Source organism: Burkholderia sp. BCC1977 (genome assembly GCF_905339595.1).
Taxonomy (GTDB): domain Bacteria; phylum Pseudomonadota; class Gammaproteobacteria; order Burkholderiales; family Burkholderiaceae; genus Burkholderia.
This window is the reverse complement of record NZ_CAJPGQ010000026.1, coordinates 56948-97648: the sequence shown is the minus strand read 5'-3', so window position 1 is coordinate 97648 and position 40701 is coordinate 56948. Positions and strand designations below refer to the sequence as shown.

Genomic DNA, 40701 nt, shown 5'->3' with positions numbered 1-40701 from the left:
TCTGCGTCTGCGTCTACGTCTACGTCTACGACTACGCGAAGTTGAAGCGCCGTTACGGGTATCCGTGACGCGCCGTCAGTCCACCGGATAATCGAGATCGTGCCAACGCTTGGCCGATTTGCCGCCGGAGCCGAGGTGGCCGCCGGGGAAACGCATCACGGCAATCGCGTGCAGCGCTTTCTCGTCGAGCGCGGTGTCGCCGCAGCTGCGCCTGACCTTGAGATCACGGACACGTCCGTGTTCGTCGAGCCAGACCCGCACGATCACGCGCCGTCTCGACGCGTTGCTCTGCACGCCGCGTGACAACAGGCGGTCCATCAGCGACATGAGGTTCTCCGCAATCGTCGAATGCTCCGGTTATCGCCGCGTGCATCGACGGATCGACGCGCGCCGGCCTGCGTACCGCATCAATGCCGGATGGCCGCGCTCGTGTGCGCGGGCCGCGCGGCCTTCGGCTTCGCGGCGACGTGCGTCTTCGGATCGGCGCCGGCCGCCTGTTGAACCTTGCCTGTCTTTGCCGGCGCCGCCGGTGCCTTCGACGCAGGTTTCGCGTCGGCATGCGCGGCGGCGGGTGCATTCGACTGCGCACGAACGGTTTGCCGCCCCGGCTTCACGGCCGCCGCACTGCTCGCCGCCACGGGCGGATGCTTGACCTGGTGCGCGTACTCCTTGACGTCGTGGTCGCTCATCCACGATTCCGTGTAAGCCGCCGACGCAGGCTGAGACAGGTTGAGATACGCGACCGATGCGACGAGAAAGGCACGAATATGCGTGCGACGATTGAATGCGGTAATGACGAATGCTCCTTGCGAACTGGCTTGACGCCTGTATCGGCGCCGTCGTGGCGGCACAATAAATGAGCGCATTCGGCATCGCAAGCGTTCGGCGGGTGATTCAAACGATTCTTAACGTTTGAACGATCGATCGGGCGCGTGAGGTCGGTTACGCACCGCGTTCGCCCGTAGCGCCTTCGTCCTCCCCCTTCCGCTCGACACGCCACGTATGAATCGGCCGATGCCCCGGCCGCTCCCACTCGGGCGGCATCCACAAATGCCGGAGCCGCTGTCCGATCGGCCCCGGCGCGCACACGTCGCGCCACATGTCGACGAACTCGTGGAGGTTCAGCACCAGGAAATTGTACGAACGGATCTGCTGCGTGATGCCGTAGTCGACCGGCTCCGTTTCCTCGACATACGTGCCGAACATCCGGTCGAAGACGATCAGCACGCCGCCGTAGTTCCGGTCGATATAGCGCGGATTGCGGCCGTGATGCGCACGATGATTCGACGGCGTGTCGAACACGTATTCGAACCAGCGCGGCAGCCGCCCGATCGCTTCGGTATGCACGAAGTACTGGTACGCGAGATCGACGGCCAGCAGGAACAGCACGACGGCCGGCGGGATGCCGAGCCACACCGGCGGCAGATAGAACAGGAACACGCCGACGAACGCGTTCAGCAGCGACTGCCGCATCGCGGTCGTGAAGTTCATCACTTCGCCGCTGTGATGCGGCACGTGCGCGGCCCAGAACCATCGCACGCGATGCGACGTGCGATGGAACCAGTAGTAGCAGAACTCCACGACGACGAAGATCGGCACGATGGTGAAGCCGTTCACCGGCACGTCGAAAAGCCGGTGCCGGTACACCCATGCGAAGATCGCGCCGGTCAACAGGATTCCCATCACCGTCTCGGCCACCTGATAGCCGGCGCCGAGCGACAGGTTCGCGACGATCTCCTTCCAGCGAAACCGCGCGCGCTGGCCGCGCTTCGTCGCGATCGCGAACTCGATCATGAACGCGATCAGGAACACCGGCGTCATGCCGATCAGGAGCACCTGCTTCCAGTCCACCTCGTGGCCCAGGAACGCCTGCAGCCACGTCATCCACCCTGCCGGCATGTCGATCGCCTCCGTCAATCACCGACGGGCAGTATGGTCGCGCACGGGTCGGCCCGCGTTGACACTTGCCGACGATTCTTTGACACTTTCCGCCATGCCCGCCGCCTCCCCGCTTCCGACCCAGCGCGTCTACTACTCGAGCACCTATGTGCGGCTGCTGTTCGACTATCTGTCCGCGCAACGGCAGGACGCGGCGCGCGTGCTCGGCGAGGCGCGGCCGCCCGAGGACGATCGCGGGCTCACGCTGTACGCGAGCGCGCACTGGCGGCGTCTGCTCGAACGCGCGGCCGACGTGCTCGGCGATCCGTTGCTCGGCCTGCACGTCGGCCAGCGGATCACGCCCGCGCATCTGGGCGCGCTCGGCTATGCGCTGCATGCGTGCCGCGACGCCGGCGCGGCCCTCGCGCGCTGGCAGCAATACGAACACCTGGTCGCGAACGTCGCGCGCATGGAAGTGCGGGTCGAGGCGACGTCGGTCACGATCGAATGGCACGATGCGCCCGAACCGCTCGGCGCGCTCGTCGACGAAGTGGCGCTCACCGCGATCGTCCAGTTCGCGCGCAACATCACCGGCACGCACGACGGGCCCGACGAAGTGTGCTTCGTGCATCCGCCGCCCGGCGACGTGCAGCCGTATCTCGACTACTTCGGCTGCCCGGTGCGGTTCGGGCAGCCGGTGAACCGGCTCGCGTTTCCGCCGCGCCTGCTCGTGCAGCCGCTGCGCCAGCCCGACGATGCGCTGCTGCAGATGATGGAGCGGCAGGCGAGCGCGCTGCTCGCCGAGCTGCGGCAGACCGACGATCTCGAACAGTCGGTGCGCGAGGCCGTCGCCCGCTTGCTGACGCGCGGCGAAGTGAGCATCGAGCAGATCGCGTCGGACCTGCACATGTCGTCACGCACGCTGCACCGGCGGCTTGCCGAACTCGGGCTCAACTTCCGGACGCTGCGCGAGGACACGCGGCGGCGGCTCGCGATCGACTACCTGAACGATCCGCGTCTCACGCTCGCGGAAGTCGCCTGGCTGCTCGGCTATTCGGAGCACAGCGCGTTGACGCGTGCATTTCGCCGCTGGACGGGCGAATCGCCGCAGCAGTGGCGCAGCCGGCAACCGGCACGGGCCGCGCGCGTCGCGCACGGCTGAAACGGCGTCGTTGACGATCGCGACCGGCGGGGCCGGAACACCGGCCGCCATCGGCAGCGCCGAACTCGGGTTCGCCGACGGTGTCGAACGTGCATCGCCGGAGAGTCACATGAAACACGCCGCCCGTTTCGCCATCCTGATCCTGCTTGCCGCCGCCAGCCTGCCGGCGGTCGCCGGCACGGACAATGCCGCTGCACCGGTTCCGCAGCAAGCGAAAAACTGCGTACCGTCCTCCACGTCCGCCGCCACGGCACCCGCCTCCCGCGCTGCCTCAAAAGCCCCGCCTATCCGCGTGTGCGTCGGCGATTCCGATACGCAACTGAACCTGCCGTGGTTCCTGACCGACATCCTCACCGCCGTGGACACGCATCAATCGCCCCGCGACCTGCTCCACAAGATGCGCAACGACTTCTGAAGCGCGGCTGTCCCCGGCTGCACGCCCGCTGAAAAAACCGCGGCACGCGGGCGGGACGTCATGCACGGCGATCCGGCACCTGAATCGCCAAAGGTGACGCGCGACGCAAATATTTCTTTCTGAGCATCAATCACGAAATTTCACCGTTTGTTGAGTCGTGATGTTTCGTAATTGCGCGTCACGTCATATACTTGCCGCGCACCATCCTCGTGCCAAGAGACGGTGTCTTCTATCCCGGCCGCACATCGATGCGGTCGGGGATTTTTTCGATGCGCCAGGCCGATATATATGCAATGTCAATGCATTTTATTGAGGCCAACCTCGAAACGAGCGTCCCCGGCCAGACGTGGCGAATGCACCGCGTCGATCCATTGACCGGTTCGACCGGCCTCCCCGTCCGTACAACGACAAATACGACCCGAGGAATGTCCACGCTTGCGCGGCGTCCGAGGCGCGCCTTTCCGCGCGGCGGCGCGCGGCTACGCCGGGCCTTCTTCCCGTCGAAAGCGACAGTGTGGCCGGCATGCTCGCGCACGGCGCCCGCTTCGGCACGAAAACGGCCATGCCGTCGGGCAAGGGCGCGGGTGGCGTCGATCCGCATCGCGCATTCGTACCGGCATTCCGCGCGCCCCCGGCGGGCAGCGCGCGCAGGCGCTAAAATCCGCCGCCTGGGCATCCACGACGAGCAAGCGTTTTGACGGAGTTCGAGCAGGGTTTCATCCTCACCCGCCACTGGCGGGACACCGCGTCCGGCATCGAGATCGAGTTCTGGCTGGCAACCGAACACGGTCCGCGCCGCGTGCGGCTGCGCCCGCAGGAAGCCGTCGCGTTCGTGCCGGCCGAGCAGCAGGCGCTCGCCGAACGCACGCTGGCCGGCGAGCGCGATGCCGAACTGCGCCCGCTCGCGCTGCGCGACTTCCGCCAGCGCGCGGTCGTCGGCCTCTACTGCCGCCGCTACCGTCATCTGTCCGGACTCCAGAAACGCCTCGCCGCGGCCGGCGTCGACGTCTACGAAGCCGACGTGCAGCCGCCCGACCGCTATACGATGGAGCGCTTCATCACGGCGCCCGTGCAGTTTCGCGGCACGGCCGGCCGCGACGGCACGCTGACCGACGGCGAACTGAAACCCGCGACCGGCTATCGGCCGGCGCTGCGCTGTGTGTCGCTCGACATCGAGACGAGCGTCCACGGCGAGCTGTATTCGATCGCGCTCGAAGGCTGCGGACAGCGGCAGGTCTACATGCTCGGCCCGCCGAACGGCGACGCGCCGGCCGCCGACTTCCGTCTCGACTACTGCGACAGCCGGCCCGAGATGCTCACCCGGCTCAATGAGTGGTTCGCCGAGCACGATCCCGACGCGGTGATCGGGTGGAACCTCGTGCAGTTCGACCTGCGCATCCTGCATGCGCACGCGGAGCAATACGGCGTGCCGCTGAAGCTCGGGCGAGGCGGCAGCGTGCTCGAGTGGCGCGCGCACGGCCAGCAGCCCGACCACTTCTTCGCGGGCGCGGCCGGCCGCCTGATCCTCGACGGCATCGACATGCTGAAATCGGCGACGTGGACGTTCCCGTCGTTCAGCCTCGAATACGTGTCGCAGTCGCTGCTCGGCGAAGGCAAGTCGATCGACAATCCGTATCAGCGAATGGACGAGATCCAGCGCCGCTTCGATCACGACAAGCCCGCGCTCGCGCACTACAACCTGAAGGACTGCGAACTCGTCACGCGCATCTTCGACAAGGCCGACCTGCTGTCCTTCGCGCTCGAACGCGCGACCGTCACGGGCCTTGCGGCCGATCGCACCGGCGGCTCGGTCGCCGCGTTCACGCACCTGTACCTGCCCCGCATGCACCGGCTCGGCTACGTCGCGCCGAACCTCGGCGACGTGACCGGCCAGAACAGCCCCGGCGGCTTCGTGATGGATTCGCGGCCCGGCCTGTACGACTCGGTGCTGGTGTTCGACTACAAGAGCCTGTATCCGTCGATCATCCGCACGTTCCTGATCGATCCGGCCGGGCTGATCGAAGGGCTCGCGCATCCGGGCGACGACACGTCGGTGCCCGGCTTTCTCGGCGCGCGCTTCTCGCGCACCGCGCATTGCCTGCCCGACATCGTGCGGCGCGTGTCGGAGGGCCGCGACGAAGCGAAACGCCAGCGCAACGCGCCGCTGTCGCAGGCGCTGAAGATCATCATGAATTCGTTCTACGGCGTGCTCGGCTCGACCGGCTGCCGGTTCTTCGATCCGCGCCTCGCGTCGTCGATCACGATGCGCGGCCACGAGATCATGCACCGCACGCGCGAGCTGATCGAGGCGCAGGGCTACGAAGTCATCTACGGCGATACCGATTCGACCTTCGTGTGGCTCGGGCGCGAGCACGACGACGACGCGGCCGCCGCCAAGGGCCGCGCGCTCGTCGAGCACGTGAACCGCTGGTGGCACGCGTACCTGCGCGATCGCTTCGGGCTGGCAAGCGCGCTCGAACTGCAATACGAGCGGCATTACCGGCGCTTCCTGATGCCGACCGTGCGCGGCGCGGAAGAAGGCAGCAAGAAGCGCTATGCGGGCCTCGCGCTCGCGGCGAACGGCGGCGAGGACCTCGTGTTCAAGGGGCTCGAAACGGTGCGCACCGACTGGACGCCGCTCGCGCAGGCATTCCAGCGCGAACTCTACCGGCGCGTGTTCAAGCGCGAGCCGTACCAGGACTTCATTCGCGACTACGTGCGACGCACGCTCGCCGGCGAATACGACGCGCAACTGATCTACCGCAAGCGCGTGCGCCGGCCGTTGAGCGAATATCAGCGCAACGTGCCGCCGCACGTGCGGGCCGCGCGGATCGCCGACGAATTCAACCAGGCCCGCGGCCGGCCGCTGCAGTACCAGCGCGGCGGCTGGATCAGCTACGTGATGACGACGGCCGGCCCGGAGCCGCTCGAGACGATGCGCTCGCCGATCGACTACGCGTTCTATGTGAGCCGCCAGCTGCAGCCGGTCGCCGATGCGATCCTGCCGTTCCTGCGGGATGATTTCGAACGGGTGATTTCGGGGCAGGGGCAATTGTTCTGAGACTGACGGCGTGGCGACATACGCGCGCCCGTTTCTTCATAGGGTTGCGACCGCAACCGCTTTGCGCTTCCCCTTCTCCGCTGAAAGCGCACCACACGATCGGCGGCATGCCTTCCGTCGTAGCCGCCCACTCTCGCTCATTCTGGAACAGTGCTCGCAAGGATTCGCCGTATATCCGGGCGATCCGGGTTCCTAAACTTGTCACATCGGTTCAGGCCATCTCACTCGCGCCGGACTGCAACGAAACCACCTGATGAAATCGTGAAATCCATCATCGTCACCATCGCCGCTACCGCCACCGTTCTGCTCGCCGCACCGGCCGCGTCGTACGCGCAATCGTCGCACTCGACGCTCACGCGTGCGCAGGTGCGCCAGGAACTGCTCGACCTCGAATCGGTCGGCTACAACCCATCGACCGGCGACGGCGACAACTATCCGGACGACATCGTCGCCGCACAGGAACGCCTGGCCGCGAAGCGCCTCGCCGAACGCAAGAGCAGCGAAGCCGCTTACGGCTCGACCGGCGCACCGGGGACGCTCTCGGGCGCACCGGCGGTGAAGCGGTAAGTCACGCTGCGCCGAGCGTCGCGGCACGGCAACGCGCGGCGGGCCGGGTTTCCGAGCCGCCCCGCTCGCCGGCCGGCATGGCGATGCCGCCGACACGCGGCACGGTCGCCTCCTCGCACCCATCCCGCCCTTCCCGACCGGTCCTCGCGCCGCACGCGCGCCCCTTCCGACCGGCCGCAGCCTGCCGCTGATCTTTCCCGCCCCAAACCTCGCCTAGCCGCGCCCCGGCCGCGCGTCGCACCGCCTTTCTCCGCTTGCCTTCCCGCCCCGCCACGCGTGCGTCCCGGGGAAAACCCGCCCCCTCACAGCCCAACTTCTCGTTGACACGCCGATTTTTGCCCCCCTAATATGCACACAACGCTGCACACAATAAAACACACATCTATGTGTGTAGATATCAGCAGGCATACGGGTTTACCCATTTCAAGTGAGGTCACCATGAATCGACTGTCTCGTTTCACCCGTCAAATCGCCGCGTGCACCGTGGCGGCGGCATCGCTCGTCGCGGCCGCGCCGTCGCACGCCGCCGGTCCCGACGCCTGGGCCGCCGTGAAGAAGGCGGGCGTCCTGCGCTGCGGCGCCGCGGTCGCGCCGCCGTACGTGATGCGCGACCCGAAGACGGGCGCATACAGCGGCTTCTTCTCGGATCTGTGCCGCGATTTCGGGCAGAACGTGCTGAAGGTGAAGGTCGAATTCGTCGACACGAGCTGGGACAACATCGTGGCCGGCCTGCAGTCGGACAAGTGGGATCTGTCCATGGCGCTGAACGACACGCCCGAGCGTGAAAAGGCCGTCGCGTTCTCGGCGCCGGCGACCGACTACAACGTCTCGTTCGTCTACAACAAGCACAACCCGAAGATCGCGAAGAACCTGCGCTCGCTCGCCGACATCGACAAGCCGAACGTCACGATCGCGGTGATGTCCGGCACGTCGCAGGACAAGGCGATTTCGGCCGAACTGAAACAGGCGCGGATCATGCGGCTGCCGGGCAACGACGAGACGCGCCTGTCGCTGATCTCGAAGCGCGCCGACCTGCTCGCCGACGCGAACATCACCAACATGCTGCTGACGGAAGCGCACCCGGACTGGGCGGCCAGCTTCAACCCGACGCCGCCGCTCGCGCAGCAGGAAGTCGCGTTCGGCCTGCGCAAGGACACGCCGAAGGCCGACCTCGACGCGCTCAACGACTACCTGTCGCAACAGGTCAAGTCGGGCGCGGTGAACCGCCTGATCAAGACGTCCGTGCAGGCGATGCTCGCGCCGGGCAAGTAAGCGCCGACCGCGCAGACGGCCCCGGCGGATCGCAGCCGGGCGCCGATTTTCCGATTCGCACTTTGCGCGCCGACGTCGGGCGCCGCTGGAGAGACAGTCATGTTGTCGCCTCGAACGACGGCCGTCAGGTCGGCCATGCATCCCCTTTCGACCATGCGCTTCGCCGCGTCCGCGCCGGACGGCGAGTTCGTGCGGCTGCGCGACGTGCACAAGGCGTACGGTCCGAACCTCGTCGTGATGGATGGCATGAGCCTCGACATGCGCGCCGACGACCGGCTCGTGATCATCGGCCCGAGCGGCAGCGGCAAGAGCTCGCTGCTGCGCGTGATGATGGGCCTGGAAGGCATCCAGCGCGGCGAGATCGCGTTCCAGGGCGCGCCGTACATCCGCGGCGGCGACGCACGCGGCGCGTCGCGCATCGATGCGAAGCTGCAGAAGCAGGTCGGCATGGTGTTCCAGCACTACACGCTGTTTCCGCACCTGTCGGTGCTCGGCAACCTGATTCTCGCGCCGGTGCGCGTCGGCGGGCTGTCGAAGGCGGACGCGACCGAGCGCGCCCGAATGTATCTCGCGCGCCTCGGCCTCGAAAGCAAGCTGCATGCATATCCGAGCCAGCTGTCCGGCGGCCAGAAGCAGCGCGTGGCGATCGCGCGTGCGCTGATGCTCGAACCGAAGCTGATGCTGTTCGACGAAGTGACGTCGGCGCTCGATCCGGAGATGGTCGTCGAAGTCCAGAACGTGATGCTGCAGCTCGCCGAGCAGAAGATGGCGATGATCATCGTCACACACGACATGCACTTCGCGCGCGACATCGCGACGCGCGTCGTGTTCTGCGCGAACGGCAAGATCGTCGAGGAAGGCGCGCCGGACCATATCTTCAAGTGTCCGAAGGAAGCGCGCACGCGGGAATTCCTCGAGAAAGTGCTGCATCTAGACTGAGGCCGAAGCCATGAACTATCACTTCGATTTCAGTTTCCTCGCCGGCAGCCTCGGCGCGTTGCTCGACGGGTTGAAGGTCACCGTCGTGCTGGCCGTCGCCGCGAACGCGATGGGCCTCGTGCTCGGCTTCGTGCTGTGCCTGCTCGCGATGAGCCGCTGGAAGCTCGTGTGCTGGCCCGCACAGCTCTTCATCGAATTCTTCCGCTGCACGCCCGCGCTGCTGCAGATCATCTGGTTCTTCTACTGCATCCCGATGATGGTCGACGTGTTCATCGATCCCGTCACGATGGGCGTGCTCGCGCTCGGCCTGAACCTGACCGCGTTCAACGCGGAAGCGTATCGCGCCGGCGTGCAGGCGGTGCCGAAGGAGCATCTCGACGCGGCGATCGCGCTCGGCCTGCGGCCGTGGCAGCGCACGATCTTCGTCGTGCTGCCGCAGGCGCTGCGCAGCGCGATGCCCGTGCTGCTGACGAACGGGATCGGCAGCCTGCAGCAAAGCGCGCTGGTCGCGATCGTCGCGGTGGGCGACCTGATGTACGTCGCGAAGAGCATCGCGACCGAAGCGTACCGGCCGCTCGAAACCTATTCGGTCGTCGCGCTCGTGTATTTCGCGCTGTCGCTGCCGATCGCGAAACTCGTCAACGTCATCGAGCGCCGCCAGGACGTCGCCGTCCAGCGCTGAGGAGCCTGTCGTGAATCTCGATTTTTCCGTCGTCTGGCCGTACTGGCTCGTGCTCGCGAAAGGCCTCGCGCTGACGCTGGCGTTCACCGCCACGTGCGCGCTCGTCGGCAGCCTGCTCGGCTTCGTGCTGAGCCTGCTGCGCATGTCGCCGTCGCGCTGGCTGCGCGGCCCGATCACCGCGTTCGTCGAATTCTTCCGCGGCACGCCGCTGCTGATCCAGCTGTTCTGGGTGTTTTTCTGCTTCCCGGTCGTGCTGCGGCTGCCGATCCCGCCGTACCTGTCGGTGCTGATCTCGCTGACGCTGTACATGGCCGCGATCACCAGCGAAACGTTTCGCGGCTCGCTGAAGTCGATCGCCGGCGAGCAGCACGACGCGTGCATCGCGCTCAGCCTGTCGCCGCACGTGAAGATCGTCTACGTGATCTTTCCGCAGGCGCTGCTGCGCGCGATTCCGCCGCTGCTGTCGAACGTCGTGAGCCTGTTCAAGGAGAGCGCGCTCATTTCGTCGGTGGGGATCGCCGACCTGATGTTCGTCGGCCAGAACGTGTCGAACAGCACCGCGCGCCCGGTCGAGTTCCTGACCACGGTCGCCGTCATCTATTTCCTCGTCGCCTTTCCGCTGACCCGCCTGGTCGGCGTAGTGGAGTCCAGGATGCTCAGGCGCTATGCCTATTAACCCGCAACGCTCTCGTCACGCTGGAGAAATCTCATGCAACTGAAAGGCATTCTGCCCGCCCTCGTCACGCCGTTCGATGCCTCGGGCGCGGTCGATCACGACACGCTCGCGTCGATCCTCGAATATCAGCTCGCCGCGGGCGTCAGCGGCTTCGTGCCGCTCGGGTCGACCGGCGAGTACTACGCGCTCACGAACGACGAGCGCCGCGCGGTGATGAAGACCGTGCGCGAAGTGGTCGGCAGCCGCGGCACGCTGATCGCCGGCGCGAACGGCTCGTCGACGCGCGAGGTGATCGAGCAGGTTCGCCAGGCGCGCGATGCCGGCTACACGAACATCCTGATCGCGCCGCCGTACTACGCGCTGCCGTCGCAGGACGAACTGATCGGCCACTACGACGCGATTCTCGCCGCGGTGACCGACGTGAACGTGATCCTGTACAACTATCCGGTGCGCACGAACGTCGAGGTCGGCTTCGGCGTGCTCGACGCGTTCAAGGATCATCCGCGCGTGATCGGCATCAAGGAAAGCAGCGGCAACCTGCTGCGTGCGATCGAGATCGGCGGCAAGTACCGCGACCACTACCAGCTGTCGTGCGGCTCCGACGACCAGGCGCTCGACTTCTTCCTGTGGGGCGCGACGAGCTGGATCTGCGGGCCCGCGAACTGCTTCGCGAAACAGGTCGTGAGCTTCCACGACAAATTCTCGGCAGGCGACATCGCCGGCGCGCAAAATGTGATGCGCACGCTGTTCCCGGTGATGGCGAGCATGGAGTCGGGCAAGTTCATCCAGAAGGTGAAGTACGGCTGCGAACTGGCCGGCTTCAAGGTCGGCAACGCGCGCATGCCGCTGCAGCCGCTGACCGACCAGGAAAAAGCGGAATTCCGCGCGATCTTCGAGGCGTCGCAGGCCTAATCCCGTGATGCGTACCCGCACCGGCGCCGCGTGGCGCCGGTGCGCCGACCGAGGAACCTCAACATGACGATTCACAGCTTTACCTGCATCGAAGGCCATACCGAGGGGATGCCGGTGCGCATGGTGATCGACGGCGCGCCGGCGTTGCACGGCGCGACGATGAACGCGCGGCGCGCGGACTTCGTCGCGCATCACGACTGGGTGCGCCGCACGCTGATGCTGGAGCCGCGCGGCCATGCGCACATGTCGGGCACGATCTTCTATCCGCCCGTCAGCGACGACGCCGATTTCAGCCTGCTGTTCATCGAGACGTCGGGCTGCCTGCCGATGTGCGGCCACGCGACGATCGGCTCGATCGCGTTCGCGATCGAGGAGCGGCTCGTCGTGCCGAAGCGGCCGGGCACGGTGACGGTCGACGTGCCGGCCGGGCAGATCGTCGCGCGCTACGAGATGGACGGCGCGCGCGTGACGTCGGTGCGCTTCACCAACGTGCCGAGCTTCCTGCTCGCACGCGACGTCGAGATCGACATTCCCGCGCTCGGCGCGCTGGCCGTCGACATCGCGTACGGCGGCAACTTCTATCCGATCGTCGAGGTTCAGCCGAATTTCCCCGGCTGCGAACACTTCACGCCGGACCAGCTGCTCGCGTGGGGCCGCGCCGTGCAGCACGCGGTCAACGCGGCGCTCGACGTCGTGCATCCCGATGAGCCGGCGATTCGAGGCGTGCATCACTGCATGTGGACGGGCAAGCCGCTCGCCGACGACGCGCACGGGCGCGCGGTGGTGATCGCCGGCGACAGTCTCGTCGATCGCTCGCCGTGCGGCACCGGCAGCTCCGCGCGCGTCGCCCAGCGCTTCGCACGTGGCTGGCTCGCGGCCGGCGACGCGTATTGCCACGAGAGCCTGATCGGCAGCCGCTTCATCGGCCGCGTGGAATCGGTCACGCGCCTGAACAGCGGGCTCGACGCCGTACGCCCGAGCATCGAAGGGCGCGCGTGGGTCACGGGCCGCGCGCAGTATCGCGTCGATGCCTCCCAGCCGTATGCACACGGCTTCAGCCTGCAGGAGTTCGTCAATTGAACGCGATTCCGCGACCAACCGCACCCGCCGCACCCGCCGCACCCGGCACCGCACGCGAGGAAACGGCCGTCGTGATCGGCGGCGGGATCGTCGGCGTGTGCTGCGCGCTCTATCTGCAGCGCGACGGCCGTGCGGTCACGCTGATCGATCCGGCCGCGCCCGGCGACAGCACCGCGAAATGGAGCTGCGGACAGATGGCGGTCAGCGAGGTCATTCCGCTGTCGAAGCCCGGCATCCTGATGAAGGTGCCGCGCTGGCTGATCGACCAGAAAGGGCCGCTCGCGCTGCGGCCCGGCGCGCTGCCGGGCATCCTGCCGTGGTTCTTCCGGTTCGTCGCGTCGGCCCGTCACGCGAAGATCGTGTCGATCGCGCAGGCGATGGCGACGCTGACGCACGACGTCTATTCCGATTACGCGCCGCTGCTCGATGCGTGCGGCGACCGCGCGCTGCTGGGCCAGCGCCCGGTGCTCGAAGTGTTCGACGATCCGGCCGGCATCGCGCACGAACAGCCGCATCTCGAACTGCGGCAGTCGCTCGGCTTCGCATCGCAGCGGCTGAACGCCGCCGAGATCGGCGATCTCGAACCGGCGCTCGCCGGCCGGTTCAAGCATGGGCTGCTGTTTCCCGACTGGCGCGCGGTCAACGATACCGAAGGCTTCATCATGGCGCTGACGGCCAGCTTCGAAGCGCAGGGCGGGCGCCGCATCCGCGCGAATGCGGCGCGCGTCGACGAGGCGAACGGACGCGCGACCGGCGTGACCCTTGCCGATGGCGAGCGCATCGCGGCCGACCATGTGGTCGTCGCGGCCGGAACCGGTTCGCGGCAATTCTTCAGCCAGCTCGGCGTGCGCGTGCCGCTCGAAGGCATCGCCGGCTACCAGGCGCTCGTAACCGACCCGGGCGTCGAGTTTCGCCACTCCGTCATCTATGCGGACGGCGGCTTCTGCTTCAGCCCGATGACGCGCGGGCTGCAGATCGGCGGCACCATCGAGTTCGCGGGCCGCAATGCGGCGCCGAACTTCCGGCGCGCGGACATCATCCTGGAGAAGGCCCGACGCATCCTGCCGGAGCTGCAGACCGCGCGCGTCGAATACGGCGTCGGCTATCGGCCGTTCCTGCCCGACACGAAGCCGGTGATCGACCGCTCGAAGCGGCTGCCGAACGCGATCATGGCGTTCGGCCATGGCCAACTCGGCCTCACGCTCGGCGCGACGACCGGGCGCCTCGTCGGCGACCTTGTCGCCGGCCGCCCGACGCGGCAGGACCTCGCGCCGTTCAGCGCTTATCGCTTCGCCTGACATTCGAGACCTTTCATGCTCATGCACTCCTACGAACGACTTTTCATCGACGGCCGCTGGGTGGCGCCCATTCAGGGCCGTACCTTCGACACGCTCGATCCGTCCAACGAAACCGTGATCGCCAAAGTGGCCGCCGCGACCGCGGAAGACATCGACGCAGCGGTCAACGCCGCGCGCCGCGCGTTCGACGAAGGCCCGTGGCCGCGCATGACCGGCGCGCAGCGCGCCGCCGTGCTGCGCGCGATCGCGCAACGCATCCGCGACCGCCTGCCCGAACTCGCCGAACTCGAAGTGCGCGACAACGGCAAGCCGCTGCCCGAAGCGCTGTGGGATCTCGGCGACGCCGCCGGCTGCTTCGACTTCTATGCCGGGCTCGCTGAACAACTCGACGGCAACGCCGAAACGCCGGTGCCGCTCGCGGACGAACGCTTCAGCACGGTCGTCCGCAAGGAGCCGATCGGCGTCGCCGGCGCGATCATCCCGTGGAATTTTCCGCTGCTGATGGCTGCGTGGAAGGTCGCGCCCGCGCTCGCGGCCGGCTGCACGATGGTGCTGAAGCCGTCCGAACTGACGCCGCTCACCGCGCTCGAACTCGCCGGCATCGCCGACGCGGCCGGGCTGCCGGCCGGCGTGCTGAACGTCGTGACGGGCCTCGGCGCCGACGCCGGCGCGCCGCTCGCCGAACATCCGGGCATCGACAAGCTCGCGTTCACCGGCAGCGTGCCGACCGGCAGCCGGATCATGCAGGCCGCCGCATGCGACATCAAGAACGTGAGCCTCGAACTCGGCGGCAAGTCGCCGTTCATCGTGTTCGGTGATAGCGACCTCGAAGCGGCCGTCGAATGGATCCTGTTCGGCATCTTCTGGAACCAGGGCGAAGTGTGTTCGGCCACGTCGCGCGTGCTCGTCGAGCGGTCGCTGTATGCGCCGCTCGTCGAGCGGCTCGCGCAGGAAGCGCGCAAAATCAGGATCGGCAACGGCCGCGACGAAGGCGTGCTGCTCGGGCCGCTGGTGAGCCGCGGGCAGTACGACAAGGTACGGGCGGCCATCGCGCGCGGCCGCGACGAAGGTGCGCGGCTCGTGACGGGCGGCGGCCGGCCCGCGCATCTCGAACGCGGCTACTTCCTCGAGCCGGCCGTGTTCGCCGACGTGCCGGAAGACAGCTGGATCTGGCGCGAGGAAATTTTCGGGCCGGTCGTCTGCGTGCGGCCGTTCGATACGGAAGACGAAGCAGTTCGCTCGGCCAACGATTCGCGCTTCGGGCTCGCCGCGGCGGTCATGTCGGCCGACCTGCCGCGCTGCGAGCGCGTGGCACGCGCGATGCGCGCGGGCATCGTCTGGATCAACTGCTCGCAGCCGACGTTCACGGAGGCGCCGTGGGGCGGCTACAAGCAGAGCGGGATCGGGCGCGAGCTCGGCGAGTGGGGCCTGAACAACTACCTCGAGATCAAGCAGATCACGCGGTACGACAGCGACAAACCGTGGGGCTGGTACATCAAGTAGGAAGGTGAATCGATCATGCGCTGGAACAAAACGCTGCAGCTCGTCGACGTGCATTGCGAGGGCGAGATCGGCAAGGTCATCACCGGCGGCGTCCTCGACGTGCCGGGCAAGACTATGCTCGACAAGATGAACCACATCAACGAGACCGACGACAGCTTGCGGCGCCTGGTCGTGCTCGAACCGCGCGGCTGCCTGCAGATGTCGGTCAACCTGCTGCTGCCGCCGACGCGGCCCGACGCGCACGCCGGCTTCATCGTGCTGCAGGCCGACAAGGCCCATCCGATGTCGGGCAGCAACTGCATCTGCGTCGTGACCGCGCTGCTCGAACTCGGGATGGTGCCGATGCAGGAGCCCGAAACCACCGTCGTGCTCGACACGCCGGCAGGCCTCGTCACCGCGCGGGCGTCGTGCCGCGACGGCCGCTGCGTCGGCGTATCGCTCGACATGGTGCCGGCGTTCGTCGAACACCTCGACGTCGACGTGCACACGCCGGCGTTCGGCACGATCAAGGTCGACATCGCATTCGGCGGCGTGTACTACGCGCTCGTCGACGTCGGCCAGATCGGGCTCGACATCGCGCCGGACAACGCGCGCCAGCTTGCGACGCACGGTGTGCGGCTCAAGGAGATCGTCAACCGGCAAGTCACGGTGCAGCATCCGCTGTACCCGGAGATCGACGAAGTCGCGTACGTGATGTTCCGCCACCGCGTCGACGACACGCTGTACCAGACCTGCACGACGCTGCCGCCCGGCCGTGTCGACCGCTCGCCGTGCGGGACCGGCAGCTCGGCCAACCTCGCGACGCTCGCCGCGCGCGGACGCGTGCAGGTCGGCGACCGCCTCACGTCGCGCTCGACGATCGGCGGCGAATTCCGCGTCGAGCTGCTCGGCACGACCGAGGTCGGCGGCCGGCCCGCCGTGCTGCCGCGCGTCACCGGGCGCGCGTGGGTGTTCGGGTTCCAGCAGCTCGGCGTCGATCCCGACGATCCGCTGGCGGCCGGATTCATGCTCAGCGACACGTGGGGCGACGGATTCGGGCCGTCGGCCGCGTCGGGCACGTGAGGACGCGATGCTAAACTCCAGAGCGCGCCCGGCGACCCGGGCCGATTACAGGAAGGGTAGCGAGATGAGCAAAGAGGCCGTTGAAACCGAAGGTGGCGGCCGCCGGCACGGCGGGCGGTATGTGTATGAGGAATTGCGCAAGCAGATCCTGACGCTCAAGCTGAAACCCGGCGTGCAGCTCGACGAAATCTCGCTGGCCGCGCAGTTCGGGCTGTCGCGCTCGCCGGTGCGCGACGCCATTGCGCGGCTGAGCAGCGAAGGGCTCGTCACGATCCTGCCGAACCGCACGACGCTCGTCACACCGTTCGAGATCGAGGAATTCCCGAAATACATCTCGGCGCTCGACCTGATCCAGCGCGCGGTCACGCGACTCGCGGCCACGCAGCGCTCCGAAGCCGACCTCGCGAAGATCCGCAAGGCCGACGACGTCTACATGGAAGCCGTCGCGAGCGGCGACTTCCAGGCGATGTCGGAGACCAACAAGGCGCTGCACATGGCGATCGCGCACGCCGCGAACAACCCGTACTTCGTCGGCTACTACGAACGGCTGCTCGGCGAAGGGCAGCGCCTGCTCCACCTGCATTTCGACTTCACCGTGAGTTCGCCGACGGCCGCGAAGCTCGGCCGCGACCACGACGAACTGATCGACGCGATCGTGCGGCGCGATGCGGATGCGGCCGAGCGCGCCGCGCACGAGCACACGATGCTGTTCCAGAAGCGCTTCCTCGACTACATGAAGCAGAACATGACGGAATCGATGGCCGTGCTGTAACGCATCGGCGTCGGCATCAGTACACCGCAGGCCGGCACGCGCCCCGGCCCGTCCGGCTAAAATACCGGCCTGCCGCGCCTCCTGCCGCGGCCGGAGGACATTCATCATGACCGCACGTCGCGGTGCCGCGGTCGCCATCGCGCCCGGTCACGAGACAGCCAGCCTGTCGAAAGCCCAGCAAGCCTTCAATACGCTCGTCAAGCACATCGAAAAGCGGCGCGAGCGGCTCGGCGCGTGGGAAGCCGTCATGCCGGCGTTCCAGAAGAAATTCGTCGACGGGCTGTTGCCGCTCGAACGGGAAGCGACGGCGCTGCGGATCAGGCTGATCCATCTGCTCGACGACGCGTTCCTGCAGAAGGGCTTGAGCAAGGCCGAACAGCGCACGCTGTCCGACCTGATCGCCGACATGGCGCGCGACTTGCTGAACGTCAGCGACGACGCGGCGCTGAAGGTCATCTGCCGCCGGCATCACGCATCCGACGACGCCGGCAACGCCGCGGCCGATCCCGAACCGATGAAGCCGGAACCGGAGCCGATGCCCGCGATGGAACCGGCGGACGATCTCGACTCGCTGTCGCCCGACGAACTCGCCGAGCGGATGCAGGCCGAACTCGACGCCCAGTTCGAGCGCGACATGGCCGCTCACGCGGCCCGCGAGGCCCAGCGCGCGAAGCGCAAGAAAGCACCGAAGCAATCGGCCGCGCAGGCGAAGCGCGAAGCCGAACAGGCCGAATCGAGCAAGTCGATTCGCGAGATCTATCGCAAGCTGGCCAGCGCGCTGCATCCCGATCGCGAAACCGATCCCCGCGAACAGGAACGCAAGACCGTGCTGATGCAGCGCGTCAACCACGCGTATGCGAAGGGCAACCTGCTACAGCTGCTGGAACTGCAACTGGAGATCGAACAGATCGACCGGCGTGCGATCGACGGGCTCAGCGAAGCGCGGTTGACGCGCTACAACGGCATCCTGGAGGAACAGCTGCGCGAACTCGATCAGGAGATCCGGCACGTCGAGAACGATTTCCGGCGGACTTACGGCATCGCGTCGTCCGTCAAGGTCGCGCCCGATACCGTGATCCGCATGCTCACGCGCGACATCGCCGGCATGCAGCGCGGCAACCAGGACCTGACCGTCGCGCTGCGCGAGTTCGAGGATCCGGACTACGTGAGGGACTGGCTGAAGGACATGAAACGCCGGCCGGTATCGTCGCGCTTCGACGACGATTCGTCTTGAGCGAAGCAGGCGCAGGCCAGCGCACGGCGCACACACCGCGTCGCATCACGGCGACTCACTGATCCCGCCCATCAGCATCATCAGTTGCTCGCGCAGCCATTGGCTGCCCTGATCCTGATCGGCGCTGCGATGCCAGTAGCAGAAGTATTCGAGTCCCGGCATCTCGAACGGCAGTTCGAGAATCCGTGCCGGGTAGCGCTGCAGCAGCCTCAGCGGCGCCGTCAGCGCGAGGTCGCCGCGCATCGCGATCAGCGGCGCGACCATGTAGTGCTGCACGCGCATCTGGATGTTGCGGCGCAGCCCGAGCCGCGTCAGTTCCGCATCGACGTGCCCGCTGCCCTTGCGGCGGCTCGACACGTGGATGTGCCCCATCGACAGGTAGTCGTCCATGGTCAGCGTGTCGCCGTTGAACGGGTGGTCGTCGCGGATCATGCACGCGTAGCGGTCGCGCACGAGCAGCGCCTGGTGCAGGTGCGGATCGCCGATCAGCGGCGCATCGATCGCGATGTCGACGGAACCGTTCGCAAGCGCGGTCGCCACTTCGCGACGGTCCATCGTGTAGCTGCGCACGTGCATGCCGGGCGCATGCGTCTGCAGCAGTTCGCCGAGCGCGGGCAGCAGCAGTGCCTCCGTCAGGTCGCTCATGCTGAGCCGGAACACGCGTTCCGACGAAGCCGGATCGAACACGTCGCCTTCGTGCGCGCTCGAATCGAGCAACTGCAATGCCTCGCGCACGCGGCCGACGATGTTCTCGGCCATCGGCGTCGGCATCATCCCGGCCGGCGTGCTGACGAACAGCGGGTCGTTCAGCGTCTTGCGCAGCCGCGCCAGCGCATTGCTGACGGCCGGCTGCGTGAGGTTCAGCACCTCGGCCGCGCGCGTCAGGTTGCGCTTGTTGTAGATCGCCTCGAATACGACGAACAGGTTCAGATCAATCTTCGAAAGGCGCATCGCCGGATCTCCTTGCCGGCATCTTACGGCGCGCGCCGCCCGTTCGTCCATGACGCTCCCAGGTCCTGCCCGCCGCTCAGCCGCTCAGTCGCGCGGCGGCCGCGTCAGGTACGGTTCGGTCGAACCGCGCACGGCGTCCTTGATCTCCATCCGCGCGATCGCCTGCAGGTGCACCTCGTCCGGACCGTCGGCGAAGCGCAGCGCACGGCCCCAGGTCCACAGGTCGGCGAGCGGCGTGTCGGGGCTCAGGCCCATCGCGCCGAACACCTGCATCGCGCGGTCGCACACGTCCGTGTACACCGTCGGCACGAGCGCCTTGATCATCGAGATTTCCTTGCGCGCCGCCTTCGCGCCGACCTTGTCGATCATCCACGCGGCCTTCAGCACCAGCAGGCGCGCCTGGTCGATCTCGATGCGCGAACGCGCGATCCATTCGCCGATCGTGCCGTGCCGGGTCAGCGGCTTGCCGAACGCTTCGCGCGACTGCGCGCGGTCGATCATCAGTTCCAGCGCGAGCTCGGCCGCGCCGATCGAACGCATGCAGTGGTGAATGCGGCCCGGCCCGAGGCGCGCCTGCGCGAGCGCGAAGCCGCTGCCTTCCTCGCCGAGCAGGTTGCGCGCCGGCACGCGCACGTTGTCGAACGTGATCTCGCAGTGCCCTTCCGGTGCGTAGTGATTGACCACCGTGATGTTGCGCACGACCGTCACGCCCGGCGTGTCGCGCGGCACGAGGATCATGCTCTGCTGCTGGTGCGATTCCGCGTCGGGATCGGTCTTGCCCATCACGATGAAGATCTTGCAGTTCGGGTGCGCGGCGTTCGTGATGAACCACTTGCGGCCGTTGATCACGTACTCGTCGCCGTCACGCTCGATGCGCGTCGTGATGTTGGTCGCATCCGACGACGCGACGTCGGGCTCCGTCATCGCGAACGCCGAACGGATCTCGCCGCGCAAGAGCGGCAGCAGCCACTGTTCGCGCTGCTCGGGCGTCGCGAACAGGTGCAGCAGCTCCATGTTGCCGGTGTCCGGCGCGTTGCAGTTGAACACCTCCGACGCCCAGCTCACGCGCCCCATGATCTCGGCGAGCGGCGCGTATTCGAGGTTGGTCAGCCCCGTGCCCGGCTCGTCGGCCTTCAGGTGCGGCAGGAACAGGTTCCACAGCCCTTCGGCCTTCGCGCGCTCCTTCAGCGCCTCCATGAACGACACGGGATACTGCCCCGCATGCACTTCCTCGTTCCACTGACGGATGCGCGGCACGATGTGCGCGTCCATGAACGCGCGCACGCGTTCGCGCAGTTCTTCCACTTTCGGGGTGTAGCCAAAGTCCATGATCGACTCCTCGAGATTCCGGTTTCCGTTCGTTCGGTTCAGTTCGGTTCAGAAGGCCGAGACGCCGCCGTCGACGGCGACGGCCTGCCCGGTCAGATAGGTGTTTTCCTTCGCGCACAGCGTGAGCATCGTCGCGACGATTTCCTCGGGGCGGCCGAGCCGCTTCATCGGCGAGCCCTGTGCGAGAAAGTCCTGGCGCTCGCCGAGATCGCTGTCGGTGACCATCGGCGTCGTGCTGTAGAACGGGCACACCGCATTCACGCGTATGCCGTGGCGCGCGTATTCGAGCGCGGCCGTCTTGGTGAGCCCGACCACCGCGTGTTTCGATGCCGCGTAGGCCGCGAGCTTCGGCGCGGCCACGCGTTCGAGCGCTGCTTCGTTCAGGTCGCCGAGCGCGAGCCGCGCGCCCATCGCGGCCAGCTCGCTCGCGAGCAGCGCACCGAAGCCGCTCGCGGCGCCGGTGATCATCACGGCCTGCCCGGCGTAGCTGTCGAGTTTCATCGCGCGCTCAGATCGTCAGGCCGCCGTCGACGACGATGCATTCGCCGTTCGTGTAGCTCGCCGCGTCCGACACGAGATACAGCACGGTGCCGGCCATCTCGCGCGGCTCCGCGTGGCGGCGCAGCGGAATCTTCGCCTTCCAGGTCTCGTAGATGTCCTTGTCGGCGAACAGCGCGCCCGCGAACTTCGTCTTCGTCAGGCCCGGCAGCAGCGCGTTCACGCGGATGCCGAACGGCCCGCATTCCTTCGCGAACGCCTTCGTCATGTTGACGACCGCGGCCTTCGTGATCGAGTAGATGCCCTGCCGGTCGCCCGGCTGCAGCGCATTCACCGACGCGGTGTTGACGATCGCGCCGCCGCCCTGCGCCTTCATCAGCTTGCCGGCCTCGACCGACATGAAGAAGTAGCCGCGAATGTTCACGTCGACCGTCTTGTCATACGCGGCGAGATCGGTATCGAGGATGTGCCCGAAATACGGGTTCGCGGCCGCGTTGTTCACGAGGATGTCGAGCCGGCCGTGCTTGCCGCGGATCGTCTCGAACGTCGCGGCGATGTCCTCCAGCCGCCCGACGTGGCACGCCAGCGCTTCGGCGCGGCCGCCCGCCGCGACGATTTCGTCCGCCACCGCCTGGCAGTCGTCGAGCTTGCGGCTCGACACGATCACGTGCGCGCCCTGCTCCGCGAGCAGCTTCGCGATTTCCTCGCCGATGCCGCGGCTCGCGCCCGTCACCAGCGCGATCTTGCCCGTCAGGTCGAACAGATTCGTTGCCATGTTGCTGTGCTCCTCCATTGATGTGTTGTCGTGTCGCCGCGCGGCGCAGTCCGCGATTTCAGCGATGCGCGTCGATCACGTCGACGGCCAGCTCGGCCAGCCGGCCGGCCATCGCGCCCACGCGCAGCGCCTGCTCGCTCGACGCGTTGCCCTGCAGCGCGCGCGCCTTCACGCCCTGCGCGATCGCCGCGAGCCGGAAGAAACTGAACGCGAGATAGAAATGCCAGTCGCGGATCGGCTCGATCCCGCGCAGCTCGCAATAGCGCGCGACGATCGTCGCTTCGTCGGGAATGCCGAGTTCGGCGCGATCCTGGCCCGCGAGCCCGCGCACCTGGCCGCCCGACGGCAGGCGCAGGCACATGCAGAAATACGCGAGATCGGCGAGCGGGTTGCCGAGCGTCGACAGCTCCCAGTCGAGCACGGCCTGCACGCGATAGTCGTCGCGCGCGAACATCAGGTTGTCGATCCGGAAATCGCCGTGCACCAGCGCGGGCCGGCCCGTGTCCGCCGGGCAGGCCTTCGGCAGCCAGTCGATCAGCATCTCCATCGCGTCGAGGCGCTCAGTTTCCGCCGCGCGATACTGCTTCGTCCATACGCCGATCTGGCGCTCGAAGTAGTTGCCGGGGCGGCCGTAGTCGGCGAGGCCCACCGCGTCGACGTCCACGTCGTGCAGCGCGGCCATCGTGCGCAGCAGCGCGTCGTAGCAGGTCGGGCGCTCGGCCTTCGGCAGTTCCGGCAGCGCCGGATCCCAGAAGATCCGGCCGTCCTCGAAGCTCATCACGTAGAACAGGCTGCCGATCACGTCGCGGTCTTCGCAGAGGTGATACGGATGCGCGACCGGCACCGCGGTGCCCGACAGCGCGCTCAGCACGCGGAATTCGCGATCGACCGCATGCGCGGATTTCAGCAGTTCGCCGGGCGGCTGGCGCCGCAGCACGTAGCGGCCGCTCTTCGCGTGCAGCAGGAAGGTCGGGTTCGACTGGCCGCCGGCAAACTTCTCCATGTCGAGCGGGCCTGCGAAGCCCGGCACGTGCGCTTCCAGATAGCGCGTGAGGCGGGCTACGTCGAGAGGCTGGGAAGGGTTCGTCATCGTCGCGATCGTTCGTGGGGTCAGCCGTAGGTGCGCCACGCATGTCGTTCGGGATCCTCGAGATGCGGGATGCCGTTGAACGACGCGAGGTGGAACGCTTCGGCGTTGAAGAAAAACTGCGAAAGACTGCTGTTGCGGATCTGCAGGTTCAGCGCGATCGCGCTCGATGACGGTGCGGCGAGCACCTGCTGCACGGTCACCGCGATCGGGCCGCCGGAGCTCACCGCGAGCACGCGCTGGCTGCCGCCGGCGCGGATCGCGGCGCGCGCGTCGGCGACGCGCTGCTGGAAATGCGCCCAGGTTTCGGGTGCGGAGTCGCCGAGCTTGTCGTCGGCCCACAGGTGCAGCACCTGCCGCAGCGCGCGAAAGTACGCCTTCATCGAGCCGGCCGCGAGCCGCGCGACCTCCGGATAGTCGCTGGCGGCCGCCGCGAACAGCCCGTGGAAGTCGTATTCGTTCAGGCCGGGATGGTGGTCGACCGGCACACCCTCGCGGCCCATCCCGCGCAGGATCGCATCGACCGTCTGCGCATGCCGGTGCATCGTGCCGCAGATCACGCGGTCGAACGTCAGGCCCTGGCGCGCGAAGTACTCGCCGAGCCAGACGCCCTGCTGTTCGCCGGCCGCGGAGAGCCGGTCGTAATCGTCCGTGCCGAACGACGCCTGCCCGTGCCGTACCAGAAAGAGTTCAGCCATTGCCTGCCCGCAGAGGGAAACCGAAGGTCCAGCATAGCGACCGGGTCTGCATTTTTGAAATTTATTTTCTGAATCGGCTGGTATTCAGCGCATGAATTCTCAGGATTCAGACAATGCGCTTACGCCAGGCGTGCCGGCCGCCGCCCGCATCGGCACGGGAATTGCGCCAGCCGACACCGTCATGTCGAACCCGTTCGGGAGGGGTGCGATGCTCGGTACGATCCTCATCATCATTCTGATTCTGTTGCTCATCGGCGCATTTCCTTCGTGGCCCCACAGCCGAAGCTGGGGTTACTGGCCATCGGGGACCGTCGGGCTGATCGTCATCATCGTCGTGATACTGGTGCTGATGGATCGCATCTGAGTGTGATGACGCGTGCCCGCCGGACGGGCACGCGTCGTTCGATCCCGGCGCCGCGGCTTCTTTACAAAATCCCGCGACGAGACCGTGGATCGCGCGGTTTTCCCCGCTCTCTTCACGGCGCACGACACGCCCGTGTCCAGGCCGTCGCGCGGCCGGGCAACGGGCAATGCCCCGCAACCGGCCACCGTTCGACGGTGCCGCCCTTACGGTAGTATCGAGCCTCGATGGAACCCCGATGCACCTGAACAAGCGGCCATGTCCGATACTTCCTCATCTCCCGGCGCCGGCCAGGCGCTCGTCCTGATCGCCGAGGACGAACCCGAGATCGCCGAGATCCTCACCGCATATTTCGCGCGCAGCGGCCTGCGCACCGTGCACGCGGCCGACGGCCGCCGCGCGCTCGAGCTGCACCTGTCGCTGAAGCCCGACCTCGTGCTGCTCGACGTGCAGATGCCGCACGTCGACGGCTGGAAAGTCCTCGCCGAGATTCGCCATCGCGGCGATACGCCGGTCATCATGCTGACCGCGCTCGACCAGGACATCGACAAGCTGACCGGCCTGCGCATCGGCGCCGACGACTACGTGGTCAAGCCGTTCAATCCCGCCGAAGTCGTCGCACGCGCGCAAGCCGTGCTGCGCCGCTCGATGGCCGGCTCGCGCCACGAAGAACAGCGCGTGCTGCGCGCGGCACCGTTCGAGATCGATCTCGAGCATCACGAAGCGTCGGTCGAGGTCGACGGCACGCGGCACACGCTCGTGCTGACGCTCACCGAATTCAAGCTGCTCGCGCAGCTCGCCCGTGCGCCGCGGCGCGTGTTCAGCCGCGCCGAGCTGATGGCCACCTGCCTGCCGGAAGGCGACACGCTCGAACGCACGGTGGACAGCCACGTCAGCAAGCTGCGCAAGAAGCTCGACGATCTCGGCATCAACGGCGTGCCCGTCAGCGTGCGCGGCGTCGGCTACAAGCTGTGGAGCGGCGAGTGAAGCTCGACGGATTGAGCCGGCAGATCGCGCTGACGATGGGCGCGATGGCGTTCGCGGTGACGCTGCTGGTCGTGCTGACGGCCTACGGGTTCTACTACCTGCTGTATCTGTACCAGCCTTCGTCGTTCGACCAGACGAACTGGTTCCCGACCGGCCCGGAATGGGTGTGGCTGATCGCCACCACGGCGGTCGGGCTCGTGCTGTCGGTCGTCGTCGCGATCCACCTGTCGCGCCGCATCCTCGTGCCGCTGAACTCGGTGACCGACAGCATCCGCCGCGTCGCGCGCGGCGATCTCGGCGCGCGTGCGGTCGCCGGCGATCGCTCGCTATACGAAGCGGCGCGGCTCGCCGACAATTTCAACGCGCTCGCGAGCGAGCTGCAGCGCGTGACCGACGAACAGACGTTCTGGAACGCCGCGATCGCGCACGAGCTGCGCACGCCGGTCACGGTGCTGCGCGGCCGCCTGCAGGGGCTCGCCGAAGGCGTGTTCACGCCGAGCGAAGCGCAGTTCCGCAGCCTCCTCACGCAAGTGGAAGGGCTGACGCGGCTGATCGAGGATCTGCGCGTGGTCAGTCTCGCCGATAGCGGCCACCTGAGCATCGAGATCCGCGAAACCGATCTCGCGGCAGACATCCGCGCGGTCGTCGACGTGTTCGCGCACGCGCTGCAGGCCGCCGGCCAGCATCCGGTGCTCGATCTCGACACGCGGCCGATGCGCTGCGACCCGGTGCGGATCCGTCAGGCGCTGCTCGCGCTGCTGGAGAATGCGCGCCGCCATGCGGTGCCCGGTGCGATCCGGATCGAGACGCGGATCGAAGGCGGCAAGTGTCGGTTGCGTGTCGAGGATGAGGGCCCCGGCGTTCCGGCCGAGTTCGCGCCGCACGTGTTCAAGGCGTTCCGGCGCGTCGACGATACCCAGCCCGGCGGCAGCGGCCTCGGGCTCGCGGTCGTCGCGGCGATCGCGCACGCGCATCGCGGCGACGCCGTCTGCACGCCGGCGGCCGGCGGCGGCACGCGGTTCGAGGTGGTTTGGCCCGACGATCTGGAGCCGACGCCCGATGAACGGCGCTTTCCTGCCCATTCGGCGGCACGGTCGGCCTCGCCGCCGAACATGCCTCCTGCCGCGAGCGACTGACCCGGCCAAGCGTCGAGCGTCGAGCGTCGAGCGCCGAGCGCCATCGCATCGCCCCGAACGGCCGCGCTCGCACGCGGCCTTTTTCATACCTGCGCGTCGTGCCCCACGCGCTCGAGCGGCGGATCGAAGCCGAGCACCGTGTACGCGGCGACCGACACGATCGAGTTCCCCGCCGGCCCCTGCACGACCACCGCACGCACCGCGCCCGCCCGATCGAATTTCAGCCGCGTGCCGACGGTCGCGTGCCGCAGCGCCTCCAGCTCCTCGACCCGCGCGATCGCCAGCTTGCGCACCGCGCCCGATACGTACACCGGCAGGAACACCAGCGCGATGAAGATCGACACCGTGTCCTTCGATGCGCTGTCCAGCACTGGCTGGCCCGACAGCACGAGCGACAGCGACGTCGCGCTGAGGAAGATCGCGAGCACCGTCGCGCCGGCGCCAAGCGACGAGAAGCGCTCGGCGGCCTGCTTGGTGCGCGCTTTCACGAGTGCGCGTGCCGGCGCGGACGGCGCCAGCCATTCGCGTTTCGCGCCGTGATACCCGGCGATTCCGAGCAGTAGCGTCATTGCGCCGCTCACGGCGAGCGCGCTGTACAGCGCGTCGAGCATCACGCACAGGGACTCGAGCACGAACACCGCGACGAGCGGAACCAGCAGCAGCCGAAACGAATAACCGTCGCGGCCGTGCCCCTGGATCCACCATTTCACCGGCGGCAGTTGCCAGAAGCGGCTGTCCCTGTGGAGCGAAAGTTGTTGTTCCATGTCCGTCCATTCCCGACTGTGCGATTGCGCTGCGTCACTGCATCATGACGGCACCGGCGTCGAAGCGCGTTCGACACATGCCGCGCGTCGCTTCCGCGCGCGACCACCCCGCATCATGCCGCAACCGCTCGTGGAAAACCCGCACCTCGCCCGATCCGGCGCCCGAACGCCGCGAAACCGAATGCCGCAGGTTATCAATTGATCCAAAAGATTCATTAGACGATGCCTCCTCCGGCGCGCGATGCTGGCCCGGCCAGTGAACGCGGCGTCATTGCAACGCCGCGCACGAGAATGGAGCGAGACACATGCCTGCCGATCACCGTCAACGGCGCCACACGCTGTGGCTGCTGTGCGCACTGTCGTTCATCCTCTACGTCGACCGCGTGAACCTCGCGACCGCGGCCGGCGCGATCAAGGCCGAACTCGGGCTGTCGAACACCGAACTCGGCATCGCGTTCTCCGCGTTCGCGTATTCGTACGCGATCTGCCAGATCTTCGGCGGCTGGATCGCCGACCGCTTCGGCGCCCGCATCACGCTGATCGGCTGCGGGCTGATCTGGGTCGCGTCGACGTTCATGACGGGTTTCGTGCACAGCCTCGCGCTGCTGTTCGCCGCCCGCCTGCTGCTCGGGATCGGCGAAGGCGCGACGCTGCCCGCGCAGGCCCGCGCGATCACGCACTGGTTCTCGCGCGAACGGCGCGGCGTCGTGCAGGGCTTCACGCATTCGTTCTCGCGGCTCGGCAACGCGGTCACGCCGCCGATCGTCGCCGCGCTGATGACGTGGCTGTCGTGGCGCGCGGCGTTCTTCGTGATCGGCGCGGTGACGCTGGTGTGGCTCGTGTGGTGGGTCGCCGGCTTCCGCGAGTACCCGCTCGGCGACGACGGCGACGGTGACAACCGCACGCACGCCGCTGCCGCGGCCCGGCCGGCACCGGCGTCGGGCCCGACGCCGTGGGGGCCGCTGTTCCGCCGGATGGCGCCGACGATCTTCGTGTACTTCTGCTACGGCTGGACCGCCTGGCTGTTCTTCACGTGGCTGCCGACGTTTTTCCTGAACGGCAAGGGCCTCGACCTGAAGTCCACCGCGCTGTTCGCGTCGGGCGTGTTCTTCGCGGGCGTGGTCGGCGACACGCTCGGCGGCTGGCTGTGCGACCGCATCTACCGCAAGACCGGCAACCTCGCGCTGTCGCGCCAGAGCGTGATCGTCGCGAGCTTCACCGGTGCGCTCGTCTGCATGCTGCCGCTCGCGTTCGTGCATTCGACGGCCGGCATCGCGCTGTGCCTGTCCGGGTCGTTCCTGTGCCTCGAACTGACGATCGGGCCGATCTGGGCCGTGCCGAGCGACATCGCGCCGACCCACGCGGGCATCGCGAGCGGGATGATGAATGCGGGTTCGGCAATCTCGGGAATCCTGTCGCCGATCCTGTTCGGCTATCTCGTCGACCACACGGGCAACTGGACGGTGCCGTTCGTCGGGTCGGTCGCGATGCTGCTGATCGGCATCGTCGCCGCGCTGCGGATTCGGCCGGATCGCGCGTTGTCGGCATCGACGCCGTCGCTCGCCGAAGCGCCCGCTGCACCGCAGGCACGCTGAAGCGCCGATCGCGCCATCGCCACGCCGAAGCGCCGCAGCGCCGGTCGGGCCATTGCGGCAGCGAAGCGATTCAGGGTAGGTTCACGCGCCGCGCCGACCGCGCAGTGGCTGGCCGCGTCACCGTCGTCGCGCACACCGCCGGCGACGTTCGCCGGTCCGTGAGCGGCGACGCCTAGCCGCCCCGCGTCCCTTCAATCTTCATTGCCCTGCCCGTCTTCCCGGTGGAACAGCGCGAGAAACTGCTGCGCCGGCACGCTCAGCGGCCGGTCGCGCCGCACGAGGCTCCCGTACGACGGCAGCTTCTGGTCGAGCGCGTAATCGAGGATCGCGACGAGCCCGTGCTCCGCGTTGCGCTGCGCAACGGTCAGCGGAATCACGCCGAGCATCCGCGACCGGTCGACGAGGTTCATCGTCGTCAGGATCGACCCCGTTTCGACCAGCCCGCGCGGCATCGGCTGGTGACGCGCGCGGAACTCGCGCTCGACCACCTCGCGCGCCGGGCTGCCGGCCGGCTGCAGGATCCACGTGTAGTCGAGCAGCGCATCGAATTCGACCGGCCCCGCGCCCGCGAGCGGATGGTCGCGGCCCGCGATGATCGCGAGCGCCTCGTCGTCCACCACGCGGAAGTCGCAATCGGTGCCGACATGGCGGCCGATCACCACTTCGAGCACGCCTTCGCGCAACTGCGGCATCAGCCGGTCGCTGGTATCGACCGCGATGTCGATCGCCAGCAGCGGATAGCGCGCCTTCAACTGCACCAGCGCCTCGGTGAGCCGCCCCGGCGACGCCGCCATGATGCTGCCGATCGCGAGCCGCCCCGCGCTGCCGAGCTGCAGCTCGGCGAGCTCGCGATTGAGCGCCTCCACGCTGCCGCGAATCCCGCGGAAATAGCCGAGCACGCGCTCGCCGGCCGGGTTCAGCACGAGCCCGCGCCCGACGCGATCGAAGAGGCGCTGGCCGAGCGCGCTTTCCAGTTCGGCCAGCATCTTCGTCGCGGCCGGCTGCGTGAGGCCGAGCTGCCCGGCGGCCGCGCGCAGCGTCGAGCATTCGTCCACGGCCAGCAGCAGCGCGATCTGGCGCATGCGCAGCCGGTTCAGCAACTGCGGTGTCGAGTCTCGTCGGTCGATCGAGCCCATTTTTGATTACTCCAGGTTATCGATTCATCAAGAAGTTTCAATTTACCGACTCATTCCGTCTACCTAGCATGAACCCCATACACCAACGGCCGCGCGCCGCCACCGGAGACACCGCATGAACACGCAATCGCCCGCCGCCCGCCACGGAGGCGCCGCATGACGACCGCCGCCGCCCTGCCCGTCGTCGCACTGACGCTCGGCGATCCCGCCGGCATCGGCGCCGAACTGATCGCGAAACTGCTCGCGCGGCCCGACGCGACGTCCCGCGCGAATCTCGTGCTGATCGGCGACCGCTGGCTGTGGGAAGCCGGCCAGCGCGTGGCCGGCGTGACGGTCGACGTCGAGCCCGTCGCGTCGCTCGCCGCCGTGCGCGGCCGGCCGTCCACCGCGCGCGCCGCGTTCGTCGCACTCGACACGATCGATCCCGCGCAGGTCACCGTCGGCCAGCCCGGCGCGGCCGGCGGCCGCTCGACGCTGACCGTGCTCGACCGGTGCCTCGACGCCGCGCTCGCCGGCGACATCGACGCGATCTGCTTCGCGCCGCTGAACAAGTACGCGATGAAGCTCGGCGGGCTCAAGCACGACGACGAGCTGCACCACTTCGCCGCGGCGCTCGGCGTGACCGGCTACTTCTGCGAATTCAACACGCTCGGCGAGCTGTGGACGGCGCGCATCTCGTCGCATATCCCGCTGAAGGATGCGGCGGCCCAGCTGAGCGTCGAGCGGATCGAACAGGCCTCCGAACTGATCTACCGGTCGCTGCTCGCGAACGGCGTCGCGGCGCCGAAGGTCGCGATCGCCGCGTTCAACCCGCACGGCGGCGACGGCGGCAGTTGCGGCCGCGAGGAAGTCGACATCATCGAGCCGGCGGTGCGCAAGCTGCAGTCGCGCGACTGGCCGACCGACACGCCGTTCCACGGCCCGTTCCCCGCCGACACCATCTTCCTGAAGGCGCAGGCCGGCGACTACCAGGCGATCGTCACGATGTACCACGACCAGGGGCAGATCGCGATCAAGCTGCTCGGCTTCTCGCGCGGCGTGACCGTGCAGGGCGGGCTGCCCGTGCCGATCACGACGCCCGCGCACGGCACCGCGTACGACATCGCGGGCCGCGGCACGGCCGACGTCGGCGCGACCTGGCAGGCGCTGCAGATCGCCTGCCGGATGGGCGCCGCGCGCCGCACCCCCACCGTTTCGGCGTGACGCTCGCACGCCATCCCCACACGACAACATCGATACCTGGAGACACCATCATGAAGATCCGCTCCGTGCGCGCCCGCGTATTCCAGTGGAAAGGCAAGACCGTCCCGCCGCAGGGCAACTTCTGCTCGAACGCGATGGACCTGCTGTACGCGCCGCAGGAAACCATGAGCACGTTCCGCTTCCATGCGTGGACGGTCGTCGAAGTCGAGACCGACGACGGCATCGTCGGCCTCGGCAACGTCGCGCTCGCGCCGCACGTCGCGAAGGCGATCATCGACCAGTACCTCGCGCCGCTCGTGATCGGCCAGGACCCGTGGGACTACGAGTACCTGAACCAGCGGATGTACCGCGCGACCCACGCGTGGGGCCGCAAGGGCATCGGCATGGCGGCGATCTCGGCGGTCGACATCGCGATCTGGGACATCCTCGGCAAGAGCGTCGGCAAGCCCGTGTTCAAGCTGCTCGGCGGCCGCACCAAGGAAAAGATCCCCTGCTACTACTCGAAGCTCTACCGCACCGACCTGAAGGCGATGCAGGAGGAAGCGCGGCAGTACCTGAAGGAAGGCTTCCGCGCGTTCAAGATGCGCTTCGGCTACGGGCCCGCGCACGGTCAGCAGGGTGTGGTGGAGAACCTGAAGTCGGTCGCGGCGATCCGCGAGGTGATCGGCTACGACAACGACCTGATGCTCGAGTGCTACATGGGCTGGAATCTCGAGTACGCGAAGCGCATCCTGCCGAAGCTCGAGAAATACCAGCCGCGCTGGCTCGAGGAGCCGGTGATCGCCGACGACATCGACGGCTACGCGGAACTGAACCAGCTCACGAACATCCCGATCTCCGGCGGCGAGCACGAGTTCTCGCTGTACGGCTTCAAGCAGCTGCTGGACCGCAAGGCCGTGTCGGTCGTCCAGTACGACACGAACCGCGTCGGCGGGATCACGATGGCGCACAAGATCAACGCGCTGTGCGAGGCGTACAGCGTGCCGGTGATTCCGCACGCGGGCCAGATGCACAACTATCACCTGACGATGAGCACGCTCGCGTCGCCGATGAGCGAGTACTTCCCGATGTTCGACGTGGAAGTCGGCAACGAGCTGTTCTATTACATCTTCGACGGCGAGCCGGTGGCCGAGAACGGCTTCCTGCAACTGCGCGACGACGTGCCCGGCCTCGGTCTCACGCTGAAGACCGAATTCCTCGACCAGTTCGACATCGTCGAGTGAGGGTGACCATGCACGCACGCTACCAGGGCGTCTTTCCGGTCGCGCCGACGATCTTCGACGCGCACGGCGCGCTCGACCTCGACGGCCAGCGCCGCTGCCTCGACTTCATGATCGATGCCGGTTCGCAGGGCATCTGCATTCACGCGAACTACTCGGAGCAGTTCGCGCTCGGCGACGACGAACGCGACCTCATCACGCGCACGACGCTCGAACACGTCGCCGGCCGCGTGCCGGTGATCGTCACGACGTCGCATTTCAGCGCGCGGATCTGCGCGGAACGCAACCGCCGCGCGCAGGCGCTCGGCGCCGCGATGGTGATGGTGATGCCGCCGTACCACGGCGCGACGTTCCGCGTGCCGGAGGCGCAGGTGCGCGCGTTCTTCCGCGACGTCGCCGACGGCCTCGACATTCCGCTGATGATCCAGGACGCGCCCGCGAGCGGCGTCGCGCTGCCGGCGTCGCTGCTCGCGACGCTCGCGCGCGAGATCGACGCCGTGTCGTACTTCAAGATCGAGACGCCCGGCGCCGCGTCGAAGCTGCGCGAGCTGATCGCGCTCGGCGGCGACGCGATCGAAGGGCCGTGGGACGGCGAGGAAGGCATCACGCTGCTCGCCGACCTCGATGCCGGCGCGACCGGCGCGATGACGGGCGGCGGCTATCCGGACGGGATTCGCCGGATCACCGACGCGTATTTCGCCGGACGCCGCGACGAAGCCTGCGAGCAGTACGCGCGCTGGCTGCCGCTGATCAACTACGAGAACCGCCAGTCGGGCTTCCTGACCGCGAAGGCGCTGATGAAGGAAGGCGGCGTGATCGCATGCGACCGTCCGCGCGCGCCCTGGCCCGAACTGCACCCGCAGGTGCGCGCGGGCCTGCTCGACGCGGCACGGCGGCTCGATCCGCTCGTGCTGCGCTGGGGACACTAGACATCGTTTCGTACCCGCAACGCGCGTGCGTTGCGCAACGGCGTGACGGCGGTCCGACAGAAGGCCGCCGCCGCTCATCACATGGACTGGAGACACCATGAACCTGCTGAACCCGGCCAATCCGGCCTATGAAGCCGACGATGCCATTCCGCGCCGCCGCTGGCTGCGCGTGATTCCGCCGCTGCTGCTCGCCTGCATCATTTCGTACATGGACCGCGTGAACATCGCATTCGCGATGCCGGGCGGGATGAACGCCGATCTCGGCATGGACGCGACGATGGCCGGCCTCGCCGGCGGCATCTTCTTCTTCGGCTACCTGTTCCTGCAGATTCCCGGCGGCCGGCGCGCGGCGCTCGGCAGCGGCAAGACCTTCATCGCGTGGTCGCTCGTGAGCTGGGCCGTGCTGTCGGCGTTGACCGGGCTCGTCACCCATACGTGGCAACTCTTGACGCTGCGTTTCATGCTCGGCGTGGCCGAAGGCGGGATGCTGCCCGTCGTGCTGACGATGGTCAGCCACTGGTTTCCCGACCGCGAACGCGGCCGTGCGAACGCGATGGTCATCATGTTCGTGCCGCTCGCCGGCATGATCACCGCGCCGCTGTCGGGCTTCATCCTCGCCGCATACGACTGGCGCCACCTGTTCTTCAGCGCCGGCGCGCTGTCGCTGCTGTGCCTGTTCGCGTGGATCATGTTCGCCGACGACAGCCCGGAAACCGCGCGCTGGGTATCGCCGCGCGAGAAGGCCTACATCCTCGACGCGCTGCGCGAGGAACAGGAGCGCAAGCAGGCCGCCGGCACGCCGGCCGCCGCGTCGTTCGGCGCGATGCTGCGCAACCCGACGATCTGGCTGCTGATCGCGATCAACTTCTGCTATCAGGTCGGCATCTACGGCTATACGATGTGGTTGCCGACGCTGCTGAAGAACCTCACGCACGGCGGGATGGGCAAGGTCGGCCTGCTCGCGATGCTGCCGTATGTCGCGATGGTGATCGGGATGTTCGCCACGTCGTATTTGTCGGACCGAACCGGCAAGCGCCGCCTGTTCGTGCTGCTGCCGCTCGTCGGCTTCGCCGCGTGCCTCGCGCTGTCGGTGCTCACGCATGCGTCGATGATCGTGTCGTTCGCGTTCCTGATCGGCTGCGGCTTCTTCCTGCAGGCGGCGGCCGGCGTGTTCTGGGCGATTCCGCCGAAGCTGTGCAGCGTCGAGACGGCCGGCAGCGCGCGCGGCCTGATCAACGCGCTCGGCAACCTCGGCGGCTTCTGCGGCCCGTATGCGGTCGGCGTGCTGACCCAGCACGTGAGCGCGGCGGCCGGCGTGTACAGCCTCGCCGTCACGCTCGCGGTGGCCGGCCTGCTCGCGCTGACGCTGCCCAGGCGCTGCGAGGACTGACCCCGCGCGCACCGACACCGACGCGCGGAAATGCGAACACGCGAACACGCGAACGAAACAACGGAGACACACCATGAACGACATCCTGTTGCTGGTGCAGAAATGCGCCCACACCTTCAGCTTCTACGACCTCGAGACGAAAGCCGCGCTCAAGCACGTCGTGCTGCCGAACTTCCCGCACGAGTTCACCGTCGACGTGAACAACCGCTTCGCGTACGTCGGCATCTTCGGGATCGAGACCGCATGGTCGCGCGGCCATGAAGGCGATCACCGGGTCGCCGAGATCGACCTCGTCGCGCGTACGCATACACGCATGCTCGACCTGTGGCCGTACTACCGGCCGCACGGGATGGCGACCGATCGCGACGGCCGGCTGTACGCGATGAGCGAGGCGCACGACATGCTGCTCGTGTTCGACGAGCCGACCCGGCAGGCCGTGCCGAACATGGCCGTGCCGTCCGGCGGCGTGAAGACCCACCTCGTGACGCTCACGCGCGACGCGAGCCGCGCCTACGGCGTGCACCTGCTGTCGAACACGGTCACGCAGTTCCATCCGCGCGACGCCACCGTCGCGCCGCGCGCGGTGATGCCCGGCCCGCGTCCCGAAGGCAATGCGCTGTCGAGCGACGAGCGCACGCTGTTCGTCGCGAATCGCGGCGACGACACGCTCGTCGAGATCGACACCGACACGATGACCTGCGGCCGCCGCGTGAAGACGCGCAGCGATCCCAACCGCATCTACCGCACCACCGCGCCGGACGGCCGCGACCTGTTGCTGCTGACCAATTCAGGCGAACGGTCGATCTCGGTGTTCGATGCCCGGCAGCTGGAGGAAATCGAACGCGTCGCGCTGCCCGCGAACCCGACCGCGCTGTCGTTCCATCCGTCGCGGCGCGTCGCGTACGTGTCGTTCCAGGATGACTACGTGCGCGAGCTAGATCTCGACGCGTGGCGGTTCGTCGGTGCATTGCCGACGCTGCGCGAACCGGATGCGTCGTATGTGCTCGCCGGCACGCGCTGAGCGGCGCGACGACGCGTCGTCGCCGGCCGCGATGCCCGCCGCGCTCGTCGACGCGCATCATCATCTGTGGCGGCTCGGCGCGGGTGCGCGCTACCCGTGGCTGCAGGACCGGTACGACCCGGCGCACTTCATGTTCGGCGACTACGCGGCGCTGTGCCGCGATTTCGGCGTGGACGAGTACCGGCACGCCGCGCAAGGCGCGCCGATCGTCGCGAGCGTGCACGTCGAGGCCGAACGCTCGCGTGACGAAGCGCTCGCGGAAACGCGCTGGCTGCACGAGGTCGCCGCCGCGCACGGGCTGCCGTCGGCGGTCGTCGCGTGGGTCGACCTGCTCGCCGACGATGCGGACGAACGGCTCGCCGAACAGGCCGCATGGCCGCGCGTGCGCGGCGTGCGGTTCAAGCCGCGCACCGCCGCGTCGCCGGATGCGTCCGTCGACGGGCCGGGCACGCTGCGCGATCCGCGCTGGGCGGTCGCGCTGGAACGGCTCGCCGCGCATGGCCTCGGCTGGGATCTGCGCGTGCCGTTCTGGCATCTCGGCGACGCGGCCGCGCTGCTGGCCGATGCGCCCGGTGTCGACGTCGTGCTCGAACATGCCGGGCTGCCGTGGGATCGCTCGGACGCGGGGCTCGCGCGCTGGCGCAGCGGCATGGAAGCGCTCGCCGCAGTGCCGCGCGTGACCGTGAAGATCTCCGAACTCGGCTTGCGCGATGCGGTGTGGAACGACGCGGACAACGCACGGATCATCCGCGACACGATCGCGATATTCGGCTGGGAACGCTGCCTGTTCGCGAGCAATTTTCCGGTGGCGGGGTTGCGGGTGTCCTATCCCGCGCTGCTGCGCACGTTTGCCCGTGCGATGGGCGACCTCAACGATGCGGCGCGCCGCGCGATCTGGCACGATAACGCGATGCGGGTGTATCGGATTGCGTGAACGTGCTTGACCCGGCCCTTGGGGTCGCCTGGATGCCGGGCGTAATGATTCGACGGCAGACAGGGGGCGAATGGGCACGTGCACGCTTCGTTCGAGTGCGTCGGGCGCAGCCTCCATCGGGTCGACGCAACCCTTCACTCGACGGTAACAAGGCGTCACGCGTATCGGCGATCGCTCCATCGGCCGGACGGCCAGAATCGTACGTGTCCGGTTGACCGCAAGATGATTCGAAAGGTATACGAAAGTATTGCGCTTCGCGTGTCGATGTCCTTTCGAGTCAACCCACCCGGCATGATCAACCGCAACGGAAACAAGGCCGGCTCTGGCGCAGCCGGTACACTCGGCGACATGAGCCACTTTCGCGTCACCTATGACGGGCCCGCACTCGAATCGTCCGACATGGACGTGCGCGAACTCGCACCTGCCCTTCTCGCGATCGGCGACTTGCTCGAGGCCTCGACCAAGGCGCTCTGCGGAGACCAGGTTCAGCCACAGGTGAACGTCCGAGGCAGCTTCAGGACCGGCAGCTTCGGCATCGACTTCACGCTCGCGACCTCACTCCTCGGCCGGATGCGCGACATTTTGAGCGGCAGCGAAGGCGCGGCACTCGCCAATGCCGTCACGATTCTGACCGCGCTCGGCATTGCCGGTCCGACAATCGGCAAGGGCCTGTTCGCGGTACTCAAATGGTTGCGCGGTCGCCCGATCCAGCGCGTGCAGATCAAGGCGCACGCCGCCGTACTGCACGTCGACGGCGAGACGCTCGAGATCGAACTGTCCGTCCTCACCCTGCTGCGGGACGTGAGCGTCAGGGAGGCGACCACCCGAGCGCTCATGCCGCTTTCGCGCGACGGCGTCACGATTTTCTCGGCCGGCACCGACACGGACGTGTTCGAGACGGTCACCCGCGACGAAGTCGACTGGTTCCGCGTACCCGAGCAGGCCGACGCACTGATCCTCGACGAGCGTCGCAAGATGGCGTTTTCAATCGTGTCACTCGCGTTCAAGGACGACAACAAATGGCGTCTCTACGACGGTGCCGCCACGATCCACGCCGCGATCACCGATGCGAATTTCCTGAAGCGCGTGGATGTCAACCAGATCAGCTTCAGCAAGGGCGACGTACTCGTCTGCAGCGTGCGCGTACGGCAGTGGCAGACCGCCGACGGAGCCAAGACCGAATACGAGGTCACGGACGTCCTCGAGCATCGTCCGGCCGCGCGGCAAATCCAGTTGCCCAGCCTTTGACCGGCATGCCGCGTTCGTGAATCATGCGCTTCGTGCCATGCAACCTGCTCTCGAACGCTCCCCGACCATGCCCCCTGCGATCCGCCTGCGTCCGGCGTCTGCCACCGACCTGCCGTTCCTGCTGACGCTCCGCCAGCTCACGATGACCGAGCATCTGCAACGCGTCGGCGCCCCCACCGACGACGACGCGCACCGCCAGCGCATCGCGGCGCACTTCGACGACGCGATGATCGTCTGCGAAGGCGCGAACGCCGACGCCAGTTCGATCGGCTTGCTGAAGGTGACGCGCGCCGCCGCCGAATGGCACGTTCACCAGATCCAGATCCTCCCGTCGCGACAAGGACAAGGCATCGGCGAAGCCGTGCTGCGCGAACTTCTGGTCGATGCCGCGCGCGAGCACGTGCCCGTATCGCTGAGCGTGCTGCACGGCAATCCGGCGCGGCGCCTCTACGAACGGCTCGGCTTCCGGCTCCTGTCAGAAACGGACGGCAGCGCGAACCTGATATGGCACGCATGACGTTGTACAGCCCGGCCAACCGCTCACCTGGCACACCGGATCGCGCCAACGCGGATCCTGGCCGCACACCGCGCAAAAAAACACGGGCCCTCCCGCCGGGAGGGCCCGCTTCCACATCAACCAAGCGAACGATCAGTCGTCGTCGCGGCTCGCCACCTTCTGCGTCACGCCCCTGAGCTTCGGGTACGGCTGCGATCCCATCATGCCCTTCCACAGCACGCGGTTGAACTGATCCGCCGGCACCTCGTCGGCGTCGTCGAAGTCGAACTTCGCCGTCACCTTCGCCCAGTACGCCGCGTCATGCTTCGGCGTGACATCCGGCCCGGCCGCGTATTGCAGCAGGTTCTCGCCCGCCCCTTCGGCCAGCCGCAGCCCGGTGCCCTTCAGCGCCGTCGACGCGACGGCCGTGTAGGTCCACGACGCCGGGCCGTGCACGTCGAACACGTCGGTCATCGGCCGCTGGTAGGCGGTATTCAGGTTCATGTGCTGCGTGCCGAGCACGTCCTCGATGGTGCGCAGCGCATTGACCTGGCTGTAACGCGTCCGGATCACCGCGCCCTGCTTCACGTACGGCCCCACGATGTATGCGGGCCCGCGATGCGAATCCACGTGATCGGGGCCGTCCTGCACGTCGTCCTCGGTCACGACGATCAGCGTGTCGTTCGCATACGGGCTCTTCGCGACGGCTTCGACCAGCCGGCCGACCGCCAGATCGTTGTCCGCCTGCTGCGTTTCCGGCGTGTTCACGCCGGCGAACGCCGTGCCGAACGCCCCCATGTGATCGTGCGACAGGCGCACCAGCGACAACGTCGGCAGGTTGCCGCTCGCGACGTACTGGTCGAACTCGCGCTTCCACTCGTTGAGACGCCACTGGTCCGGGTAGTTCTGGTCGAAACCGCGGAAGTACAGGTCGGTCAGCGACGCGAGCCGCGGGTCGAGCGCGGCGGTCTGGACGACGCCGGCCGCGTGCGGGTCGACGATCGGGTTCGCCGCCGTGCCGATACTGCCGATGTTGTTCACGAGGAAACCGTAGTTGCGGACCGTGCCGCCGCCGGCCAGCACCGCGTCGAAGATATAGCCGCGCTGGCGGCCGAACGGCGCATCGGACGACGCATGGTTGCCGGTGCCGGGCAGCAGGTTCGCCGCACCGCCCGGCAGCCCGGCGGCCGCGTTGCTGTAGTTCGTGGTGCCGGCCGGGCCGGCTGCCGCATCGCGCTGCTGCACCGTTTCCCAGTTGACCGGCACGCTGCGGTTCGTGCCCTCGCTCTCGTACGACAGGCCGCGATTGACCGCCGCGTAGTTGATCTGCTGGGTGATCGTCTCCGTGTTGGTGACGCGCCCCTGAAGCGCCCACGACCAGCCGTCCATGCTGCCGTCGCCGGGGTTCATGAAGTTGTCGAGCGTCACGAACTGGCTCGCCAGGCGATGGAAGTTCGGCGTGATGTTCCGGCCGAACTGGGCCAGCCGCGGATCGCCGTTGGCGCCGTTGCCGATGTCGCCGAGCACCTGGTCGAACGTGCGGTTTTCCTTGACGACGTAGATCACGTGCTTGATGTGACGGCGCAGGAAGCCCATCACCTCGTTATCCCCGTCGTTGTCTTCCGGGCGATAGAAGTTGTTGCGCGCGGCCTGCTGCGTCAACGTCGGCAGTTCGTTGGCCGCCGGCACCGGCGCGCTCACGAGCGACGCGCGCTCGAGCTGGAACTGGTATTCGTTCGACGCGCGCGACGTCGCAGCCTGCGCCGGGGTCGCGCCGAACAGGTGATCCGGGTTCGGGCCGGTGGTGCTCTTGCCGTTCACCACGTACATCCACGTGCCGTCGGCGCTGAAGGTCACGTCGTGCGGCTCGAAGGCGGTCGGAATCAGGCCCGTGACGCGATACGCGCGCGCGCCGACGAGCGGAATCACGGCGATTTCGTTCGCGCCGGCGTTGGTCGCATACAGCGTCCGGCCATCGCGCGACAGCGTGACCGCGTAGGTCGCCGCGCCCGTGTGCGCCTGGCCATGCGCCAGCACGCCGGCCGGCGCGCGTGCGTCGATCCGGGTCACGACCGCGTTGGTGTTCGTGTCGATCACCGCGACCTGGTCGGCGTTGTCCTGCGCGACGAACAGCCGCGATTGCGACGCGTCGAGCGTCATGCCGAGCGCGTTGCCGTCCAGCTTGATGCGCTGGACCAGGCGGCCGCGGGACGGCGACGACACGTCGATCGCGACGATTTCGCGATCGCGATCCGACGACACGTACGCGACACCGTTGCCCTTCATCACGACCGCGAACGGGAACGTGCCGCCGGCGTCGCCGCTGCGGCCTTCGTTGCCGGAGAAGAACGGCCGCAGGTCATGCTCGTAGCGCACGTTGTTGGTCGCGGTATCGATCACGCTGATCGAATCGTTGTAGTTGTTCGCGAC

The 40701-nt window shown here is 67.6% G+C and carries 39 protein-coding genes (1 of these 39 running past the window's edge); 27 read left to right on the top strand and 12 right to left on the bottom strand.

Translation table 11 applies throughout. From position 1 onward, the window contains the following. Positions 1-75: 75 nt before the first annotated feature. The 3 genes from U5771_RS21715 to U5771_RS21705 form a co-directional block, all read right to left on the bottom strand. A complete protein-coding gene (locus tag U5771_RS21715; protein WP_322025879.1) occupies positions 76-327 on the bottom strand; it encodes an energy transducer TonB in 252 nt (83 codons plus the stop codon). Positions 328-407: 80 nt separating this feature from the next. Further along, positions 408-689, bottom strand: a complete 282-nt coding sequence (locus U5771_RS21710; RefSeq protein ID WP_322025878.1) for a transcriptional regulator — start codon at positions 687-689, stop codon at positions 408-410. A gap of 253 nt (positions 690-942) precedes the next feature. Further along, positions 943-1899 carry a sterol desaturase family protein gene (locus U5771_RS21705; protein WP_322025877.1) on the bottom strand — a complete coding sequence of 319 codons (957 nt, stop codon included), beginning with the start codon at positions 1897-1899 and terminating at the stop codon, positions 943-945. Positions 1900-1993: 94 nt separating this feature from the next. On the opposite strand from U5771_RS21705, the gene U5771_RS21700 reads away from it, so the two are divergent. From U5771_RS21700 to U5771_RS21630, 15 genes are all read left to right on the top strand, one after another. Beyond that, on the top strand, positions 1994-3040 hold the full coding sequence (locus U5771_RS21700) for an AraC family transcriptional regulator (RefSeq protein WP_322025876.1): 1047 nt from the start codon (positions 1994-1996) through the stop codon (positions 3038-3040). A 109-nt stretch (positions 3041-3149) separates the two neighbouring features. After that, entirely contained in the window at positions 3150-3455 is a 306-nt protein-coding gene (locus U5771_RS21695) for a hypothetical protein (protein ID WP_322025884.1), read from the top strand. Between the two features lie 694 nt (positions 3456-4149). After that, positions 4150-6516, top strand: a complete 2367-nt coding sequence (locus U5771_RS21690) for a DNA polymerase II (protein ID WP_322025875.1) — start codon at positions 4150-4152, stop codon at positions 6514-6516. 261 nt (positions 6517-6777) lie between these two features. Next, positions 6778-7083 (top strand): DUF4148 domain-containing protein, encoded by a 306-nt coding sequence (locus tag U5771_RS21685; protein WP_322025874.1) that lies wholly within the window; start codon positions 6778-6780, stop codon positions 7081-7083. Positions 7084-7521: 438 nt separating this feature from the next. Next, entirely contained in the window at positions 7522-8355 is an 834-nt protein-coding gene (locus U5771_RS21680; RefSeq protein ID WP_322025873.1) for a substrate-binding periplasmic protein, read from the top strand. 99 nt (positions 8356-8454) lie between these two features. Then, positions 8455-9294 carry an amino acid ABC transporter ATP-binding protein gene (locus tag U5771_RS21675; RefSeq protein WP_322025872.1) on the top strand — a complete coding sequence of 280 codons (840 nt, stop codon included), beginning with the start codon at positions 8455-8457 and terminating at the stop codon, positions 9292-9294. A 10-nt stretch (positions 9295-9304) separates the two neighbouring features. Further along, positions 9305-9976, top strand: coding sequence for an amino acid ABC transporter permease (locus U5771_RS21670; protein ID WP_322025871.1), 672 nt, complete (start codon positions 9305-9307; stop codon positions 9974-9976). 10 nt (positions 9977-9986) lie between these two features. Further along, positions 9987-10652, top strand: coding sequence for an amino acid ABC transporter permease (locus tag U5771_RS21665; protein WP_322025870.1), 666 nt, complete (start codon positions 9987-9989; stop codon positions 10650-10652). Between the two features lie 33 nt (positions 10653-10685). Then, positions 10686-11564, top strand: coding sequence for a dihydrodipicolinate synthase family protein (locus U5771_RS21660; protein WP_322025869.1), 879 nt, complete (start codon positions 10686-10688; stop codon positions 11562-11564). A gap of 63 nt (positions 11565-11627) precedes the next feature. After that, positions 11628-12644 carry a 4-hydroxyproline epimerase gene (locus tag U5771_RS21655; protein ID WP_322025868.1) on the top strand — a complete coding sequence of 339 codons (1017 nt, stop codon included), beginning with the start codon at positions 11628-11630 and terminating at the stop codon, positions 12642-12644. Next, positions 12641-13942: an FAD-binding oxidoreductase gene (locus U5771_RS21650; protein WP_322025867.1), complete on the top strand. Its 1302-nt coding sequence runs from the start codon at positions 12641-12643 to the stop codon at positions 13940-13942. The genes U5771_RS21655 and U5771_RS21650 overlap by 4 nt, the downstream gene beginning before the upstream one ends. A 21-nt stretch (positions 13943-13963) precedes the next feature. Then, positions 13964-15445, top strand: a complete 1482-nt coding sequence (locus tag U5771_RS21645; RefSeq protein ID WP_322025883.1) for an aldehyde dehydrogenase family protein — start codon at positions 13964-13966, stop codon at positions 15443-15445. A 15-nt stretch (positions 15446-15460) separates the two neighbouring features. Beyond that, positions 15461-16507 carry a proline racemase family protein gene (locus U5771_RS21640; RefSeq protein WP_322025866.1) on the top strand — a complete coding sequence of 349 codons (1047 nt, stop codon included), beginning with the start codon at positions 15461-15463 and terminating at the stop codon, positions 16505-16507. Between the two features lie 64 nt (positions 16508-16571). Further along, positions 16572-17279 carry a GntR family transcriptional regulator gene (locus U5771_RS21635; protein ID WP_185640706.1) on the top strand — a complete coding sequence of 236 codons (708 nt, stop codon included), beginning with the start codon at positions 16572-16574 and terminating at the stop codon, positions 17277-17279. A 106-nt stretch (positions 17280-17385) separates the two neighbouring features. Beyond that, positions 17386-18513 (top strand): J domain-containing protein, encoded by a 1128-nt coding sequence (locus U5771_RS21630; RefSeq protein WP_322025865.1) that lies wholly within the window; start codon positions 17386-17388, stop codon positions 18511-18513. A gap of 45 nt (positions 18514-18558) precedes the next feature. Here U5771_RS21630 and U5771_RS21625 read toward each other — a convergent pair whose 3' ends face one another. The 6 genes from U5771_RS21625 to U5771_RS21600 all read right to left on the bottom strand — a co-directional run bounded on the left by U5771_RS21625 (position 18559) and on the right by U5771_RS21600 (position 23851). Continuing rightward, positions 18559-19464 (bottom strand): LysR family transcriptional regulator, encoded by a 906-nt coding sequence (locus tag U5771_RS21625; protein WP_322025864.1) that lies wholly within the window; start codon positions 19462-19464, stop codon positions 18559-18561. A gap of 84 nt (positions 19465-19548) precedes the next feature. Further along, positions 19549-20793, bottom strand: coding sequence for an acyl-CoA dehydrogenase family protein (locus U5771_RS21620; RefSeq protein ID WP_322025863.1), 1245 nt, complete (start codon positions 20791-20793; stop codon positions 19549-19551). A 48-nt stretch (positions 20794-20841) separates the two neighbouring features. Beyond that, positions 20842-21294: an SDR family NAD(P)-dependent oxidoreductase gene (locus U5771_RS21615; protein ID WP_322025862.1), complete on the bottom strand. Its 453-nt coding sequence runs from the start codon at positions 21292-21294 to the stop codon at positions 20842-20844. A 7-nt stretch (positions 21295-21301) separates the two neighbouring features. After that, positions 21302-22066: an SDR family oxidoreductase gene (locus tag U5771_RS21610; protein ID WP_322025861.1), complete on the bottom strand. Its 765-nt coding sequence runs from the start codon at positions 22064-22066 to the stop codon at positions 21302-21304. Positions 22067-22124: 58 nt separating this feature from the next. Continuing rightward, positions 22125-23156 carry a phosphotransferase gene (locus U5771_RS21605; RefSeq protein ID WP_322025860.1) on the bottom strand — a complete coding sequence of 344 codons (1032 nt, stop codon included), beginning with the start codon at positions 23154-23156 and terminating at the stop codon, positions 22125-22127. A gap of 20 nt (positions 23157-23176) precedes the next feature. Further along, on the bottom strand, positions 23177-23851 hold the full coding sequence (locus U5771_RS21600) for a histidine phosphatase family protein (RefSeq protein WP_322025859.1): 675 nt from the start codon (positions 23849-23851) through the stop codon (positions 23177-23179). 208 nt (positions 23852-24059) lie between these two features. On the opposite strand from U5771_RS21600, the gene U5771_RS21595 reads away from it, so the two are divergent. The 3 genes from U5771_RS21595 to U5771_RS21585 all read left to right on the top strand — a co-directional run bounded on the left by U5771_RS21595 (position 24060) and on the right by U5771_RS21585 (position 26335). Then, on the top strand, positions 24060-24215 hold the full coding sequence (locus tag U5771_RS21595) for a DUF3309 family protein (RefSeq protein ID WP_322025882.1): 156 nt from the start codon (positions 24060-24062) through the stop codon (positions 24213-24215). A gap of 255 nt (positions 24216-24470) precedes the next feature. Beyond that, a complete protein-coding gene (locus U5771_RS21590) occupies positions 24471-25199 on the top strand; it encodes a response regulator (protein ID WP_322025858.1) in 729 nt (242 codons plus the stop codon). After that, positions 25196-26335 (top strand): ATP-binding protein, encoded by a 1140-nt coding sequence (locus U5771_RS21585; RefSeq protein ID WP_322025857.1) that lies wholly within the window; start codon positions 25196-25198, stop codon positions 26333-26335. Before U5771_RS21590 ends, U5771_RS21585 begins: the two co-directional genes overlap by 4 nt. 83 nt (positions 26336-26418) lie before the next feature. On the opposite strand, the gene U5771_RS21580 is transcribed toward U5771_RS21585, so the two are convergent. Further along, positions 26419-27099 (bottom strand): hypothetical protein, encoded by a 681-nt coding sequence (locus U5771_RS21580; RefSeq protein ID WP_322025856.1) that lies wholly within the window; start codon positions 27097-27099, stop codon positions 26419-26421. Positions 27100-27404: 305 nt separating this feature from the next. Here U5771_RS21580 and U5771_RS21575 point away from each other — a divergent pair, with 305 nt between their 5' ends. Beyond that, positions 27405-28694 (top strand): MFS transporter, encoded by a 1290-nt coding sequence (locus U5771_RS21575; protein WP_322025855.1) that lies wholly within the window; start codon positions 27405-27407, stop codon positions 28692-28694. Positions 28695-28885: 191 nt separating this feature from the next. Here U5771_RS21575 and U5771_RS21570 read toward each other — a convergent pair whose 3' ends face one another. Next, entirely contained in the window at positions 28886-29830 is a 945-nt protein-coding gene (locus tag U5771_RS21570) for a LysR family transcriptional regulator (RefSeq protein ID WP_322025854.1), read from the bottom strand. Positions 29831-29986: 156 nt separating this feature from the next. On the opposite strand from U5771_RS21570, the gene U5771_RS21565 reads away from it, so the two are divergent. From U5771_RS21565 to U5771_RS21530, 8 genes are all read left to right on the top strand, one after another. Beyond that, positions 29987-31033 carry a 4-hydroxythreonine-4-phosphate dehydrogenase PdxA gene (locus U5771_RS21565; protein ID WP_322025853.1) on the top strand — a complete coding sequence of 349 codons (1047 nt, stop codon included), beginning with the start codon at positions 29987-29989 and terminating at the stop codon, positions 31031-31033. 50 nt (positions 31034-31083) lie between these two features. Further along, positions 31084-32256 carry an L-rhamnonate dehydratase gene (locus tag U5771_RS21560; RefSeq protein ID WP_322025852.1) on the top strand — a complete coding sequence of 391 codons (1173 nt, stop codon included), beginning with the start codon at positions 31084-31086 and terminating at the stop codon, positions 32254-32256. 8 nt (positions 32257-32264) lie between these two features. After that, complete coding sequence (locus U5771_RS21555; protein ID WP_322025881.1) at positions 32265-33182, top strand: dihydrodipicolinate synthase family protein; 918 nt, start codon at positions 32265-32267, stop codon at positions 33180-33182. A 97-nt stretch (positions 33183-33279) separates the two neighbouring features. Then, positions 33280-34572, top strand: coding sequence for an MFS transporter (locus U5771_RS21550; protein WP_322025851.1), 1293 nt, complete (start codon positions 33280-33282; stop codon positions 34570-34572). 73 nt (positions 34573-34645) lie between these two features. Next, a complete protein-coding gene (locus tag U5771_RS21545) occupies positions 34646-35593 on the top strand; it encodes a YncE family protein (RefSeq protein ID WP_322025850.1) in 948 nt (315 codons plus the stop codon). Continuing rightward, positions 35571-36527 (top strand): amidohydrolase family protein, encoded by a 957-nt coding sequence (locus tag U5771_RS21540; protein ID WP_322025849.1) that lies wholly within the window; start codon positions 35571-35573, stop codon positions 36525-36527. Before U5771_RS21545 ends, U5771_RS21540 begins: the two co-directional genes overlap by 23 nt. 291 nt (positions 36528-36818) lie before the next feature. Then, positions 36819-37775, top strand: a complete 957-nt coding sequence (locus U5771_RS21535; protein ID WP_322025848.1) for a hypothetical protein — start codon at positions 36819-36821, stop codon at positions 37773-37775. 67 nt (positions 37776-37842) lie between these two features. Beyond that, complete coding sequence (locus tag U5771_RS21530; protein ID WP_322025847.1) at positions 37843-38292, top strand: GNAT family N-acetyltransferase; 450 nt, start codon at positions 37843-37845, stop codon at positions 38290-38292. A 132-nt stretch (positions 38293-38424) separates the two neighbouring features. Here the strand turns inward: U5771_RS21530 and U5771_RS21525 are convergent, their stop codons facing one another. Then, positions 38425-40701 carry the 3' portion of a bifunctional YncE family protein/alkaline phosphatase family protein gene (locus U5771_RS21525; protein ID WP_322025846.1) on the bottom strand. The gene runs 609 nt beyond the window's last position, so the window shows 2277 of its 2886 coding nt (coding positions 610-2886); its start codon lies beyond the right edge, outside the window; its stop codon occupies positions 38425-38427.

Coding starts and splice junctions, on each gene's coding strand:
- U5771_RS21575 (WP_322025855.1), top strand. CDS start 27,405: ATGCCTGCCGATCACCGTCAACGGCGCCACACGCTGTGGCTGCTGTGC.
- U5771_RS21670 (WP_322025871.1), top strand. CDS start 9,305: ATGAACTATCACTTCGATTTCAGTTTCCTCGCCGGCAGCCTCGGCGCG.
- U5771_RS21605 (WP_322025860.1), bottom strand. CDS start 23,156: ATGACGAACCCTTCCCAGCCTCTCGACGTAGCCCGCCTCACGCGCTAT.
- U5771_RS21640 (WP_322025866.1), top strand. CDS start 15,461: ATGCGCTGGAACAAAACGCTGCAGCTCGTCGACGTGCATTGCGAGGGC.
- U5771_RS21705 (WP_322025877.1), bottom strand. CDS start 1,899: ATGCCGGCAGGGTGGATGACGTGGCTGCAGGCGTTCCTGGGCCACGAG.
- U5771_RS21590 (WP_322025858.1), top strand. CDS start 24,471: ATGTCCGATACTTCCTCATCTCCCGGCGCCGGCCAGGCGCTCGTCCTG.
- U5771_RS21540 (WP_322025849.1), top strand. CDS start 35,571: ATGTGCTCGCCGGCACGCGCTGAGCGGCGCGACGACGCGTCGTCGCCG.
- U5771_RS21625 (WP_322025864.1), bottom strand. CDS start 19,464: ATGCGCCTTTCGAAGATTGATCTGAACCTGTTCGTCGTATTCGAGGCG.
- U5771_RS21655 (WP_322025868.1), top strand. CDS start 11,628: ATGACGATTCACAGCTTTACCTGCATCGAAGGCCATACCGAGGGGATG.
- U5771_RS21560 (WP_322025852.1), top strand. CDS start 31,084: ATGAAGATCCGCTCCGTGCGCGCCCGCGTATTCCAGTGGAAAGGCAAG.
- U5771_RS21680 (WP_322025873.1), top strand. CDS start 7,522: ATGAATCGACTGTCTCGTTTCACCCGTCAAATCGCCGCGTGCACCGTG.
- U5771_RS21715 (WP_322025879.1), bottom strand. CDS start 327: ATGTCGCTGATGGACCGCCTGTTGTCACGCGGCGTGCAGAGCAACGCG.
- U5771_RS21615 (WP_322025862.1), bottom strand. CDS start 21,294: ATGAAACTCGACAGCTACGCCGGGCAGGCCGTGATGATCACCGGCGCC.
- U5771_RS21530 (WP_322025847.1), top strand. CDS start 37,843: ATGCCCCCTGCGATCCGCCTGCGTCCGGCGTCTGCCACCGACCTGCCG.
- U5771_RS21600 (WP_322025859.1), bottom strand. CDS start 23,851: ATGGCTGAACTCTTTCTGGTACGGCACGGGCAGGCGTCGTTCGGCACG.
- U5771_RS21645 (WP_322025883.1), top strand. CDS start 13,964: ATGCACTCCTACGAACGACTTTTCATCGACGGCCGCTGGGTGGCGCCC.
- U5771_RS21710 (WP_322025878.1), bottom strand. CDS start 689: ATGAGCGACCACGACGTCAAGGAGTACGCGCACCAGGTCAAGCATCCG.
- U5771_RS21535 (WP_322025848.1), top strand. CDS start 36,819: ATGATCAACCGCAACGGAAACAAGGCCGGCTCTGGCGCAGCCGGTACA.
- U5771_RS21620 (WP_322025863.1), bottom strand. CDS start 20,793: ATGGACTTTGGCTACACCCCGAAAGTGGAAGAACTGCGCGAACGCGTG.
- U5771_RS21550 (WP_322025851.1), top strand. CDS start 33,280: ATGAACCTGCTGAACCCGGCCAATCCGGCCTATGAAGCCGACGATGCC.
- U5771_RS21660 (WP_322025869.1), top strand. CDS start 10,686: ATGCAACTGAAAGGCATTCTGCCCGCCCTCGTCACGCCGTTCGATGCC.
- U5771_RS21555 (WP_322025881.1), top strand. CDS start 32,265: ATGCACGCACGCTACCAGGGCGTCTTTCCGGTCGCGCCGACGATCTTC.
- U5771_RS21700 (WP_322025876.1), top strand. CDS start 1,994: ATGCCCGCCGCCTCCCCGCTTCCGACCCAGCGCGTCTACTACTCGAGC.
- U5771_RS21565 (WP_322025853.1), top strand. CDS start 29,987: ATGACGACCGCCGCCGCCCTGCCCGTCGTCGCACTGACGCTCGGCGAT.
- U5771_RS21595 (WP_322025882.1), top strand. CDS start 24,060: ATGCTCGGTACGATCCTCATCATCATTCTGATTCTGTTGCTCATCGGC.
- U5771_RS21610 (WP_322025861.1), bottom strand. CDS start 22,066: ATGGCAACGAATCTGTTCGACCTGACGGGCAAGATCGCGCTGGTGACG.
- U5771_RS21545 (WP_322025850.1), top strand. CDS start 34,646: ATGAACGACATCCTGTTGCTGGTGCAGAAATGCGCCCACACCTTCAGC.
- U5771_RS21570 (WP_322025854.1), bottom strand. CDS start 29,830: ATGGGCTCGATCGACCGACGAGACTCGACACCGCAGTTGCTGAACCGG.
- U5771_RS21630 (WP_322025865.1), top strand. CDS start 17,386: ATGACCGCACGTCGCGGTGCCGCGGTCGCCATCGCGCCCGGTCACGAG.
- U5771_RS21695 (WP_322025884.1), top strand. CDS start 3,150: ATGAAACACGCCGCCCGTTTCGCCATCCTGATCCTGCTTGCCGCCGCC.
- U5771_RS21635 (WP_185640706.1), top strand. CDS start 16,572: ATGAGCAAAGAGGCCGTTGAAACCGAAGGTGGCGGCCGCCGGCACGGC.
- U5771_RS21580 (WP_322025856.1), bottom strand. CDS start 27,099: ATGGAACAACAACTTTCGCTCCACAGGGACAGCCGCTTCTGGCAACTG.
- U5771_RS21675 (WP_322025872.1), top strand. CDS start 8,455: ATGTTGTCGCCTCGAACGACGGCCGTCAGGTCGGCCATGCATCCCCTT.